We start from the raw sequence: 49,077 nt of genomic DNA on the forward strand, positions 1-49,077 counted from the left end.
CCGTTGACGATGGCGCCCGTGGTCTTCCACTCCGCCCCGATGCCGTCGGGCAGCGCTGCTTCACAGGCCCAGGTGATGGGCGGCAGCGCCACGGGCTTGCAGGCGATCTGCTGGCCGGGCCGCGTGTAGTTCGGCGAGAACGCCATGCGGCCGGCGCCGTCCGTGGCCACCAGGCCCAGCGGCGTGGCGCGCGCGGTCAGTTGGGCCAGCCGCTGCGCGAGGTGCGGCTTCATGGCCGTGTGCGCGGCGCGCTCGTCAGTGAGGCGGTTGGAAACGACGGGTCCAAGTGCGTTCATGGCGTTCTCCAGGGATCAGCGCCGATCGCCGGCGCGGCGGTTCAACATGAAGCGGTAGAGGCGGACGCCGCACCACCAGCCGGCCGCGAAAACGGCGAGGTGCGAAGCGGCCAGGATCAGGTCAAGGGTGTGCATGCGTCCGCCGAAGCCGATCAGTCGGCGATGGCCTTGAGGATCAGCTCGGCCGCGGAGCCGGCATTGACGAGGTCATCCATCGTGGCGGTGTCCACGATGTCGAACTTGGCACCCTTCTTGGTCAGGCCGTCGTCGAGCTGCTGCAGCCAGGCCTTGGCGGCGCTGTCGTAGCCGATCTGCACGAAGAGGACCGTGAGGGCGTCGTCGCTTTCCTGCTTGTTGGACTGCTCGATCAGGACGCGCTCCACGGCGGCCTTGTCGTCGGGCGTGCCGTCGAAGAACACCGCGATGAGGTCCTTCTTGCTGGACTTGCCCGCCAGCGTGAAGGCGGCCTGCAGCCAGGTGTGCAGCGGCGTGGAGCCGCCGGGACCGTAAGAGGCCAGCAGTTCCTTGATGTCGCGCGCGGTGACGCCGTCTTTCACGACGGGGCTGGAGCCCTTGCCGATGACGACACCGAGGCCGTCCTGGTCGATCTTGCCGATCTCGCGGGTGAAGGCGAGGGCGGTTTCTTGCATGAAGTCCCAGCGGGTCATGCCGCCGGGGCAGTCGTCGTCGGAGGTGGAGCCGGAGGCGTCGAAGACGGTGACGAAGTCGAACTCTTGCAGCTTGGCGATGTCGGGCACGAGGTTTCCTTGTTGGAGTTGCCGGCGAGAGGAATGCGCCGCCGGCGCGCGCTGAACTTCAGTTCCGACCGCAGCCGCGCACGCTGGCGCTGGCCGGGCAGGTGTCGCGGTATCGGCACTGCTGCTGGCAGCACGACGGGCATTCGTCGCCGGGCTGCACTTCGTCATGACAGGCGCCCGCATGGCGCTCGATGAGTGCTCCGGCGCTGGGGTCGTCCTTGCCGTAGCGACGGAGCCACTTGATCGCCGCCTGATGCTCGACCGTGCTCATGCCCGCCTCCGTCATCCGAGTTCGCCCAGCGCCCGCTGCGTTGCCCACGACGCGGACTCCTTGAGCATGCGGATCTGCTCCGTGAGCGAGTGCAGGTCCGCGAGCGTCACTTCGGTCGGGTCCGGCAGTCGCTGCACGGCTTGCGCTACCGTGAAGAGGTCCGGTGCGGCCTTGAGCAGGTGGGCCGTTTCACGGAACGGGAGTTGCACGCGGTCGGCTGCACCACTGACGACGATGGCCACCAGGCGCTGCTTGCCGTCCTCGTCGGCGAAGACCATCTGCCCGTTGACCCCGACGAGGTACGGCCCCGGCGTGAAGCCGGGCTCCAGAGGCTGCGCAGGCTGCGTGTCCTCGAAGGCGACAGAACTGGTGTTGTTGCGCCGACGGTACAGAGAGAGAACGCTGGCCATCACTTTGGCTCCTGGTTGGTTGCGGCGGCGAAGGCTTCGACGGCGTCGCGGAAAAGTTTCTGGATGGCCTCGCGCTCGTGCACGGGGTACTGGTTGGCGAAGTGCTTGACCATCGCCGGGCAGTGCTGGCCGATGTGGGCGAATTCCTTGAGCACGGGCAGCATCAGCGGCACAGCGGTGATGGCTGCGGCGTGGCGGCGCTGGTCCACGATGGCCACGCGGGCGCCGTCAGCGGCGCGGATCGCCTGACCGTCGGTGCAGGTCCAGCGGGTCATGCTGTCGCCTCGATGACGCGCGCCCGGGGCTCGTGGAACTTCGCCTCCGGCCCGCAATGCACCGCCCGCATCTCGTCGCAGTGCCGACCCTCGGACAGCGGGTGCCGGCACACCGGAAAGTAGCCCTGGCTGGTGCAGCAGGAGTCGGTAATGGCAGCCCAGGACTTGTGCGCGCAGGACCAGCAGCGGGAGGGTGTTTTCATGTCATCAGCCCCTGAGTCGGTGGCGCCGGATTGCCGTGATGCCGTCGGGAAGGTTGTCGTTGCCGACGGCGTCGATGAAGTCGGACTCGCCGCCACCGTTGACCTTCAGGTAGTCGATCTCAACCTTGGCGGAGTCGATGAGGGTTTTGGCGATCTCGTTGACGGCGCGGGCACGGTCCAGGTCCACGTCGCCACTGCGCACGCCGCGCAGCGTCTCGAAGAGGGCGGCGCGAAGGTCGCCCAGGGTGTTGCCGTCACTCATGGCCTTCAGCCTCCTTGGCGCGCTCACGCAACTCGCGTCCAAGCGCCGCGCGCAGGCGCATGGCATCGGCCACCTCGGGGCCGTAGCGGTGGATGGTGTTGCGCAGCATCAACTCGCGCCGCGTGATGCACTCGACGGCATCCAGCGTGATGCGCTCGGGGTCCGTGCTGTGGCGGCCCGGCTTGAACACCACGACGTGGCCGGCGGGCATCGGTCCGTTGGCTGCTTCCCAAACGAGGCGATGCACAGGCTTCCACCGCGCCGTGCGCGGACCCGGGTCGTCGCCCACCTTCTGCTCCAGCAGGCCGTCCGGGTTCACCGTGTAGGTGCCCACCGGCACCCAGGTCTGCGGACGGTGGCCCGGTTTGAACTGCGTGTACTGAGAGCCCTCGAATGTCTCGCCGCGGCGACCAGTGTTCCAAGGCACGATGCCCTGCTTGAACTGCGTCGCGCGCCCGCCATGGTTCACGCAGGAACGCATGCGCTCGGATGCGGCCTTCGCCACACGCTCGGCAGGCGCCTTCAGGCCCATTTGCATCGCCTTGCGGTAGATGGCCTGCACGTCACGGTCCAGCGTGGCGGCAATGATGCGTGCCGGCACTTCGCTGTAGCGCTTGCGCAGCCAGGCCACTTCGGATTCGGTCCAGTAGCGCCGGGTCATGGCCGCGCTCCAGGGGCGGTCACCGTGTACCCGTGCTGGCGCAGCAGTTCCGCCGCACGCGCCAAGTCACGCTGCAGTTGCTGCGCCGGCCACTCGCGGTTGATGCGCCAAACCTTGTCGTGCACCACCACTCGGCCGGAGTCGATGTGAGCCTTGAGCAGGCCCCAGATGCGCTTCGAGCACAGCCCGGTCATCTCGGACAACTCGATCGTGCTGAGGTCGCCGTGCTCGGCCAGCGCATGCAGCAGCAACTCGGTGCGCGAGCCCAGGCGGGCCGGGATGACCTCGGGCTCGCGCGGCGGCGGCAGGCGGTCGGCGTAGCCGCGCTCTGCGACGCGCTGGAGTTCGGCGAAGGGGTTCAAGACGCACCTCCATTGCGCAACGCCAGCAGCAGCCGACAGCCATCGAGCACGCGCCGGATCGGCGCCGGCAACCAGGCGCAGCGCGGCTGGCGGGCAGACAGGGCAACAACGGCGCAGCGGATCGGGTGATGACGGTCCATGGTCAAACTCCTCCAGCCAGGATGCGAACCAGCGTGCCGGTCAGTGCGAGCGCAACAGTGCCGGCGAGGGCGATGAGTTCGGAGGTCATGCATTTGCTCCGGTTTTCTCGGCGCGCAGGTACTCGACGAACGCCGGCCAGAGGTCGCGCCAGAAGCCTTCTGCCTGCGGGTGTGCCTTGGTGGTCGTCAGTTCCCAGGGCTCTTGCAGCAGATGCACGACGGCATCCCGCTCGGCTTCACTCAGGGACTCGATCTCGCTGTCGAAGCTGTATCCATCGTTGAAGCGGTCGGCGATGTCGCGCATCTGCTCCACGAAGCTCGCATTGCTGTCCTCGCACTCGTTCTGGCAGGCGTTGATCTCCTGCCACAGCGCGCGGGCTGCGCCCTTGGTGATGTCGTTGCTGCGGCGCTGCTCCACGATCTGCTGGCGCAGGTTGCGCACCGAGCCCTCGCCGTCGAAGACCTGCAGATCGGAGCCCATGAACTTCGTGAAAACGTAGTCGAACTCCGCGTGCTGCAGGAACTCGCGGAACGGCTCGCCGAGGTGCGTCCACTGGAAGCCCCAGGCGCCGAAGGACGAATGGATCAGGATCTCGCCGAGGAAGCGGCTGCGCTCGCCGACCATATCGCCGCCGGCCGTCCACTCCCGAATGCAGATCGTGGCCCACTCGTAGCGGCCGTGGCCGCCGTGCACGCGGTAGCAGGTGAAGCCGTCGTCTCGGCTGACGCTGCCGGCGCTCACTGCAGCACCTCGGCCGGTACCGGCCCCCAGGGCAGGTCCTGAAAGCGCGAAGGCGTCTCACAGCGCCGGGCCTGGTACGCATGCCAGCAGCCGCACATCCAGACGCCGCGATCAGCGTCGAAGCGCGCGAACGGCGGCAGCGAGTCCGGCACCTGGCGGCGGTACACGTCGGTGCGGTCGGGGCGGCCCTGGAGCCAGGCGAGGGCGCTCATGCCGCAGCCCTCGCGACATTCATCCGGTCGATGAACGCCCCAAGCGCCACCGCAGCGCAGTGCTCCGTGTCGTCGAAGGCATTGCCGCCACAGCGGGCAACGTGCGTGGCCTGCGCCTCGCGCTCCCAGGCCTTCAACTGGCAAGGGCTGAAGTGGCAGGCGTCATCCAGCAGGCTGGCGCTCTTGCCGCCGATCCAAACGCTCACGGGCTGAGCAAAGCCGCTGGTGGCGGCGTACTCGACCGTGACAGGGATGGAGCCAAGAAGCGAGGGGAAGAAACCGTTTTCGTCGGGTTGTGTGGCAGCGGCAACAGACCCGGGAAATGCCCAGGGTTGGTGCATCGTCGCCGGGCACGCCTTTCGTGCACCTTTCACGCCGGAGCCGGGTTCTTGATGAAAGTCAGAGGTGGCGCAAGGACGTGGGCGGCCAAGGGCTCCAGCATGACTGACAGAGCAGGCGACGCTTCTTTGAGTCGGTGTACTGAGAGCGCTTTCCATGGCGGCTACATTCCATCCCTGTGCTTCTAAATTACGGGTGCAATGCTACTCTGGATTTAGAGTACGAGGGACGGCGCGCCGCAAAAATTTCACGTTCACAAGGGAAAACCCGAGCGATCGTCAGAAAGTAAAAGTCAATTCCCATAAAGAAAAAGTGCTTAACATGGAAATCTGACTGTAAATATTTCCAGGGAACGACCGATACAACGGTCGTCATGAGGAGAAGTGGTGATGGAGATGTGCGCGACCAGCTCCGCAGTGACGTGCGAGCTGCGCGGCGACGCTGTGGTGCTCACGGCTCGTGGAGTGCTCAACGAGGAGCAATGGATGCAGGCCCGAGTCAAGGGGTGGGCGATGCTGTCGCCGGAGGTCTGCGGCGTGGTGTTCGATCTGCGCCAGGCGGTGCTGGTACTTGACGCCTCAGAGATGAAGCAGATCAGCAACGGCCTGCGCGAGGTCGTCGCGGTGTTGGGGCGCCGCCCGGTAGCCTACGTCACGGCGGACGTGTCTCTACCCGGGTTGGCCGACTACCTCGTTCAGATGGCCATGCACGGGCTGCGTGCCCGCATGTTCATCAATCCCGCTGAGGCGCTCGCTTGGGTGTGGCGCCGCGGGGATCGAGTCGAGCCGCGCCGGGTCCGCGGGGCCGGCTTTGCTCGGTTGACGCCGCCGGCGTCGGTGGCCTGTCCTTGAGCGCGACATCTATGGCGAGGTGGCACAGCGCCACCGCGCGCTCCAGGGCGTCAGGTTGCAGGGGCGCGAGGCGCTGACCCAGTTCCACAAGTGCCGAGCAATGCTCGGCATCCATCATCGCGATGTCGATGTTGGGGATCAGCAGCTGCCAAGTCTCCATGTTCAAGGCGTAGGCCAGGCGATCAAGCATGTCCATGCCCAGCGAAACATCTTGGTTTCGCACCAGGTGCAGGACCGATGAGGGCAGCACTGGCTTTTCCTCGCCGACCTTCTTCGTGAGAAGGCTTGGTGAGGTCTGTTTGGTTTGAATCAGGTGCTCAAGGATTGCGGCCAGGACTGGGCGCGACCGCTTCTTGGGGTCCTGATCGTCTTGGTTGCCTCGCATGTCGCTATGGTGCGCGACATCGCTCACATGGCTTAGAGTGATCGACGCTCTATATTTAGAGTTAAGATCGGGTCCATGGACCCCTTCTCCAAGACCCTCGACAGCCTCCGGCGCCGGCTTCGCAGCCTGGAACCCAGGACCGTCCAGCGACTCCGGTTGATCGGGCGGGCTGCCGGTTGCAGCGAGCAACTCCCCGAACACGTTCTGTACGAGACCAATCGCTGCTTCAAGCCGCGCACGGTCCAGCCCCTTCTGAGTTTCTTCGCCGACGTTGACGCCGGCCGCCGGCAACTTCCTTGACCGGCCGGGCCTGGACTTCGTCATGGCTTCCACCGCCTTCGCTTCCTGCGCTACTTCCATGGCATTCATGGCGGGAGTTTCGCGCAGTGCGTCAGCGAGTGCAGCACGGCCGGTCAAGCGTGTCCCTATTCCGAGTGCTGGTTTTTCCGCCGTGATGGCGGGCGCTTCGGCTTCAAGCAGGTCGATGGCGTCACAGGTCATGGGAAGCAATGGTCGCGCCCGATTCCTCGGTCGGACTACCCCCAAAGGGGCGAGTGGCGATCGGGTTTGTTTGGGAGTGCAACACTCTTCGGTTGCTGGCGCAACCGTTCGGCACAAAGGGTCGGTAATGGGTGGCTTTTCCGGCATTCGCTGCCGTGTCTGCGGCGAACTCACTGGCCGCGGCCGTGGCTCCCGATACTGCGCAGCACACATTCCTGCGTCGCCGCGCATTGCTGCGCCGACTCGGCAGTACATGCGCGACGACTCGCCGCTGTACGTCGATGGCGTCCACTGCTGCGCCGACTGCTTTCGTCCAATTCGCCCTTGGCGCAGCGGCATTCATGGCCTTTGCTGCTATTCGTGCGGTTTGGCGCGGTGCATGGGTATTCACGGCGACGGCTCGATGCGACAGCAGGCGTGGAGGGCGGTCAATCGTGCTGTCAGGCGTGGCGAACTGCCGCCGATCAAGAGCCAGTTGTGCGTGGACTGCCCGCCTGATCGCCGGCGTCAAGCCAAGTTCTACGACCACCGGGATTACAGCAATCCGCTGGACGTTGACCCGACGTGCGGCTCTTGCAACCGCATGCGCGGTCCAGCGATCTCGCACAGGACCGGCGCTTACCTGGGGCGCGCAATGCGCAACGCCGGGCTCGGCGACATGGGCAGGCTTGCCGCCAAGCTGACCGCAGCGCATGGGCGGCTGCGTCAGGGCATGGATGCGTGGCTCACGGTGGACCGGAAGCAGCGGCATGTCGTCCGTTGCCTCCCTAGCGCCGCCGAGCAGGAGGCGCATCGCAAAGAACTCCTGCGCCTGCAAGCCCTGGTGTTTCTGCGCGATGACCACCACTGCGCGTTTTGCGGCGGCAACCAGCGCCTGACCTGTGAATACATCGTGGCGCCGCAGTTTGGCGGCAAGACGGTGCTGGACAACCTTGCGACCGCTTGTTGGGCCTGCCGGCTTCCTGATGGGCCGAGTCAATGGATTGGGTGGAGGGTGTATGCGTAAGAAGGCGCACCCCCTGGGCGAGAACGCCCCAGGCCTGGACCAGTTCCCCAAGCGCACCGGCCTGGGCCGCTTGACGCGCCCTGAGCCGCGACCGGCGGCAGTTGGTGGGGTGCAAGTGGAGCACTGCCCGGCGCGCGGCATTGCTGGTGGCCACGACCCGCGCTTCCAGGTCCGCGAGGGCGAGGCGGTGCGTGGTGCAGGGTTCTCGGCGGAGTGGGAGCGGCTGCGCAGCGGGGGCAAGGCATGAAGCGCGAGGTCATCGGCGATGCGGTGCTGTACCTAGCGGACTGCCGCGAGGTGCTGCCGACGCTTCAGCGAGTGGCGGCCGTCATTGTTGACCCGCCCTACGGCATCGGCGACACGGATGCGCGCGCTCGCGCAACGAAGTGGCAGCGTGCCGCCGGCATGGAAGCCCGCGAGTGGGATCGAGAACCGGTCAGTGAACTCGCTGAGGTGCTGGCGCTTGGCGATGTGCAGGTCGTTTGGGGCGGCAACTACTACCCGCTGAAGCCGTCGCGCGGCTGGCTGACGTGGTTCAAGCCGGATGCGCCGCCGAGCATGGCCAGTCTGGAGCTGGCGTGGACGAATCTTGACCGCAACGCGCGGCAGTTCTCATGGTCTATCGGCGCCACCAATGCGGAGCGCGTCGGGCATCCAACCCAGAAGCCACTTGCTCTCATGCGCTGGTGCCAAGAGCAGGCCGGCAACCCGGCATCGGTGCTGGACGCCTACATGGGCAGCGGCACAACCGGCGTGGCTGCGGTCATGGCTGGCGCCAGCTTCATCGGCATCGAGCGCGAGCCGGCGTATTTCGACATCGCCTGCCGCCGCATCGAACAGGCCCAGCGCCAAGCCGCCCTGTTCGCCCACGACGCGCCGGCAGCCATGGAACAGGCCGGGCTGGGGTTCTGACGTGAAGAAGACCCCGCGCTATGCCACCGAGGCCGCCCTGTGCGCCGACTTCATCACCTGGGTGAAGGCGGAAGCCGGCAAGCGCTGGCGCGGCATCGAAACGCCGTCTTGGACACCCTACGCCGAGACGGCTGATTGGGACATCTTGCTGGTGGGCGCGGATGGAACGCAGATCGGCATTCAGGCCAAGCTGCGCTTCAACATGAAGGTGCTCGACCAGAGCATCCCCGACGACTTCAGGGCCTGGAGCGATACCGGCCCGGACTATCGCGCCATCCTGATCCCGGAGTGCGACGCCACGGCGACCAAGATTTGCGGCGCCCTCGGCTTGATGGTGTTCGCGCCAGAACGCGGCGGCTGGGGGCCTGTCGGCTTCGCACCCGGCCTCAGCATGGAGCACTCCACGGGCTGGCACTACTGGAGCCCCAAGCGGCGCTGCGAACTGCCGGAGTTTGTGCCTGATGTCGCCGCCGGCTGCAGTGCGCCGCTGCAGCTCACGAAGTGGAAGGTCAAGGCGCTTCGCGTGCTGGCCGCGCTGGAGATCGCTGGCCACGTCACGCGCAAGGACCTCAAGAGCATCGGCATTGACCCGCGGCCGTGGACAGGCTCCACCGGCTGGCTCGTTCCTGGCGAGAAGCCCGGCGAGTTCGTCCGCGGGCCCGGCCTCGACTTCGACCGCCAGCACCCCGATGTCTACGCACAGGTGCTGGTGCAGGAGTGCGCGAAGCACGAGGAGCAGCTTGGCTTGAAGTGCCAGGCGGAGCTTCAGCAACTTTCCATCGGGGGTGCGGCTTGAGCTGCGCCCCGTCGTTTACAGCAGCGGCTCAGGGCCGTACACCCGAAAAGGCGGACTCCCGGCCCGCCCTGCCGCTGCTCCCTTTTGCCGGGCCTGCACCGGGCAGGATGAAATGACGACAGAACGAAAGTCGATCAGCAAGAAGACCCGCTTCGAGGTCTTCAAGCGCGACGGATTCAAGTGCCAATACTGCGGCGCCGCGGCGCCTGACGTGCTGCTGCAGGTGGACCACATCCACCCTGTGAGCCAGGACGGCGACAACGACATGATGAACTTCATCACGTCGTGCCAGCCCTGCAATGCCGGCAAGAGCGATCGCCTCTTGAGCGACGACACAGCCATCAAGAAGCAGCAGGCGCAGATGGAGGTGCTGCACGAGCGCCGCGAGCAGCTGGAAATGATGCTGCAGTGGCGCGAAGGGCTGAAGGACATCGAGGGCGACCAGATCGACGCCATCGCGAAGGCTTGGCAGAGCGCCGTGAAAGGCTCTTGGTTGACTGACAACGGTCTCCAGCAGATGCGCAAGCTCCTGAAGCGCCATGGCCTACCGCGTGTTCTCGATGCGATCGACACCGCTGCCGAGCAGTACGTCGTGCTCAACGAGAACGGTAAGGCCACCACGGAAAGCGCAGAGCTGGCCATAAGCAAGGTGGGTGGCATCTGCGCATTGGCAGGAGCCCCGGAAGACGAGCGCCGCCTGTACTACGTCCGCGGGATTCTCAACAACCGCCTGAGCTATGTGCCGGCGCGCCTGATGGGCGAGTTGAAGGCGGCACTGAAAGCCGGCGTGCCAGTTGACGACATGGTGGAGGAGGCGAAGTCCTGCAGCAGCTGGACGGCCTTCAAGAACTGGCTCTACGACCAGTACGAGTAGACGCCATGGCACGCGCCCGCAACATCAAAACCGGGTTCTTCAAGAACGAAGACCTTGCCGAGTGCTCGCCCTGGGCGCGGCTGCTGTTCATCGGCCTATGGCAACTCGCTGACCGCGAGGGCCGGCTGGAAGACCGCCCGAAGCGCATCAAGGCCGAGTTGTTCGCCTTCGACTCCATCGACGCCGAGCCGCTGCTGGCCGAGCTGGAGCGCTTCGGCTTCGTGCTGCGCTACCAGGTGAAGGACATGCGGCTGATCCAGGTGGTGAACTTCGCCAAACACCAGAACCCGCACCACCGCGAGCCGGCTAGTGAATTCCCGCCGCCGGCATCCATGCCGGAAAGGACTGCCAACAGGCGTCAGCGCTTCGCACGTGGCGCCCGCCAGCCGCGCGCGGGTCGAGGCCCTGCCGCAAGTCCGTCGGCATGGAATGCGTTGCGTACCAAGGTTTTTGAGCGCGACGGACACCGCTGCGTCTACTGCGGGAGCGCAGAAGACCTTGAGTGCGACCACGTCCACCCGCGTGCTCGCGGCGGAACCGACGCGCTTGAGAACTTGGCCACCGCCTGCAAGCCCTGCAATACGTCCAAGGGGGCAAAAACACTGGCCGAGTGGAAGGGGGTGCGTCATGCGTAAGTACGCCCAGATCGGACCGCAGTTCTGGTCCAGCAGCGCCACCGGCCGCGCGATCCGCAAGAAGGGTTCCGAGGCTGTCGTGGTGGCGCTGTACCTGATGAGTTCGCCGCACTCAAACATGCTGGGGCTGTACTACCAGCCAATGCTCTACATGGCCCACGAAACCGGCCTTGGCATTGAAGGGGCTACGAAGGGGCTTCAGAGGTGCATCGAAGCCAACTTCTGTTCCTACGATGAGGCTTCGGAGATGGTCTGGGTGCATGAAATGGCCCTGTACCAGATCGCTGAAGAACTCAGTCCCGGCGACAAGCGCGTGACTGGCGTGCAGAAGGAGTACGACGCAGTGCCGGACTGCCCGTACCTCGTGGCCTTCTTCGAGCGATATGGCGGCAACTTCCACATGACGCGCAAGCGCTTCCCTTCCGGGTGGATCGCAAGCCACTTGGAAGCCCCTTCGATGCCCCATGCAAGCCAAGAACAAGAACAGGAGCATTTCCAGGAGCAGGGAACAATTGACGACGACGACCCCCGCGCGAGCGCGCCCGCACACACGCACGAGGGCGCGCACGAGGCGGGCGCTGGCGGCACCCCCTCACTAGACGACGACCTCGACGACCCTCAGACCGCAGAGAAGCCCAGCCAGTGGCTGCGGTTCTTCGCCGACCGCGGCCACGACGTGGACTCGACCTGCGAGCGCACCCGCAAGACGCTGGCTCGCTGGATCGCCGACAAGGTCACCCGCGGCGAGGTGCGCCAGGCGCTGAAGCGGTCGAAGGAAAAGGGCGCCGGCCCGATCGGCGACATCGTGGCCTACGTCGCAAGCGTGGTGCAGGACCGCCGCACCGCCGCTGCCGAGGCCGCCAACACCAGCAAGCCGACCGCGCCGCGCGAGTACGGCGGCAGCCGCCGTGACGCCGCGCCGCCGCCGGTGTGCCCAACGCCTACCGCAGCCGAAACCAAGGCCGCGATGGACGCTGACCGCGCCAGCTTCGACCCAGACGCTGCGGCTGCGCGCGCCCAGGAGGCCAAGGCGTGGAAGCGCAAGCGCGTGGCGCTGGGCGGTGCTGGCGCTGCCGTTCCCACCGGAGCTTCGGCATGAGACCCGTCGAAACCACCAACCCCGCGCCGGCCTTCTCCGCGCCCATCGCCGGCCCCGGCATGACGATGACGCGCCGCTGCGACGCCTGCCGCACGATCAAACCCGAGGGGCCTGATGCGCAGGGCCGGCGCTGGCGCTTCGTAAACCGCCTGTGGTGGCACTGCCCGGCGTGCGCGCCGCAGGACGAGCCCAGGACGCGGCGCAAGGCCGTGGCGCAGGCCGCCACCGAGGCTGTCGCCAACGACGCGGCGCAGCGCCCGTTTCGCATCCGCAGCCTGGCCGACCTGAAGGCGTGGTGCCGCGTCGATGCCGCCAGCGGCTGCTGGCACTGGACGCGTTCGCGCCGCAAGGGCGACGAGTTGCCGGCGGTGCGCTACATCGACCCGCGCAGCGAGTGCGACACCGTGCACAACGGCCGCCGTGCAGCGCTCAACCTGGCGCGCAAGCAGCCGGTGCCGGCATCGCACATCGCCTGGGCCAAGGCGGCATGCCTGTCGCTGGACTGCGTGAACCCGGCGCACGCCATGAGCGGCACACGGGCGCAGCGTGGTGCCTACCTGCGCCAGCACGGCCTGTCCGAGGTGTTCCGCGAGGTTTTCACGCCGATGCTGCGCGAGTTCGCGGCCAGGCGCCGCGTCATCACGCCGCAGCAGGCGGTCGAGCTGCGCCGCCGCATGGTTGAGGGAGGCGAGACGGCTGCGGCGCTGGCCCGCGAGTTCGGCATCAGCCGCTCCGTGATGAGCCTCATCAAGCTCGGCAAGCGGCCCTGTGACCAGGGCGTGCGCGGCAAGGACCGGGCCGTGGCGCGCAACGCCAGCGTCTTCGCGCTGGCGGCATCGCTGGCGGGCGAGACGGCCTGCAGCAACCACGAAAGGGAGGCCGCGTAATGCAAAGCCTGCTCACCCCCATCGCCGAAGTCGTGCAGAACCTGCTCGGGCCGATCCCCGACTACAACCAGTTCCGCAGCTACATCCTCCCGGACGCGCAGGGAACGCTGGCGCGCGACGACCAGACGCGGCTTTGCTACTGGTATCTCGACAGCCTCGGCGCCATGAAGCACGGCCGCGGTGTGCGCCGCGATGCGGAGCGCATGGGGCAGATGGTCACCGCCACCTGGCTGCTGGCCGAGCGCGGCATCGGCGCGGAGTACCTGCCGCTGGTGGAGGAAGCCAAGGACGCGCTGCGCCGGCTCAAGGAGCGCGTGGAGCGCATGGAAGCCGCCCGCCGTCCGGTGTCCTGGGTGCTCGACGGCCCCGGCTACCAGGCGCTGCTGTCCTGCACGGACCTGCACGAAGCGCAACTGGAGCACGAGGACTGCACGCAGGCCACGCTGGCGTGGCTGATCCAGGAGGCCGAGCTGCGGCTGCGCCTGGGACACATCACGTGGATCACGAGAGGACTTGGCTGATGAGCCCGAAACCCGCCACCCTTGCCGACGAGGTGCAGATGCACCTGGCGCTGGTCACCGACTGCCTTGATGCGGACCACGACTCGCCCGCAGGGCGCTCGATGGCGTACCTGGCGCAAATGGCGAACCAGTACCTCGACCTGATGCGGCTCAACGGCATGGACCCCAGCAACGACCCCATCAAGGGCGCCGTCTGGACGTTCATGGGCAAGGGCAGGGAAGTGCTGAAGGCTGAAGGCACGGGCCGCGTGTTGGGCGAGATCCGCAGCTACTTCGGGGCCGAGCTCTACCACGTGGACGGACTCGGCGAGGGCTACGTCGGCGCCGCCAACGCGCGGGCTGCCGCCGAGCGCTTGGCGCGGCAAAGGGCAATGCCGTGAGCACGAACGTGAAGCCGGGCGATGTCGCCATGGTGAAGGCGCCCTACGCGGAGCCCGGGCGTGGCGCCGTGGTGCAGGTGTTGCGGGCGTCCCGGACCGCTGAGTGCATCGACGGCAAGAGCTACTTCTGCGAAGCCGTGGGCTGGGTGGTGGAGGGCTGGGTCAGGGACCACGGCGGAACGCTGCAGGGCCCGCGCCTGGCCATCGCCGATGAGTGCCTGCGCCCGCTGCGCTGGAGCAACGGCGAGGACGAGGTGCTGCGCATTGCAGGCAAGCCGCAGGAAATCGTGCGCGACCTCACGCGCCAGGTGGAGCAACTGCGCGCCGCCATGCGCCGCGCAGCGGAGGGCTTCTGATGCTGCGCGCCGCAATTCAGGCATTCGCTGCCGTGGCCATCGGCGCAATGCTGGCCGCGCTGCTGATGGTGTCGCTGGACTTTCCTTGGATCGGAGGTTGAGCCGTGGCCGAGTTCTTCGGGTTCGACGTGATCGAGGCGGCGTACTGGTCGCTCATCACCGTGCTGGTCGTGTTTGTGGCCGTCGCTGGCCGACAAGGGGTGCTTGATGCTGATGACGGCCGTTGAGCGGGCAATCGTGTCCTGGTGGTGCTGGTGGCTGCGCTGGTGCGCAAGCGCGGTGCGCGCGTCCGATGCGCAGTGGCTGGCGCTGGCGGGGCAGTTGGCATGGTGAGCCTCGAAACCATCAAGACCCCGACGACCGAGGTGTTCGTGCAGGGCCGCGAAGGCTTCGCCGTGGTGACCACGAACTGGTCGAATCACGAGGGCGTCAACGTGATCGCCACGGGCAAGGACTGCGCCGTGCGCTTCGCCGCCTCGCTGCGGCACGAGGAGGTCGATGCGCTGATGCTGGCGCTGCAGGCGGCGAGGGCGGCGTGATGGATCTTCAGCCCCTGGACCTCTGCCGCATCACGCGCAGCGCCCACGGCAACGAGGGTGTGCGCTGCGTGCTGGATTGGCGCGGCGAGATCGGCGGCCGGGCCTTCTGGTGGTGCCACCTCGCCGGCGGGAACGTGTCGGAAGGGCTCGCGTGGGAAGCGGATTTGGAGTTGGTGAAGCGGGGTGCCGCATGATCCGCGCCGCCTTTGCCGACCCTCCGTATCTCGGCTGCGGCCAGAAGCACTACGGCGCGCTGCACCCGCAGGCGGCCGACTACGACGACCCGCGCACGCACCATCGGCTCATCCAGCGCCTGTGCGACGAGTTCGACTGCTGGGCGCTGAGCCTGCACGAGCCGTCGCTGGCCACGATCCTGAAGATGTGTCCGGGGGGGGTGCGGGTAGGCGCCTGGGTCAAGCCCTTCGCCGCGTTCAAGCGCAACGTCACCAGGGCCTGGACCTGGGAGCCGGTCATCTTCAGTTTCTCGCCTGCCCGATCTCGCAGCGTCGAGCAGGACACCTGGCGCGATCACTTGAGCGAGCCCATTGCCATGCGCAAGGGCTTCCCCGGCGCAAAGCCGGAGCGCTTCAGCTTCTGGGTGTTCGAGGGCCTGAACCTGCAGCCCGGCGACGACTTCCACGACCTGTTCCCGGGCTCCGGTGCGGTAGGGCAGGCATGGGCGAAGTGGCGCCGCGCGCAGGAGCCGGCGGAGCAGTTCACGCTCGGAATGGAGGTTGAGACGTGACGGCCATCCTCGCCCTCGACCCCGGCACCGAGCAGACCGGCTTCTGCCTGCTCGACGGCCGCCGCGTGCTTGAAAGCGGCGTGCTGCCCAACGACCGGATGCTGGCGCTGGTGTCCTGCTACGGGCGTGGTGCGCAGGTCGCCTCCTGCGCCATCGAGATGGTGGCGAGCTACGGCATGCCCGTGGGCCGCGAGGTGTTCGAGACCGTGCGCTGGGTGGGCCGCTTCCAGCAGGCGTGGCGCGACCCCGAGGCCGTGCGCCTGGTGTACCGCGCCGAGGTGAAGTCGCACCTGTGCCGCAGCCAGAAGGCCACGGACGCGACGATCTGGCAGGCGCTGGTGGACCTGTTCGGGCCCGGCAAGGACAAGGCCGTGGGGCGCAAGGCGTCGCCGGGGCCGCTCTACGGCGTCACCAGCCACGCGCGTTCGGCGCTGGCCGTGGCGGTCACTGCGCAGGAGGTCGGCCGTGGTTGACCGCAACACCCCGCCCACCACGATCCAGCGCCACGAGTTCGACGACGACGCCTGCTGCCGCCACTGCGGGTTCGACGGCGCCGAGTGGTCCTGGCTCAAGCGCCAGGGCTACTGCAGCGGCGAGACGCAGCCGCTGTGCATCCCGCGCCGGGCGCCGCAGCAGCACGAGGAGCCTCGCGCATGAAGCACCACCTCGCCGCCATCCTCCTCTCCATCCCCGTGCTCGCCCTGCTGGCCGCGGCCTGGTGGCTGCTCGACCGCGCGCAGCAGCGCGTCGAGCGCCGCGCCCGCGCGCACGCCAGGAACGCGCTGAGGGCGCGCGCCCTGGGCGCCTTCTTCGCCAGGCGCGCCCGCGACAACGCGCAACAGCCCAAGACCTGACCCACAGCACATACACGGAACACAACCCCCCTTCACCCCGACCCGACCGACCCCCGCCCGATGCCCGACCAAACCCCACCCCCTCCCGCGCAAATCGTCTTCCCCTTCATCCAGCCTCGAACCTGGGACGAAGTCCTCGACGCCACCCCCGACCCCCGACCCCTGACGACGCAGCGCATCCTGGCTCTCGCCCAGATGCGCCGGGCCGACCCCACGACACCCCCGCCGTGGGACCTGCAGCAGGCCTACGCCTACCAGGCGCGCAAGCGCGCCATGGGCAGCGACTTCCACGGCGCCGAGGCCTGGGGCCCGTGGGTGTGGGTCGAGGCGTACCTGCAGGGCGTGGCCGACGTGATCGAGGCGCAGTACGACGCCGAGGCCGCGCGCCGTGGGCTCACGAAGGAGCAGTTGCTGGCCGAGCACCAGGCGCTGGCCGCGGGCGGGGCGCAGGAAGGGGGAGGCAAGGGAAGCCAGGAAATGCAGGCTGGGCAGGGACGGGGGGAGGGGTCGGCTTCGCGGGGGGAGTTGGGCGGGGAGCCGCTGGGGGTTAGTTCCGTGTCGGGGGTGCGGGCGTGAGCGCCGACATCGTGCCCCGCCTGCGCAACACCCTGGGCCTCACGGCGCTTGCGGCCGAGCTGCGCCAGCGCGCGGCCGACGAGATCGAGCGGCTGCGCACCGAGAACGCCTACCTGCGCGAGCGGCTGGAAGCGTTCTGCGCCGACGCGATGCGCTACCGCTGGCTGCGCGACACGCAAAACGAGACGCACCGCCTCGACCACGCCGACGACAGCATGGACGTGGTCGGCGCGGTGCAGAACATCTTCGTGTGCGAGGGGCCTGGCATGTGGACCGCACTCAACGACACCGACCTGGATGCGGCAGTGGATGCCGCCATGAAGGCCGCCGGGATCGTGGTCGGGCCAGAAGTGCCGCAGGCGCCGCCCGCCGACGAGTTCTGCGGCGACAACGCGCAACTCATTGGCTGCATCGACGCGCTGCTGAGCCTGGACGCCGAGGGCGCGCTGAAGCCGCACGGCATCGGCGGACACGCGCGTGTGCTGCTGGCTGCTGCTGCCGCACGGATTCCTGCGGCGTACCCTCTGCCCGACGATTTCTACGCAGGCTCCAAGGACTGGCTCAGCGGCGACTACGCCCAGCGCGTGGAGTGGCTGCACATGTCCTATGAGAGCACCAAGGCCGAGCGCGACACCCTGCTGGCGCAGTTGGGGGCCGTCCAGCCCGACGCCGACCCGACCGCGCCCTGGCTCAGCGAGGCCCACGCGCTGTGCGCGGAGCACGGCATCCCGCCGGGTCACATCACCGAGCGGCTGCAAGCGCTGCGCAAGTTGCTGCAGACGCCTCCAGCCCCGGAAGAGGGTGGCAAGGCGCGTCCGCGCTTCGCGGAGCAGGAGCAGCGGCTGCGGTTCGAGAAGTGGGCCCGGGGCTGGGTCGCGCTGAATCCCACGGAGGCCACCTTGACGCAGTGGGGCAGCCCGCTGAGTCGCGCGGCATGGACGGGGTGGTGCGGCCGGGCATTCGACAAGGCGCCGCAACCCAAGCTCGACCCGGCCCAGCAGTGGAAGTGCGGCGACGAGTTCCTTCCCTTCCACCCGCAGGCCTCGCACGTCCCGGCGGACTACCGGGATGGCTGGAATGCGTGCTTCCGCGCGGCGCAGGTCGCCGTGCCGGCACCGATGCGGGCCGCCGACCTCGTGGCCCAGCTGGAATCGCTCATCGGGCGCTACTGGAACCTGGCCGTGGCCGAAGGGCAGCAGGGGCGCGAGCACGACACGCCCGAAGGCGATGCCGCACGCACGTGGCTGGAGATCACCGACGCCCTGCGCGAGCTCGCCGCCATGGCCGCACCCGCCGTGCTGCACGGCGGCACGCTGGAGCAGTGGCAAAAGCTCGCCAGCGATCTCGGCGACGACATGGCCGAGCGCACGAAGCGCGAGGCCGAGGTGGTCAACGCGCTCATGCCGCTGCTGACCGAGGAGGAGAAGTGTGGCCAATGGGGCGCAAGCGGGCTGCCGGAACTCGCCCGCCGCGCCATGGCGCAGATCGCCGGCTTCCGCGCGATGGCACTGGAGGCAACCGCCCGCGCGAGCGGCTACACCAGCGCAGCCGAGTTCGTGGCCAGCAACGTGCAAGGCGCGCCGGCGGACAAGGGCCCGTGGCTCATCGAGCGCGTCGAGTACCCGATGACGCTGGCCAGCGACGACTTCGAGCACGACGTGACGATCAAGGTCAGTGGCGACTTCGGCAGTGATGAGGCGCGCGAGCGGTATGCCTTGTGGCTGCTCGAAGCACTCAATGCCGCCGCTCGGCAACGGCGACCGGACCCGGGTGCGACGCTGGAAGACGGCGAACTGCCCAAGCCCATCGGCGCCGCAATCCGTGCCGTCGTCAAGACCGCCTGCATGCAGCAGGCGTCGCCCAGCGTGAACAACCAGAACGCCCATTGGGCTGCGCGCCTGAACCTTGAGGGTGCGATCTGGGGCGAGCTGCGCGCCGCGCTGCGCCAGGCGCCGCAGCAGCCCACCAGCCACGACAAGAGCGCCTGAGCGCGCATCAGAAAGGACCTCCCCCATGGACTTCTTCCTCGGCCTGGTCACGGGCTACATGCTCAACTGGGCTGCGCTGGCGGTGCTGCTCCTGCTGGCCATCTTCTTCGAGGCGCTTGAATGCACCGGCACGGCGCTGCTGGTCACAGCCTTCACCGCCTTCGTGGCCTACCTCTTCTTCGGCGTGCCGCTGCGCATCGTGCTCTACGGCGCGCTGGCCTACGCCGCGGTCGGCGTGCTGTGGAGCATCTGGCGATACCGGCGCTACGTGCATGAGCGGGTTGCGCTGATTCCCGACGCCAAGGATCACAGCTACCTGGCGCCCAAGAACCAGACCAGGCGCATCGTGCACTGGATGGTGGTGTGGCCTGTGAGCATGGCCAGCAGCGTCGTCGGCGACGTGCTGGTGCTGGCCAAGACGGTGGTCACGAAGTGGCTGCGCGGCATCTACGAGGCGATCTACCAGGGGGCCGTGTCGTCGGCCCGCAAGCCGTGAGCCGCACCCTCTACGTCTTCACGCCCTCGCTGCTGGCGCTGCTCGCCCTGGGCCTTGTCGTCGCCGGCGCCACTGCAGCGGCCATCGTGATGCTGCTGGCCAATCCCTTCGTGCCGTCCTGTCCGACAGATGCCGGACTGGCTGAGCAGCACCGCGCGGTGCTTGTTGCCGCTGCAAATTCCCAGGAGAACCCTTGAGCGAGTTCCGCACCTTGAAGCCCCGCGCCGCGCGCCCCGGCGAGGTGTCCGAACACTTCCCGCCCGACGTGCGCAGCCGGCTCATCGACGCCGCGGCCGTGGACTGCGATGTCCGCCGCAGCCACCAGGTCTGTGAAGCGGAGGCCTGGGCGCAGCGCTGCTACCCGGAACTGTTCCGCAGCCCATCCGACCCGCTGCCGCCGCTCCTGCGCCGGCCGTGGCCGAAGGCGGCCTGAAGCGAAGGAGCAAGCCATGGAATGGTCCTACTTCCTTCCCGTGCTGGTGTTCCTTGCCACGGCGCTGGCGCTGTGGGTCATCGGCGCCTTTGTCGGACGCCGCCGCGACCCGGCGCCGCCAGGCGACCCGGTGTGGGGGCATTCGTCCTGGCTCGACACGCAACCGATGGAGCCCGCGCGCCGCGAGCCGCCGGCCAGCAGCATCCACCCGCTGCCGCGCGTGGTCGGCCGCCACGACAGCGCGGCGTCGCTGGCGCGCAGGACCGTAGCACCGCAGGCGCCGCCCATGCCGGCCGCCAAGGGTTGCGCCGCCGGCTCCAGATGCTGCGGCGGCTGCTCGACGCCCAAGCGCGCCACGGTGCAGGCGCCGCCGCGGCGCAATCCGGGCGAGCCACCCAAGCCGGCCGCCAGCGCCAGCCGGGCGAGGGATGCGGACGCAGCCGGCGACTACGGCAGCGCACGCGGCCTGGTGGAGTTCGGCGAGGCTCCGGCACCCGCGCCAGCGGTCGCCACCTTCGCCAGCAGCATGGGCGGAACCTTCGGCGGTGGTGGCGCATCGAGCCGGTGGGAGTCACCGGGCGACGCCTGCTCCAGCCGCTACGACAGCGGCAGCAGCTGGTCGTCGAGCGACAGCAGTTCGAGCAGCAGCGACAGCGGTTCGTCGTCTTGCAGCAGTGATTGAGAAGGAAACCATGAAAGTCCTGATCGACGGCGTCCAGTACGCCCCCATTCCCGAGCCGCAGACCGACAAGGGGCTTCTGGCCGCGCTGGATGTTCGCTTCGACAGCGATGCCGGCGAAGGCATTACCGTGCGCGACTACCTGCGCCGGCTACTGGAAACCCTGTGGGACGAGGGCGAGTGCTTCAGCGGCAAACGGCCGTTCGGCAACAGCGGCTGGGAATGGGATCTCTTCCACCCGCTGGCTGTGGCCGGCTTCATCCCGGGCACGGTGCAAGACGGCGCCATCATCGACCTTGACGACAAGCAGAGGCGCGAAGCCATCGCCTTCGTCCGCCGGCTCATCGTGGCTGCGTTCCATGGCGTGCAGGAGGGCGAGGCGCGATGACCAGACTTGTGTTTCTGGACCTGGACGGAGTGGTTAACAGTACCCGCACGCAAGTCGCCTTCGGCGGCTACCCGCAAGAGCTTCACCACCCGCAGTGGGACGAGGTCTCGCTGGCGCTGCTGCGCCGCTTGAGCCACAGCGCCGGCATCCAGTTCGTTCTGTCCTCGGCCTGGCGCAACTTCTGCGACTTCAAGGACGCGGCCAAGGCGCTCGATCTGCCCATCATCGACCGCACGCCGAGCCTGTGCGGCTGCCGCGGCGACGAGATCGCACACTGGCTTGCCGAGCACCCCGAGGTCGAAGCCTGGGCCATCCTGGACGACACGCCGGACATGCTTGAAGAACAGCAGTCCCGCTTCGTGCAGACGAACCCGGAAGAGGGGTTGTCCTGGGCCAACTTCGTGCGGCTGTGTGACCTGTTCGGCGAGAGCCCGTTTGCCGGCGAGGCGCGGCGGCGGGAGTGGCGCACCGAGAAGCTGGCCTGGGAGCGGTGATGACACCCATCAAGTTCACCCGCTACGCACCCCACATGCCCGACCCGTGGATGGTGGCCGAGCAGATCGTGCGCTGGCACCGCACCCAAGACTCCAGCCGCACGACGCTGATCCTGGCCAACGGGCAGGAGGTCTGGGTCGCTGAAACGCCCGAGCAGGTCGCCGAGGCGATCCGCAAGGCGCAGGAGGGCCGAGCATGCGCCTGAGCGTCGATCCCGAAGACCCCGACTTCCTCGATGGCTGCAATCACATGGGCGTGCGCGTGTTCCTCGACGGCACGGAGCGCAGCGAGGTCGTCACCGCGGACGAGGAGCGGGGATTGTTGGTCCGCTACGTCACCGACGAGCGCGGCAAGCTGGTGTTGAACGCGGCCCGGACCGAGCCATTGCGCGAGACGCTGCACGGGGCCGTGGCCATTGAGGCGCCGCACTTCCTGCGTGCGATCCAGGCTGAAAAGGAAGGGGCTGGCCAGTGAACACGGTTGCGGACATGAAAGCCCGCGCGCAACGCCACCTGGACGGCTGCCGCGTGAATACCGACCGCATGGCCATGGACGTGCTCGCGCTGGCCGACCTGGCGGAGCGGCTGCAGCAGCAACTCCACGAGCAGCGCCAGCCGGCGCAGGCCGCCGCGCGCGCGAGCGGGCCGATGGCTGGCGCCATTGATGACATCCTGGCCGGCGCCTTCGGCAAGCAGGGCTGACCGTGGCCGCCGCACCGAAGCCCATCGCCGTGCAGCAGCTGCGCGAAGCCCGCGCCGCGCTGGAGCAGCGGCTGACCACCGCCATCCAGCGCCAGCTTCTGGACTTCGAGGCCGCAACCGGACTGCAGCCGGTTGCCATCGAGGTCCGCATGCTCGCCGTTGCCTTCTTGAGTGATTCCCGCCCGCGGCATGTGCTGGACGGCGTGCGGGTGACCCTGGACATCTGAAACCACCGGAGTAGTACGTGACGGACGAAAAACCCAGCATCCGCGAGCAGTACGTCGTCGCGATGAACTCCACGCACCTGGAAGCGCACGCGGAGCGACTTCGCGCGGTGGACCGCTTCATCGTGGCCGGCTGGGTCGCCGGCGGCGCGGTGGAGCGCCAGCGCCTGCGCCGAGTCGAGCAGCGGCGCCGGCTGCAGGGGCTGCCGCCGATCCCTGCGCTTGAGATCCCCGTGCCGGGCGCTGTCGCACCGGCGCGCATCACCGAACTCGGCCCGCTGCTGCTGCGTCTGGCGCAGGAGTGGGACAGCGTCAAGGCGCAGCACGCGCTGTCGCTGCGCTGGCAGGAGGCCCGCGAGGTCGCCATCCGCGAGACGGCGCGGGACCTGGCGCGCGAGCAGCAGGCGCTGGCCAAGGCGCCGGGGCGCGATGCGTCGCGAGCCGTCGAGCTCGCCGAATCCCTGCGGCGCCAGCAGCGCGAGGCACACGGCACCGCCGTGAGCGAGCAGGCCATGATGCTGACGAAGCTGCGGACCTTGCCCGCGGCACGAGAGGCGCTGGGGCGCTGGGCGCTGGCGCAGGCGTCGAAATGGCCGGTGCAGGGGTTACCGCACCACGCGCGGCCGGCGCAGGTCCGCGAGGCCATGGCGGCGAACCCGCTGCCGAACGATGACGGCGTCATGGCCATCGTCGGGCGCGTGCTCAAGGCGTGGCTTTCACCGCGGTGCGCGGCCTGCGGCGGCACTGGCCTGGTCTTTCAGCACGCCAGCGGCAAGAAGGCCAAGCGCACCGAGGCTGAGGCGGGCTATGGGCACCTCACGCAATGCTCGTGCGGCGCCTGCAAGGGAACTGGCCTGGTGCGCGAGTCGCTGGGCGAGACGGATTCCGAGCGGCGCTTTGCGCACCACCTGCTGGACCGTATGGGCGAGATGCTGACCGAGGTCGAGCGGGCGATGCGGGACTTTCTGCGGGGGCGCGAGGCGTAGCGGCTCGGAATCGCCCGGAAGGGGTCAAGCCGGCCGCTCGGCGATCCAGTGCGTGCCCTCGCCGAACTCTGCGCAGCACATCGCCACCTGGCGCTCGAAGCTCGCGAGCACGGCGTCGGTCTTCAGGCGCCAGGGGCAGCCGCCGGCCAGGCCGTTCAGGCGCCACTCGATCCGAATTTCCACCGCCGCGGCGCCGTCGGTTTCGGGCTGGTCGCTCATGGCGTAAATCCTCTGGAAGGGGTGCTGTGCAACTAAGCTTGAACTGATCTGCGCGTCTTGTGCAAATAGCCTTGAACGGGTGCCAAACCGCCGGAAGGGGGTCAAGCCTCGCCGGCCACGCGCCGGATGACCGTCGGCAGCTTCGCCGGGTCCTCGATGTTCACGGGGATCGGTGGCAGCCAGTTCAGCTTGAAGCGCCGCGGCCCGGTTCTCGGGCCGGTCCAGACGCCGTGCCAGTGCGCCGCTCGCACGTGTGGTCGCATCGGCGCCCGGCTGCCGTCGATGGTGATTTCAGGCTCGCGGCGCGCTGCATGCGCTGCCCGGATCGCGCCACCGATGCGCACCGCCACGTCCCACTCGCGCGGCTTCTGTGGCGGAAAGAGGCGCGGCCCCCGCTTGGTCTTCACCGGCTCCGGCCGCTGCGGCATCTCGCCGCCCAAGTCCGGCGCGTCGGTGCACAGGTACAACGTGAGCGACAGGATCGGCATGACCTGGCGCATGACGCGCGCCAGCGCCTCGGGCGGCAGGGTGTAGCCGGGGTCCAACTGGCGCACCGCGCGCTCGACGCACTCCGGCAACGACCACGGGCCCAGCGCGATGGCGACCGAGTCCAGGGTGTCGCGGGCCAGGAACGTGATGAGCAGGTGGGGATGGGTGTCGGGCTGCCCCGGCGCATGGCCTGGATCGAGGCCGACGAAAGCGCCCGTGAGCGGGTCCGGCGCACCCTGGCCGACATCCATGCCCGGCGTCTCGATGAAGACGCACCACTCCGGCAGCCGGGTCAGCACGTTGTGCGGGATGTCGCCCCTGACCTCGGTGTCGATGAGCGCCCGGTACACGTCGGGGTCGAAGCGGTAGACGCCCTGCGACGGCCGCCAGGCGCCCAGCAGCGTCAGCATCGTGGCCTGGTTGACGGCATCCGCCGCGCTGATGCCGCGAGCGCGCAACTCGGCTTCGATCTCGTGCAGCACGAGATGCGACGGGATGAAGCACCACGCGGGCCAGATGGCCTCGCGCGTGGTCTTCGGGATCTCGCCGCGGCGCGCGCGCACCACGTCGAGCCGCCTCCACAGGTCCGGGTGCGCCATCTCCACGCCCTTGAGCGCGGCGCGGGCCTGCATCGCCGCGGCGATGGCCGGGCGGCCAATGTCGCTGCGCACCTCCAGGCCGATCGCCTCGCACACCGCATCCGGCGCACCGCCGGCCTCGCGGTGCAGGCGATACCAGCGCTCCATCACGTCGCCGGCATCAACCTGCGCGAGGTCAAGGCCGTTGCCTTGCGCGAATGCCTGCAGCGGCGCGACGTTGAAGCTGATGTCCAAGCTCACCGGGTCGCGCTTGATCGCGAGGTCTGCGAAGCGAAGGCCGGGCACGAGGCGAAGCCGGGAAAGGGGGTCGGGGGCGAAGGGCATGAGCGTTAAGAGTCGGCGTTTCCGCCGGAGAGGGCGGCAGCGCCAGCCTCGGCCGCCTCCAGCGCTGCCTTGACATTCATGGCGACATCCATCACGTCCTCCACCACTTCGGCGGCGGTCCATCGCTTCTGTTCCATCGGCGTGAAGCCGGTCACCGGCTCAAGGCCGCGATCCTCGCGCCAATCGTTGAAGTGTTCGAGCAGTGCACGTCGGAAGTCGTCTATGCGCTCCTGCCACTCCGGCGACAGCGGCGGCAGGTCCACAACATCAGTGCAGTGGCCGTAGTCCCAGCCCCACCAGTACCAGCCGGCAGGGCGCATCATGCCCTCGCCCTCGCCCTCAAACGTGATGCCCCAATGGCACCTGAAGTCCAGATCAGTGCCGGCGGCCCAGTGGTCGAGCGGGACGCCAATGTAGGCCAGCAGCGACATCGGGCCACGCAGCACCAGGGCGCGGAGCGGCGTGCCGGCGATGGGGAAGTCCGCGAGCGGAGGTTGAGGGGTGAAAAATTCCATGGGTCGGGGCGCGCGTTGCGCTGGAAGAGGTCGGCCCGGCGGGCGGCCGGGCCAGGGGTTGCACGGGAAGGGGCTCAGCGCCCCGCGCTCTTGGCCCACTGGCCGTGGCGCTCGACCTTGAACGCCCAGCCGGTGCTGTAGGAGCACTCGATGCCCGCGGCCAGGACGCCATCGACCCAGACGTTCGCGCTGCCGCCGTCGCCGTCGCCGGCCCACCGCATTTCCTGCTGCGCCGCCCGAATCGCCTCCTCAACGCTGGCGGCCGGTTTCGAGACGGCGCCGCAGGTCCACCGCACGCCCTTCACGCGCTCGGCCTCCTTGCGCTTTTGCAAGTGGGCCGTGGCGTTGTCCAGCGAGCGGAAGGACACGACGCCATCGGGCGGGTACGGGCCGCCCTGGTCGCGCGGATCGCCGGTGTAGCGGGTCTGCGTGTCGTCGCGCCCGGTGATGTCCGTGACCGTGCGCCGCATCACGCCATCGGCGCGCCGCTCCACGAGGATGATGCGATCGCCGCTGCTGAAGGTGCCGGGGTTCTCCTTGATGCCGCCGACGGGCTGCCAGGTGTCTTGCATGGTGAATCTCCTGCGAAGTTGCAACGATGCCGGCGGCGCGGACCGCCGGTGAAAGGCGGAAGGGTCAGGCCTCTTGCGCCTCGAGCGCCGCCCGCGCTTCGCGCTGCATGCGGTCCCACTCGCCATTGCCCTCGTGCACGTCGCGCAGCCAGGCCAGGCCCACGGCCGAGATGCGCTCGATGGCATCGGTGGACAGTTCGCAGTTGCAGCCGTTGCTTGCGTAGCGGTCGATGCTGTCCGTGTCGTGCAGCGCGGCTTCGACGGCGGCGCGGTCCTTGAGCATGTCGCCGGTCTGCTCGATGTAGCCGGACAGGATGTTGAAGAGGTCGGGCATAGGGGCTCCTGGGAAGTGCGGGAAAGGGTCTGCCTGTGCGGCAGTCAAGGCGCACCACGCTGGCGCAGCGCGCCGGGTGTGCGTCAGCCGCGGCGCACCGCGTACTCGTAGGAGCGGCCCGCCTTGTCCATGAGCCAGCCCAGCTGCGTGCCGCTGTAGATCGTCTCGTCGCCGTCGCGCTCCTCGTCCGTGAGCGTCAGACCCTCCACGGTCACGATGTCGTCGCGGTCGAATGTGGCGCTGGCGCGGCCCTCCTCGGCCACGATGGCGGCCTCCATATCGGAGCCGTCGGGCTCGCAGGCGATCAGCAGCCCGGTGCTCTTGAGGCAGGCAATCGTGTAGGTCGGCGCAGCGTTGGGAAACGCCTTGTCGAGTTCGCGATCCCACAGCGATTGCACGAAGTCCCGCACGCCGAAGCCGTCATCCCAGCCGCTGTCGCCATCCACGAACAGTTGGTCATTGCTGAGGCGGTTGTCAGCTCGCGCGGACACCTCGGCGTCCGGGAACTGCTCGCGCAGCCGCTTTGCCACGTAGGCCGCCCAGGTGGCTGCATCGGCTTCGGTGGCGTTGCCCATGGTCTGTGCGGTGGCGATGAATTCGATCTTCATGGCTGGTTTCCTGGGAAGCGTGCCGCGCGCTGCGGCGGGTTTGTCGGGGATCAATCGCGGTGAGGCGATGGATGAATATTAGGCGAATGGCATGAAAACCACAAGCCCCTAGATTCATTCATTCGGATGACTTCACAACCAATCGCAACGACGGGTGCTCCCCCAGCCGCAGCAGCAGCAGCTCATGCGCCGCCGGCTGCGGTCGCTGCGCCGACACGCCGCCGCTGCGCCGGTAGCGGCTGAAGGTGTTGGGGTCGGCAATGCGCATGAGCCGCGCGCCCTGGGCGTTGCTCAGGCCGTGCGCCTGCGCCAGCGCCTCGATGGCGGCGCCGTCACAGGGAGGCAGCGCCGGCAGGTCGCGCTCCGGGTGCGGCTCGGTGCGCGTCTCGTCGCGCCAGGCCAGCCGCAGCGTCGGGTGCCGGTCCAGGCGCAGCAGCAGCATCTCCAGAGTCGCCGCGGGGATCGCGCGCAGGCCGGTGCGGTAGCGCGTGAAGCTGACAGAGTCGAGCAGCCGCACCAGCGCCGCAGCACCCGCGTCTGTCAGGTTGTGCTGGCGCGCCAGGCGCTCGACGGCTTCCGGCGTGCCCGGCGGCAGTTCGGGGATGTCGTCGGCGCGCGGGCGCGCGGGGGCTTGTAGGGCAGGCATTCGTGTTTCCACTGCAAGGGGTGGGCGCAGTATGTCGCCAAGCGCCTAAATGCGGAAGGGGGGTGCGGAAAGGTCGGGAAGGGGTCGGGCTTCAGGCACCCACAGCCTCGGCCACGGCATCCGCGGCACGCTCGCACAGCAGCTGGTGCTGCTCGCCCGGCGTCAGGTCCAGCGGCGCATGCCACGCCTCGCGCAGGATCAGTGCGCGCCCGTCGCGCCGCCGTCCGGCGACGGTCAGCAGTGCCCGGGCCGGGTCGTAGTGGGCGGCGTAGATTTCGGCGCGGCCGTCGTCCAGCGCCAGAGCGCGGGCATCGGCAGTGATGTCGAGCACACCGGCGCGGCGCAATGCGGCCTGCATGGCGCGGCGGCAGGCGCGCGCGGTTTCGAGCAGCAGCCGCCGCAGTTCCGCGGGCAGCGTGCCGGCGGCGCGCCGGGCCTGGGCCGCGGCCTGCAGCACCTCGCGGCGCTCGCGCGCCAGGTCGGGCATGAGGATTTCAAGCACGTTGGCGCGCGTGCGCGGGTCGTGGAAGGGCGCGGCGTGGCAGGCGTCGGCGTACCAGGCGAGGTGTCCGATGAGCATGGCGGGGATCCTGTAAGCGGCGGAAGGGGGTCAGGCGTCCATGGCCGCAGCCATGTCATGCAGCCGCTCGGCCAGGTCTGCGGCGACTTGTCCGAGGTCGTCGTCGCCTGCGTTCAGCAGGCGCTTTTCTGCCTGCTCGCACAGCGCTAGGTGCAGCGCGCCCATGCCACCCAGGCCCACGGGCGGGCGGTACGTCCAGTACATGCCGTACACCTCCCAAACCTCGATGACGGACCCCGACCACTGAATGGCATAGAGGGGGTCGCCGTCGGCGCCATTCATTGCCCTGATGGGCTCAATCGCGGCCAAGAACTGGGCTTTGCTGAAGCCCTCGGGTGCTTGCACCTCGGCAACGCGGCAGCCGCAGGCGTGCATGGTGCTGGTGTTCGGGTCGAAGAACACCGCGGCCGGCGCATCGAAATAGTCATAGCTGGAGCGCTCGGTGCGGACCGTGGTGCGGCGCGCATCGCCGCCCATGAGCAGCGTGCGCACATCCTGGGTGATGTCGATGAGTTGGGCCGGCGTCGGGCTGGATTCCCCGGGAGGGGTGAAGGCCAGCGCCTGGGCAACGCCTTCTTTCCATGCTTGCGCCGTGCGTTCACCGATCCGGTACAGGCATTGCCCGGCGCGGTGGAAGTCCCAGGCGGTTTTCAGGCTGGCGCGCTGGGCTTCGGTGAGGGTGGGTTGCATGATCGGGGCTCCTGAATGCGTCAGAGGGGGTGCGGATTGCGATGGAAGGGGTCAAACGTTGCGCGCGCTGGCGATGGCCGCATCAATGCCCGTCATGTCATAGCCGCCCTTGCGCAGCGTGCGATGCGCGCGCTGAAGCTCCGCGCGCAGCGTCTCGACCTGGCCGCACGGTTCGGCGGGCTCGGGCGTCGCTGCCGGCGCGGGCTCGAAGTGCGCCATGAGCGCCGGCACGCAGCGCCAGCCGCGATAGGCACCACTGCTGGTCATGCTGCCGTCCGGGTCAACCGCCAGCGAGCCCCAGCCATCGGCGCGGGGCAGGCCTTCGGGCCAAATGCACATCAGGCCCGGGCAGTTGGCGTGCTCGGCAACGATGAACACCATGCCGGCCGGGAAGGTGGCCGCGTTGCGGGTCCAGTCGTTGCGCGCGCGGCGGTCGTGCGCCGGGTTTGGCACGTCGGCGGTGAGGTGGAAGCGACCAGGGATGAGGGTTTGCATGTCGGGTTCTCCTGTCAAAGGCGCGAAAGGGGTCTCAGCACTGCGCCGCGCGCGGCACCTTGATGTGGTCGGGGATGGTCCAGCTACCCAGGGCGAACGTGAGCAGCGCATGCGCGGCCTGCGCACGCCGCACACACACGCAGCCCCAGGCCGTGGCGTCGCGCGAGTCGGCATCAACCCACGCGCAGTGCGCCGCCACCAGCGCGGCATGCCGCTTGGTCCAGCCGCGCCGCGTCTTCGCGCGCTCAACGGTGGGCTGGCGCAGGCCGCGGGGCTCGGCGAGGTAAGCCAGCGCCTGGCGGGTGAATTCGTTGCAGTCCTCGGCAATCTGCAGAGCGCGCGCGGTGTCCTCGCTGGTGCGCCGGGCTTCGCCTTGCGCATCGGTCTGCCGGCGGATCAGGGCATTGCCCCGGTGTTCTGCTGCTGCGCCCATGGTGCTGGCTCCTGTTGTTAAGCGCCGGAAGGGGTTAGGCGATAGCCAGGCCGGCAGCAGCCCGCGCGAGGCGGTGCCGGTAGAAGCGAAAGGGCGCGCCCGCCACCAGCACATCGCCCAGCGCCCAAGCCGTGGCCAGCGCATCGGAAAGCCCGGCCTCTCGTTGGCACGCGACCCTGAATTCCATCGAGATCTCCACGCCGCCGTCGATGGCCTTGACCTGAATCCCCGGCGGCGGGGACTCGACCGCGAGGCCCGCGGGCGTGGCCACGGTGCAGCGCAGTTCCCCGCTCGTCAGCGTCCAGCCCGTGGCGGGCTCGTAGAACGATGCGTGGACGTTCTCGTGCGGGGCGGCCTGCTTCCACAGTGGCAGCTCGTGGATTGCGCCGCTGATGCGGTCGGCGTACTTGAGGGCGAAGGCGGCGCAGTAGCCTTCGCGGCACAGATCGGCGAGTGTGATTTCCATGGCGTTCTCCTGAAGCGGAAGGGGATGTCAATCGGCCAGCGCTTGCGCTGCGTCCGAGAGGTCGTCGGAGTCGTGCGGCTCGATGTCCTTCGTGCCACAGGCTGGGCATTCGTCGTTGCACATGCAGTCCCATTCGTCGGACCACTCCACGCCCGGCTCCTCCGGGCATTCGTCGTGGCGGTAGTGGTTGCGAAACCAGGGGTTGCTCATGGCGGGCTCCTGTGAAACGGCGGGAAGGGGACAGAACTCCGTGACGGCCTCGGCCACGGCCTGCGCCGCGAACTCGGCCAGCGCGATTGCCTGGTCGCCGAATCCCATGTCCAGCGGCAGCCAGTAGGCCGCGCGCACCTCCAGCGGTTGCCCGTCAGGCTTGCGCCCGGTCACGGCCAGCAGGCCGGCGGCTGCGTCGTAGTGCGCCGCCTCGATCTTGATGTCCTCCACGGGCGTGACATCGCCGAAAGCTGCCGCGTGCCATTCCAGCGCGCGGCGCACGTCATCAGTGATGTCCAGTGGCGCATGGCCTGCGTAGTGGGCAGCTTGGGATTGCGGGGCGGTGGTGTGCATGGTGGCTTCTGTCAAAAGCGGTGAAGGGGGTCAGAACAACGCGGCCGGTGCATCGGCCTGCGCCAGCGCGGCGCGGTACGCGCGCACCGCCGCAGCGTTGACGCCCGGGGCGATGCGGGCGACAGCATCGGCCGCGTGGCCGCGCAGTTCGGTGAAGTAGCCGACGACTTCGCCGGCTGGCGTGCGTCCGTAGTCCTGTGTCATGGCTTCGAGCCGGGAGTAAACGCGGCCGTCGGCACTGCGGATCGCCGATACGCGCCAAGCCCAGACGGTGGCCGGCAGGTCATAGGTCTTCTGGTCGTAGCCGCGCACCTTCGTTTTGCGCGGCAGGATCTCGGACGACACGGCGCGTTCGCCCTCGCGCAGCGGCACGGGGGCGCTTGCGCGGTAGGGCATGGGAGCGACGAGCGGGCCGAGGTTCACGGTGAAGGCTTCGCCGGTGGCGGTCATGGTGGGGGCTCCTGTGTCAAAGGCGGGGAAGGGGGCGAGGCTCAGAACCCGTGCGCGGCCAGCATCTCGCGCGGCGTGGCGTCAACGAAGCCCAGCGCCAGCAGCACGTCACACATGGCTTGCGGCGTCACGTCCCGGCCGTCCATCTCGGCCACCGCCGCGAGGAGGTCCGGGCACTGCGCCAGCGCCGCCCAGGAATCGTGGAAGACGCGCAGGCACGGCGCCGGGCCGCGGTCGAGCTTTCGCCACTGCAGGACGATTTCCCCGGACCCCTTCGGGGTGCGCACGGTCAGCGTGATCTCGTCGTGAATGCGGGCCTCGGCGCGCACGTGGTGCGCATACCAGGCGGCACCGAGGTGCGAAAACTGGCGCGCGGGCTTGGCGGTCTTGTCCATGGTCTAGGGCTCCTGTCAAAGCGGCGGAAGGGGGTACGGGTCAGGCGTTGCCCTGGGCCCGGGCGACGCGGTCGAAGATGGCGCGCACGTGCGGCGGCATGTCTTCGGGCCCGATCAAGTCGCCGTCCGGGTCCATGAAAAGCGCGTCGTCGCCGATGGGGTCGAATTCGCACCCGTAGCCGGTGCCGTGCAGCGCGGCGTGCATCTGCGCGCACCAGGCGGCGCGCTGCTCGGGCGTGGGGTCATCGCCACATGCGGTGATGGCGGCATCCCGGCGCGTGGCGCGGACATGGGCCACGGCGCGGCAGTTGAGGCAGGCGCCGCAGCCGCAGGCCTCGGCGGAAACCTCGGCTTGCCAGAAGTCGGCGACGGTGGGCAGGGTCACGGCCTGGCCGTCGTGGCGGAAAACCGCGTAGGGGGTCGAGTCGGGCATGGTGCGATCTCCTGCCGCCGCTGCGCGCGGCGGTCTCAATTCACGGGAAGGGGTGAAGGGGGGGCGACTGGCGCTGGCCGGTGGCGCCTGCGCGCCCAGCGCCACGGGCCGCAGCCCTCGTGCCGCTCGCATGCCTGCCGTGCCGCAACGCGCCCGGATGCGTGCGCACCGCACCAGCTGCTGCGCGAGCCGCGCGCGCCGCGGCCAGGCTGGCGCCGCGTGGCGCACCCGGACCCGTCGAGCCGGCGGCGCGCTGGCGCTGGTGCGCTCCCGCGCTACCCGGCTTGCCAGGTCCGCGCCGTCGTTGCGCTGCAGCGTGGCCACGCATTCCGCGATGTCGTCAGCCCAGGTCCTGTAACCGCACCCGGGCACGGCGCCCGCGTGCATGTAGCGCGTGGCGCAGCGCCCGGCGCGGTAGTCGGCCACGGTCGGCGGCGCCGCGATGCCCCAGACGTGCGCGAGCCATGCGATGGCGCGGCCGATCAACGCATCCACGGCGGCGCGGTCCGCGGCTGGCGCTGGCGGTTGCGCCGCAGGGGGTGCGCTTTCCACCGGAGCGGGGCCGGGCGCCGTTTCCGCCGCAGGGGGTGGCGCCTGCGCCGCGTCATATTCGGCCAGGAGCGCATCTGCTGCCGCGTGGTCGAGCTCGCGCGCGTTGATCCGCCGGATCAGGTCGGCCGCGAAGTTGCCCCGCTGGAAAGCCGCGGTTGTCGCGAGCCGGTCTAGCGCGCCATCGTCGCGCGTGGTGAATCCCTCGCCGACGGCCAGGCGCACGCATTGCGCCATGTCGGCGTGCAACTCGTGCCCGGAGAATCCGCGCGCGTCGAATCGTTGAATCCGCCACCGGCCGCAGCCGCCCACGTCGGGCAGCACGAATGCCCAGCGCTGGCCGTCGCGATGGCGCAGGATGCCTCCATCCGTGAAGTCTCCCGCGGCGCGGATCTCGCGCGCCAGTTGCGCCGCCGCTTCGCGCGCCATGCGAACCAGCGAAGTGACCGGGCGCCCGGGCGCGTAAAGCGTGGCGGGCCCGGGCGGCGTGGCGGCTTCGCTTTCCATCGGAGCGGGCGCCGCCTCCTGCGCGATCTCGGCCGGTGCGGCGCTTTCCACCGCAGGGGCTGGCGCACTGGCGCCGCTTTCCACCGAAGCCGGGTCCGCGGCTTCGTGCTCCTGGGTGGTCTCGTGCTGCGCCGCGATGGCGCGCGCTTCGTGATAGGCGCGGAAGGCGGCCGACTTCGCCGCGTCGCCGCTCAAGCCGTCGCACGCCTCGAAGGCGGCGCGCGCGGCGCGCTGGTCATACTCGGCCGCCTCTTCAATGGCGCGGATCATCCGCAGCCGGTATCCCTGCTCGAATTCGTCGCGGTGTATCAGTTCCAGCCGCGCGACGGCATCCGCCACGGTGCGCGGCGCGCCCTTGTCGCGGTTCGGTGCCGCCAGCCCGGACGCCTCGTGAATGATGTAGATATGGCCATCGTCGGCGCCGCGCGTGATAACCCAACGCCGGCCCTCGTGCTCGACGCGCTGCACGACTTGATGCAGCGCAGGAACGGGGGCATTGCCGAAAAACACCGCGCCGCCGCGGCCCTCCAGCGCGGCCAGCGCTTCAATCCGGGCGCCGGTCTTGAGCAGCGCGCGTGCCGTGGTGAGGGGGTTTGCAGTGGGCACGGTGCGCGCCGCCGGCTTGCGCCGGGCCTTGCCGTCGAAGGCCGCCGCGTTGCGCTGCACCTCCTGCGCCAGCGCCAGGAGTCGCGGCCGAGTGTCAAGCACGCGCAATGCGCCGCGCGTGCCGTGCGCGTCGGTGTACTCGAAAGCGACGAAGTCGGTCGCGGGCCGGCGCGGCGCGTGGCCGCGTGGCGCTTCCGGCGCCGGGCGCGTGAGCGGCGCCACCTCGGCCGCCGCCTTGATGCGTGCAATGAGGTCCTGTGCGGACATAACGAAGCCTCCTGCAGCGGCGCGCGTGGCGCCGCCGGGTGAGTGGGGAGCGGAAAACCGGGGAAAGGGGTTAGGCCGTGGTCTTGTGCACCCCGCGCGCCGTCGCCTTGTCGAAGCCGGCCGGCTTGCGGTCGTTGCGGTTCGCCATCTGCAGATCGGCCACATGCGGGCCCGGCGCGGCGGCGCTGAAACGCGGCAGGTACTCCAGCGCTTCCGCAAAGGTCATCTCCCGGGTTTCCTCGGCCAAGGTGCAGCCCGGGCCAAAGGTCATGGTCACGAAGTGGGCGGAAAACTCCGCGCGCTGGGCCTTGAAACGAAAGGCGTAGGTCTTGGCCATGGTGCGATCTCCTGCAAGGCAGCCGCCGCGGCGCGCGACGGGTTGAGGTGGAAACGAAAGGGCGGGAAGGGATCAGGCCGCAGCCGTCGTGCCGTAGCGCTTGCGGGCCTTGGCCAGCGTGGCGCGGAATTTCTCGACGCCGACGCGGTCGGCCAGGTCGGCGACCTGGGCGCGCGCGGCCATCGCGGCGGCGCTTTGCGTGAGGTGCGCACTAGTGCAGGGGCAGCCCTTGTAAGTGCCCCACAAGCGGTGCACGCGCGCGCCGCTCGCCGGATCGGAAACGATCCATTCGCTTTGCTTGTCCGGCCGATGCAGCGCCAGCGCTTCCGGCGTGCCGTCGATGTCCACGGCGAGCGGCAAATACTCGACGGCATCGCCGCGCGAGCCGTCCGGGTTGCGGAGGTGGAATTTCGGCATGGTCTGCACTCCTGGGCGGTTGATGCGGAAGGGGTCAGGCGCAAGCGCGAAGCGCGGCAATCACGGCCGCCGTGCGCGGGTTCGCCGTCGAGTAGTTGCGCGCGATGCGGTCGGCAAAAGCGGCCAGCGAAAGCCGCTCGCCGCGCTGCACGAGGTATGCAAAGCAGTCCACGCCATGGCGGGCCGTGGTGAGCGTTTCCGGGTCCGCGTGGGCGGGCAGCGCGGCGCGGGTGGCGTTGACGCGGTCGCGCTCGACGTAAAAGGGGGTTTGCATGCGCCGCCTCACGCCTTGCGGATATCGAAGACGGCCAGGCGATACCCGCGGCGCGGCTCGACGGTGCACGAGATGGCGACGGGGCCGCACAACAGCTGGTTCAACTCGGCCGCGTCGCGCATCTGACCGGAGCCGATTTGCATGGTCCGGCCGTTGCCGGCGCGCACCAGCTCGCGGCAGCACTGGAACTTGGCCGCCGGGTCCATGGCATCGAAGGCGGGCAGCGTTGCGCTACCGGCGTAAAAGGCTTGACTCAGCCCCTTAAGTATCACGGTCACTTTCACGGCAAAACCTCCTGTGTCGGCACCCCTGCGGCGCCGGGTTCGCTTGATGCGTGAACACAGAATAGGCGAACGGCATGCAATGCGCAATAGACCATGGCACACAAATGAGTGCATTGCGTTAAACATGCCAAACGCCTAATCTTTAGCCATCCGATCAACGCGCCGCCCGGCGCACCTCGTGGAGGTCGTATGTCGCCGCTTTCGTCAATGGCTCTGGAGTACGCCTTAAACGTCTTGATCCATGCCCGCCACTGCGGCGGCATCGCCGCCAGGCTGCAAACCGCGGCCCTCATTCACTCGACCGTCAACGCCATCCGCGCCGCACGGCGCGCCATCTGAAAGGACCACGCACCATGAATGCAGACGCTCAAAACGTCATCGGACTGGGGATCGAATACACCGGCGACATGGCCAACACCCCGGGCCGCGGCGCCGTGGTGGCCGTGCGCGAGGGTTTCGGCGGTCATGCGGCGCTGGACATCATCTTGAAGGACGGCCGCGAGTGGCGCGCCGTGTCGCCGCTCAGCATCAAGCACCCCGGCGAAGAGGGAAAGCCGGGCGCCCGCTTCCACGCGCTGCCGCTGGTGCTCACCGCTGAAGAGGTGGCGGAGCTGCAAGCCGGCGCCGCCATGCGCAAGGCCAGCGAAAAGGCCAAGGCCGACGAAGCCGCGGCGCGCTTTGCGGCCGAGTGCACGCGGCTGCGCCAGGAATTCCCTTACCTGGAGGTCGGCCAGTATTCCAAGACGGCCGCCGCGAACTTGCGCAAGATGCTGAAAACCGCGTTCCCGCGGGTCAAATTCTCGGTGCGGTGCGACCATAGCAGCATCAATGTCCGGTGGACCGATGGCCCGACGGCCGCGGCAGTGTGCGAGATCGCGCACCGCTTCAAGGCGGGGCATTTCGACGGCATGACGGACTGCTACGAATACAGCCGCAGCCCGTGGGGCGAAACCTTCGGCAGTGCCGAATACGTGTTCGAGCACCGGGAAATTTCGGATGCGCTCCTGGCGCGCGCCATCGAAGCCGCCGCACAGAAGCATGGCCAGAAGGACCGGCCCAGCGTCGCCGACTACCGCGCCGGGCGCGCGGACCGCGTCAGCCCGTTGTCTGACACCTGGGGCGGCGCCTATTGCTGGCAGTCGATCATTTACCGCACCGTCAACGAGATGGCAGGGGAGTGACCATGGAACGCACCTACTGGCTTTCCGTGCTGCGGCGCCATGACAACCCGGGCCGTTTCAACATCCCCGGGACGGTTTCGGTGCTGGTGCTGCGCGTCACCGTGGCGCAGCCGCTGGAATGGGTCCGCGCCCACGCCGACGAGATCGCCCAGCGCGCGCACCCGGAGCCGTACTGCGCGCTTTGGCTCGACATGCAACCGCCGGAAGGGGTGAAGCTGGGCGCCTGATTCGCTGCGCCACCTCACCCGCCAGGCCCGCCACGCGCGGGCCTTTTGCTTTTCCGGGTCTCAATTCCCGGGAAGGGGTCCGCAAAACCGGGAAAGGGGGTGCGCCAGGCGCGCGGCGCGCTGGGCGTTTCCGCTGCAGGGGGTTGTGAAACCCCGGGAAGGGGTCCGGCCGTGCGGCGCAGCCGGCCGCCGCTTGGCGCCAGCGCCGGGGCGACGGCACCAGCTGCGCCGGGCGCCCGGGTCGATCTCGGCCAGCGCCGCCAGCGCGCGCCGCCGCGCCGCGCCAGCGCTGCAGGTCGAGTGCAGCGTGCGCCATGCCGCAGCCGCGCCACTGCGGTGCGGCAGGTCGAGCACTCGCACCAGCGCGCGCCGCGCCATCTGCCCGGGCCCATGCCCTGGAGTGCTCATGACATGCGGCAGCGCGCGCCGATCAATCGACCGGCGCGCATGCGGCAGCGCTGCACCACTGGCGCAGCCGCTTCTATTAGTAGCGCGCTGCAGGCTGGCGCGCGCCACTCATTCGAGGGGTAACAGGGCTTGTGCATTACATGCCAACCGCCTATTCTACAGACATGCAAACCGAAGCACGCCAACAAAGCCAAGCCGAACAACCGGCCTGCGCGCGCTTTGGGTCTGGAGTCGCCATGCGCCAGTGGTTCAAGATCGCCGTTACCGACCGCACGACGGGTGAATACCTCGTGCTCAGTGTGTATGCGCACGACGTGAACGAAGCGGCTGACGTGCCTTCGTGGGCGAAGTTTGAAGCGGTGCTGTGACCATGGAAGCATTGAAGCAAAGCCGCCGCGCAGTGATTGCGTACCTGATCGGCGCCGCCGCTTTCCTTGCGCTGGCCATCTTCGCCGGTATCCACTGGCGTGAGCCCTTGGCCATGCGGCTTTGCATCGGCGCCGCTCTGGCCGCGCTGGTGCTTTTCGGCATGGCGGAAGGCGAAGCATCGGATTATTTCAAGCGGAAGGCGAACGGCGGCCGTCTGCCGATTGCCCACTACTGAGGTGCAAGCCATGGAAACCCGTTTTTTCATCGCCGGTGAATTCTTCACGCTGGCGCAGATGCTGGAAGTCAATTCCGATGCGGAAATGGTCTGCGAATGGCTCAAGTCCGCAAAGCCCGGTGATGTCATGACCGGCTTGCATGAGGAGGAGGTCCGTTGCGTGGCTGCCGCGCCGCAGGACATGACCGCGCGCGTTCTGCATCTCGCGAATGGCGCTCACGTCGAGTACGAATCGCCGGTCTTCACTTGCGGCGCGGCAGTGCATGAGGGCATGACTCCGGCGCTTTCGCTCATGCTGTCCGCGCGCGAACTGAGGCACCGCGCCGCAATGATGCTCAAGTCCGCCACGCGGATGGAACAAGCGGCGCAACTGGTCTGAGGTGCAAGCCATGCCAGCAATTGCCAACTACACCCACGCTGCCGAAACCCAGGGGCAGCAACCCGACACGAAGCCGGGCGCCTACTTCGTGTCCGTCGTCGATGGTCAGCGCGTAGGGCTGCTCTTGGGCCCGTTCGTGGACAACCACGCTGCAGCGCTGGCGCGCGTAGACATGGTCCGCGCCAAAGCGGAAGAAATGGACTCGCGCGCAGTGTTCTATGCGTTCGGTACTGTGCGGCTTGATGCGGACCACCCGCGCGCCGAGAAGCACGGGATTCTCAATTCACACTTTGGGATGTGAGGTGCGCCATGACTATCGGCGAAGCAATCGAGCACGCAAAGCAGGAGGTGAAAGCTGGCTTTGCTGGGGCGTACATGGTCGAGGATGGCCGGGTCTTTGTCCTTTTGGACGATGGCCGCGCATGGCGTGAATTCTGGCCATGTGAGTTTGAATATGACCCGGCTTTTGATCTGTGAGAGGTGAGCCATGGAACTGACGACTACCTATGCCGCATGGCAACTGGCCGCAAAGAAGATGGTGGCCGATGCCTGCATGGTCGAGTACCGCAAAGCGAACGACGGCAAGAAGCGGCATGTACCGTACCGCATCCCGGAGTGGTGCATGCCGCTGCTGAATGCAGTTGAGCGGGACGACGAAGAAGAGACGAAGCGAATAATGCACGCCGTGCGCATCGGGTGCCTCACGCTGGTCTAGCGTCACCTCACCTCAGCAGCGAAGCCCGGGACAGCCCGGGCTTTTGCTTTTGTGCCCCCCAATGGCCCGGCTTGCCCGGGCTTTCGTGCGTCTGGGCCCAGCGTGGCGCGCGCGGCATGGATCGACAGGAGCGGCCAGCGCTGGCGCAGTGTGGCGGGATGCCGCAGGCACCAGCGCTGCGGATCGGCGCGGCTTGCCATGGCTTGCAGTGGGGACGCCAGTGCAGGGAGTGGCGTCCCCACTCGGCCAGCGGCAGGCACCAGCGCGCGGCAGGAGATCGCAGGAGCGGCGCGCCACGGGCAACCCGGGCCACGCCAGCCACGGCACGGCATGCGCGCGGCAGCATCAAGCGGCAGGCACTCGGCCAGCGCGCGGCAGGGATGCCCGGGCCCGGTGCTGGCGCGGCGCGCGTGCTCGAGATCGCATGCTTGCATGCTGGCGCGCGCTGGAACTCCGCGCCCGGGTCGAGTCAGGCAGCCATGCGCCGCGCGCTGGTGCTGGTGCTGGTGCGCCAGCGTGGCCAGGGTCAAGCGGCGCGGCGCGCGTGCTCACCTCGGCCAGCGCATACCGGCGCAGGAGGTGGCGCGCGTGCTCAGGTCGAGCGGCGCGCGTGGACTCGGCCAGCATCAAACGGCGCGCGCTGGTGCGGATCGGCAGTCAATCGAGCGGCGCGGCAGCTGGTGCGGTAGGAGCAGGAGCGGCAGGGATGCGGCGCGCCGATTCGGCCAGCGCCAGCGCCACGCATCAAGCGGCAGGAGGTGCGGCGCGGCGCGCGCCACCTTGGCCAGTGCTGGCGCGGCAGGGGTGAGCGGCAGGGGAGCAGGGGAGCGGCGCGCGGCGCGCTGGCGCGGCCAGCCGCCACCCCCGGGGCGGCGCCAGGTCTTGCCAGCCTGCGATTACAACACCACCTGTCTATCCCTTTTCGCACCGCCGAGGGATAGAGGAAAAATTTTGGGCACGCGCACACATGGGTTTTTATCCAGTATTTCGCCCTGAAAGCGAAAATGGCGAGGCTCGGAAGTGCTTGCAACACCACCGAGCCTCTTTCCACCCCAACCTGTTTGAGAGGTTGAAATGGACGACGGCAACTATAAGCGCCTGAAGGTCGGCGCACTGCAAGGCTCACTGCGTTGGCTGGTTTATTGTTCACGCCCAGGGCGGGGTGGGCCACGCCCCAACTCTGGTGGCAAGCGGCCTGGCGCGGGTCGGCCGCGCAAGCATCCGATTGATGAACCCAAGAAGCCGCGTACCAAGCAATGCGTGATCTGCGGGGCTGACTACGCCGTGACTCGGGGCAGGCAGAAGTATTGCGTCCCGTGCGGGACGGAGCGATGTCTGTCGCAGCACCGCAGTCGGCATGCCTGCGAACATCCGAAGCCGCTTTTCAGCAATGGCCGCGAGCGCAAGCACTGCTATGACTGCGTCCCGGCGCCGCCGAAAAAGCCCAAAAAGCCAAAGCCTGAACCAAGGCGCGTCCGGCGCTACGGCTGCCTCGTCGAAGGCTGCCAAGGCAAGCATGACTCGCTAGGCTATTGCACGCGGCACTATGAGCACATCAAGCGTTTTGGTGAAATTCGGGAAGACGCAACGCACTGCCGACACTGCGGGATAGAGATAAGTGTCAAAAATGTCAAGAGGATGTATTGCAGTAAGCGATGCGCCACTGAAGCCTGGAGAATAGCAAATCCAGAGCGCACGCGGGAGTTTGAGAAGAAGCATTCTCAGCAAACATATTGCACATACTATGCAATTTATTGTTCTGATTGTGGAGAAGCATTCGGCAGTCGTCGGATGAAGTCGCGATGCGATCCGTGCAGAACAGAGTATGAGCGAGTCAAAAGCAGCGAAAGTAATTACGCCGCCAATCTCAAGAAGCATAATGATGCCGGCGCTGTAGTGAAATGCAAAGAATGTGGAATTGAGTATTGTCCGTTATACGGAAACAAGGGGCGAGACTTGTGTTTTGATTGCGCCCGCGCCAGAAAAAGAGCGGCAGTGCGCATAAGCAAAGTGGCTCGAAAGATGCGCCAAAGAGGCGTGACCTCGGAGCCTGTCAATCCGATAAAGGTATTTGAGCGCGACGGGTGGCGCTGCCACCTGTGCAGGCGCAAGACGCCAAAATCGAAGCGCGGAACTTATGCGGACAATGCGCCTGAATTAGATCACATTCTTCCAATATCTCAGGGCGGCAAGCACGCATATTCAAATGTCGCCTGCTGTTGCCGCAAGTGCAATTGGGACAAGGGCGCCAAGCCGCTGGGACAGCTTCTGCTGATCGGCTGACACACATGAAACGCGCAACGTCTTGACGGCAGGCGTTGCGTGTGCAAGCAAACAGCGCATAGAATCGCGCCACGTCCCGTTCCGGTGCTGCCTGCGGGAACGAATTCGCCGCCGTGGTTGACGGCCCCCGCCACCCTCAAGGGCGGAGCGTTCCCGGGCGAATCCTGAAGGCCAGCACCGAACCGAATCACCAAGCCCGCCGCGCGCACGCCCGGCGGGCTTTTTCATGTCCGGCTCGCCATGACTGAACGAGTCCGCGGCCACCGTCTCCGCCAGTTCCGCGACTGGTACTTGCGCATGCACCCGCTCTGCGTGCGGTGCAGCAGCAAGCAAAGGGTCACGCTCGCTACCTGTTTAGACCATGTGAAGGCACTGGCCAACGGGGGCGATGATTTCTTTGACCCGGCGACCGGCGCCTGGCGCACGGAGAACGCGCAATCTCTTTGTGACGATTGTCACAAAGAGAAATCCCGCAAGGATTTGGGCTATCGGCCAAGACCCCGGATCGGACTCGATGGCTGGCCGGTGAAGGAATAGCCATGCCGGGCCCGCCCCCGAAGCCCTCGCACCTAAAAATAATCTCCGGCAATCCTGGGAAGAAGCCGCTCAACAAGCGCGAGCCCAAGCCGCGCCGCGAGATTCCCAGCTGCCCCGCGCACCTGCCCGACGAGGCCAAGGTCGCCTGGGGCCGCATGTCTGTGCTGCTCGACCGCATGGGCGTGCTCACCGAGGCCGACGCCTACGCCCTGGAGCGCGGCTGTGCGGTGTACGCCGAGATCCTGACCTACCAGAAGCTGGTGGACGAGAGCGGCGCGACCTACACGACGACGAGCACGCAGGGCGACACCGTCATCAAGGCCAACCCGGCGGTGGCGATGCTGGCCGACGCGGACCGGCGCTTCAAGGCGTGGCTGGTGGAGTTCGGGCTGACGCCGGCGGCAAGAAGCAAGGTCCATGTCCAAAACCCCGACGACGCCGAAAAGAAGGACCCGCTCAGCGAATTCTTCGGATAAAGCGAAGGCGCCGCCCACCGATCCCGTCACCGCCTACGCGCAGTCGGTCGTTGACGGTGTCCGCATCGCCGGCCCGCATGTGCGCGCCGCGTGTGCGCGGCACCTGCGCGACCTGGAGTGCGGCCCGGCCCGCGGCCTGAAGTGGGACTCGGACGCCGCCAACAAGGCGCTGCGCTTCTTCGAGAAGGTGCTGAAGCTCAACGGCGGCGACTTCGAGGGCAAGCCCTTCGTGCTGCTGCCCTGGCAGCAGTTCGTCATCGGCAGCCTGCACGGATGGAAAGGCGCCGACGGCTGGCGGCGCTTCCGCGTCGCCTACATCGAGACGGCCAAGGGCTCGGGCAAGAGTCCGCTGTCGGCGGGCATCGGCCTGCACGGCATGGTGGCCGACAACGAGGCCCGGGCCGAGGTCTATGCCGCCGCGACGAAGAAGGATCAGGCCATGATCCTCTTCCGCGACGCCGTGGCCATGGTGGACCAGTCGCCGGAGCTCGCGAAACGGCTGACCAAGAGCGGCACGGGTGAGCGCTGCTGGAACCTGGCCTACCTCCAGGCCGGCAGCTTCTTCCGGCCCGTGTCGTCGGACGATGGACAGAGCGGACCGCGCCCGCACATCGCGCTGATCGACGAGTTCCACGAGCACAAGACGAACACGGTCGTGGAGATGATGCGCGCCGGCACCAAGAGCCGGCGGCAGGCGCTCATCTTCATCATCACCAACAGCGGCTCCAACAAGCAAAGCCCCTGCTGGCACTACCACGAGTACGGCGCCAAGGTGGCCGCGGGCACGCTCGAAGACGATGCCCTGTTCACCTTCATCTGCGCTCTGGACGAGAAGGACGACCCCTTCGCGGACGAGTCCTGCTGGGTGAAGGCCAACCCCTCGCTTCAGGACGCCGACCTGCCGGGCATGAAGTACCTGCGCGAGCAGGTCACCGAGGCGCGCGGCATGCCGTCGAAGGAAGCCATCGTGCGGCGCCTGAACTTCTGCCAGTGGACCGAAGCCGAATCGCCATGGCTGTCGGCCGACGTGTGGAAGTCGGTGAAGCTGGAGTTCGACTGGCGCAACCTGCGCGGGCGTCGCGCCTGGGGCGGGCTGGACCTCTCATCGACCACCGACCTCACCGGCCTGGTGTTCCTGGTGGAGCCGGAGCGCAGTGGCGAGCCTTGGCTGCTGGTGCCGTTTTGCTGGCTGCCTGACGAGGGCCTGCAGAAGAAGGCCGACAACGACAAGGTGCCCTACGTGGCCTGGAAGGCCAAGGGCTTCCTGGAGACCACGCCGGGCCGCGCGATCAGCAAGCGCGTCGTGCTGCAGCGCCTCACGGCGCTGGCCGAGTTCTTCGACATCCAGAAGATCGCCTACGACCGCTGGCGCATCGAGGATCTGATCGCTCTGGCATCGGACGAAGGCATCAGCCTGCCGCCGATGGAGCCCTTCGGCCAGGGATACAAGGAAATCAGCCCCGCCATCGAGGAATTCGAGCGGATGCTGCTCAACGGCGAGCTTGCGCACGCCGACCACCCGGTGCTGAACTGGAACGCCAGCAACGCCGTGACGGTCCAGGACGACGCCGAGAACCGCAAGCTGTCCAAGGAAAAGGCCACCGGCCGCATCGACCTGATCGTGGCTGCCGTCATGGCCGTGGGCCTGATGGCGCGCGAGCCGGTCGCCGAAGAATCGTTCTGGGAATAGCCCATGTCCAACCCCTCTACCACCGCCGCGCGCCTCGCCTCCGGCCTGGTGCGGGGAAGCCGCGCATGCGCGGCCCTGGCAGCCGCCTCCATCCCCGACGCCCTGGTGCTGGGCGGCTCGGCCGCGCTTGCGCACGGCGCCTGGCTGCTGCTGCCCGCGGCGGGCTGGCTCACCGGCGGCGCGCTGGCGCTGGTGGCCGGCATCCTGGCGGCGCGCCGCGGCTGAAGCAGGTGAGCTTTTTCGGGAAACTGCTGGCGCCGCGCGAGCGCCAGGCGCAGGCCTGGGGTGGTGAGGGCTTCTGGGAGTCCTTCGGCTTCGGTGGCCGGGCGAAGTCCGGCATGGCCGTCACGGTGGACCGGGCGCTGCAGGTGACCGTGGTGCTGGCCTGCCTGCGCGTGATCGCCGAAGGCGTGGCGCAGGTGCCGTTCGCCATCCACCGCAAGCGCAAGGGCGAGGCCGGCGGTTCCGACGTGGCTGACGACCATCCCTTGCACTGGCTGCTGTCGCGCCGGCCGAACCCCTGGCAGACGAGCTTTGAGTTCTTCGAGCAGGTCGTCTTCCACACGGCGCTGTGTGGGCGGTTCATCGCGTTCAAGAACGTCGTGCGCGGCCAGGTGCGCGAGCTGATCCCGTTCCTGCCCAATGAGGTTCAGGTCGAGCAGGACGAGTTCCGGCGCCTGACGTACCGGGTCACGAGCCGCAACGGCGAGTACGCGGTGCTTTCGGCGGATCAGGTGTGGCACGTCAAGGGCCCGGCCTGGGACCTGAAGGACGGCTTGCAGATCCTGAATCTGGCGCGCGAGGCCATCGGCCTGTCGATCGCGGCCGAGGAGTCGCATGCAGTGATGCACGCCAATGGCGGGCAGACCAGCGGCGTGTACTCGATCGAGGGCACGCTGAACAAGGATCAGTACAAGACCTTGCGCGACTGGATCGCCACGCAGGTCACCGGGGACAACCGCTTCCGGCCCTTCGTGCTGGACCGCGGGGCCAAGTACACGCCCACCACGATGACGGGCGTGGACCAGCAGCACCTTGAGGTGCGTCGTCATCAAGTGGAAGAGATTTGCCGGGCGTTTAGGTGCGCGCCATTGATGGTCGGTTACTCCGACAAGACCGCCACCTACGCCAGCGCGGAGCAGATGTTTCTCGCGCACGTCGTGCACTGCCTGGCCCCGTGGTATCGGCGCCTGGAAATGAGCATCGACGTGAACCTGCTGACCGACGCGGAGATGCGCAGCGGGCTCTACGCGAAGTTCAACCCCAACGGCCTGATGCGCGGCGCCCACAAGGACCGCGCCGACTTCTACCGCTCGCTGTTCGACATGGGGGCCATCAACCCCAACGAAATCCGCGCGCTGGAAGAGATGAACCCCTACGACGGCGGCGACACCTACCGCGTGCAGCTCAACCTCACCGACGCCAGCAAGCCGACACCGGACCCGGTGCCGGGCGCGAGCGGGTTGCAGCAGCCGGCTGCGGAACCGGCGTCGGCTCCCGCCGAGGAGTAGCCCATGGGCAACCGCAACAACGCCGGGCGCGTGCTGAGCGCGCGCAACGAGCAACGCATTCGCGACGCGCAAGACGCGCTCGCCGCAGTCCTGGCCGAACTGCCGGCCGCGGACGACGACACGCAGGAAGGAAACACCATGGCCAAGCCGATCATCGACTTGAGCGCCCTGTCGGCCACCGCGCGCAACCGCGCACCGCAGGCGCTGGGCCCGGGGCACGTGCGCGTGGCCGCCAGCACCGAGGAAGCCGACACCGCCGACGTGTGGATCTATGGCGACATCGGTGGCTGGTGGGATGGCGTGCAGGCCGAGGACTTCGCCAAGGAGATCGCCGCACTCGACGTGAGCACGCTCAACGTGCGGCTGAACTCGCCCGGCGGCGCTGTCTTCGACGGCACGGCCATCTACAACGCCCTGGCCGCGCACCCGGCCAGGGTCATCGTGCACATCGACGGCATCGCGGCATCCATCGCCTCGATCATCGCCATGGCCGGCGACGAAATCCGCATCAGCGAGGGTGCGAGCATGATGATCCACAAGCCGTGGAGCCTCGCAATCGGGGACGCGGAGGCCATGCGCAAGGAGGCCGACGTGCTCGACGGGCTCCAGGAGGGCCTGGTGGACATCTACGCCGCGCGCACCGGCGCGGACCGCGCCGACATCCAGGCTTGGGTGAACGCCGAGACGTGGTTCCGCGGCCAGAAGGCCGTGGACGAAGGCTTCGCCGACGTGCTGGTGCCGGCGAAGAAGAAGGAGGACAAGAAGGCCGCCCGCGCGCACGCGCGCTCGGCCATGCTGCCCCTCTTCCGCAACGCTCCGCAGGACCTGCTGGACGCCGGCGGCGACGACGCCAGCGCCTCCAACGAGGTCCGCATCCTTGAACGCCAACTGCGCGACGTGGTTGGCCTCTCCGCGGCCGACGCCAAGTGCGCCATCGCACTGGCCAAGGCCGCACTGCACACCGGGCCTCGCGACGAGATCCGGGAACCCGCCGCTGCCGCCGCGCCCGCGCCGGCCGCGGCTCCACCCGCCCCTCGCGACGAGGGCGCGACCGAGCTCCAGCGCCTCGCAGCCTTCCTGAAGGCCCTGCCGAGCGCCTAGAGCCCGCTCCCTCCCACCAGCCCAACGAAGCCCGCACCAGCGGGCTTTTTGCATTCCAGAAGGAAACACGTCATGTCCGACGACACCAAGAAGGCCGTCCAGGAAGTCATGGAAGCCGTCACGCAGCTGCGTGAGAACAACGACAAGCTGCTCGCGGCGAAGGCCGACGGCAAGGCCGTGGGCGACCTGACCGCCAAGGTCGAGAAGATCAGCGACAAGCTCGACCAGTACGAGAACACCAACCAGCAGATCGTGCTGGCGCAGAAGACGCAGCAGGCCCAGCAGGAGCAGCTGGACCGGCTGGAGACGCTGCTGAATCGCGCCGCGGTCGGCGGCGGCGGCGCCAAGGGCGAGGACGATGCGCAGAAGCTGCGCGCCGCGTTCGACCGCGTCATGCGCACCCGCCACGAGAACCGCGCCCCCGAGGACGTGAGCCTGCTCAAGCAGCACATGGCCGCCCTGGTCAAGGGCGACGACGCCTCGGCCGGCTACCTGCTGGCACCCCCGGACCTGGAGCGCGCGATCCTCAAGGACATCATCGAGATGTCGCCCATCCGCGCCCTGGCCACCGTGCGCACCATCGGCGCCCACTCCTACAAGTGGCCCAAGCGCATCGGCACCGGCAGCGCCACCCGCGTGGGCGAGGTGCAGCCGCGCCCCAACAGCACCGACCCGCGCTACGGCATGGGCGAGATCCTGGCGCCCGAGATGTTCGCGCGCCACGAGGTCTCGCAGCAGATGCTCGAAGACAGCGGCTACGACCTGATGGCCGAGCTGCGCGAGGAGGTGTCCGAACAGATGGCCGTCAAGGAAGGCATCGAGTCCGTGAGCGGCACCGGCAACGCCAACCACCAGATGGAAGGCTTCCTGGTCGCGTCGGGCATCGGCGAGGTCGTCTCCGGCCACGCCAGCCAGATCACGGCCGACGGGCTGCTGAACCTGTTCTACGAGCTCAAGACGGTCTACACCCGCTCGGCCGTGTGGGCGATGAACCGCCGCACGATCCGCGACATCCGCAAGCTCAAGGACAACCAGGGCCAGTACCTCTGGGTGGCCGGTATCGCCAACGCGGCGCCCAACACCATCAACGGCACGGCCTACGTCGAGTTCCCGGACATGCCCGATGTCGGCGCCGGCGCCTACCCGGTGGCCTTCGGCGACTTCAAGCGCGCCTACACCATCGTGGACCGCGTGGGTCTCGGCTTCATGCCCGACTACATCACCGGCGCCGATGACGGCCTGGTGGTGTACCGCGCGCGCAAGCGCGTCGGCGGCGGCGTCAAAAAGAGCGAGGCGCTGAAGAAGCTCAAGATCGGCACCGCCTGATCGGCCCGACAGCCAGCCAACAGGGCCCGCTGCGCGGGCCTGCTTGAACACCCAACATCGAAGGAATCGTCATGCGCGACCTCTTCTCCAACCTGGCGCTGCAGCAGACGCTGTCGCCGGCCGTCTACACCGCCGACCAGAACGGCGCCGCGGTGGACCGCAAGGGCTTCGACGCCATCCTGCATGTCGTCAACGTCGGCATCACGGCCGACACGCTCTCCGGCTCGGTCAAGATCGACTTCAAGCTGCAGGAGTCCGACGACGGCGCCACCTGGAACGCCGTCACCCGGGCCTACGACGTGAAGCAGTCCACGACCGCGCCCTACGTGGCGGTGGATGCCAACGGCACGTTCCTGACCGTGGACGACAACGCCGAGGACGACGCGGTCTACAAGGTTGGCTACATCGGCAACAAGCGCTACTCGCGCGTGGTGGCCGACTACACCGGCACGCACACCAACGGCATCGAGTTGTCGATGACCGCCGTCAAGGGCTACCCGGCCAGCCAGCCGGTCTGAGCCTGATCCGCTGACGCACCGGGCCGCCGCGAGGCGGCCCTTTCACTTTCTGAAGGAGGAGGCGCATGCCTGCTACCGTTCGCATCATCCAGAAGACGGGCGCCGGCGGCACCGCCACCGACGCCTCCGGCGGCATCCGCTTCAAGAACGCCGATAACGCCACCGTGGATCTGGTCAACCCCATGGTCAAGCCCGCCAGCGGCAGCGACTTCTCGTTCGAGAAGTGGCTGCGCCTGGAGGTGACCGGGGGCACCTACACCCAGATCACCAACATCCGCGCCTACAGCGACGGCGCCAACGGCATGGGCACCGGCATCAACCTGTGGGCCAAGGCCGTGACGAACTACGCGCAGCCGGCCGAGCCCACCAGCACGAGCGGCTTCACGAACTTCTTCTCCTACACCTCCGCCTCGCCGCTGAGCCTGGGCGCGGGCCCCTACACCGGCAACGGCGAGAAGGGCGACCACGTGGTGCTGATGATGGAAGTGCAGAGCACGGCGTCGGGCGGGCTGACGGCGACGGAGACCGCATCTTTTTCTTGGGATGAGATTTAATAACTAATTATTTTGTCTGAGATATACTGCGCACCCGACCTCACGAAAGGTGCGCCATGGAATCCAGACTCACGATCCTTGAGAGGGTTGGCATCGACAAGCACGGCCACACGGCCGTGCGTGTTCGATGCATCTGCGGCACAGAAAGGGTGCTGCCTGAGACGGTGGTCAGGACCGGAAGAACCAAGAGTTGCGGCTGCCTCAAAGACGAAGTTCAGCGCGCGCGCTGGGCCAGGGGCCGCGAAGATCGTTTCTGGGTTCAAGTGGACAAGCGCA

General features: G+C 68.1%; 86 protein-coding genes (2 of these 86 only partly in view). 52 read left to right on the plus strand and 34 right to left on the minus strand.

Annotated elements, in window-relative coordinates; translation table 11 throughout:
- The 13 genes from FJ694_RS09740 to FJ694_RS09800 all read right to left on the minus strand — a co-directional run.
- Positions 1-296: the 5' end (the start) of a hypothetical protein gene (locus FJ694_RS09740; RefSeq protein WP_157266475.1), read on the minus strand. The gene continues 442 nt to the left of window position 1, outside the view; the window shows 296 of its 738 coding nt (coding positions 1-296); its start codon is at positions 294-296; its stop codon lies beyond the left edge, outside the window.
- Between the two features lie 152 nt (positions 297-448).
- A complete protein-coding gene (locus FJ694_RS09745; protein WP_157266477.1) occupies positions 449-1,054 on the minus strand; it encodes a vWA domain-containing protein in 606 nt (201 codons plus the stop codon).
- Positions 1,055-1,112: 58 nt separating this feature from the next.
- Positions 1,113-1,325, minus strand: a complete 213-nt coding sequence (locus FJ694_RS09750) for a hypothetical protein (RefSeq protein WP_157266479.1) — start codon at positions 1,323-1,325, stop codon at positions 1,113-1,115.
- 11 nt (positions 1,326-1,336) lie between these two features.
- Positions 1,337-1,735: a hypothetical protein gene (locus FJ694_RS09755; protein ID WP_157266481.1), complete on the minus strand. Its 399-nt coding sequence runs from the start codon at positions 1,733-1,735 to the stop codon at positions 1,337-1,339.
- Complete coding sequence (locus tag FJ694_RS09760; RefSeq protein ID WP_157266483.1) at positions 1,735-2,010, minus strand: hypothetical protein; 276 nt, start codon at positions 2,008-2,010, stop codon at positions 1,735-1,737. The genes FJ694_RS09755 and FJ694_RS09760 overlap by 1 nt, the downstream gene beginning before the upstream one ends.
- Complete coding sequence (locus tag FJ694_RS09765) at positions 2,007-2,213, minus strand: hypothetical protein (protein WP_157266485.1); 207 nt, start codon at positions 2,211-2,213, stop codon at positions 2,007-2,009. Before FJ694_RS09765 ends, FJ694_RS09760 begins: the two co-directional genes overlap by 4 nt.
- Positions 2,214-2,217: 4 nt before the next feature.
- Positions 2,218-2,475 carry a hypothetical protein gene (locus FJ694_RS09770; protein WP_157266487.1) on the minus strand — a complete coding sequence of 86 codons (258 nt, stop codon included), beginning with the start codon at positions 2,473-2,475 and terminating at the stop codon, positions 2,218-2,220.
- The gene (locus FJ694_RS09775) at positions 2,468-3,136 is read right to left on the minus strand and encodes an HNH endonuclease signature motif containing protein (RefSeq protein ID WP_157266489.1); all 669 of its coding nucleotides are present in this window, start codon (positions 3,134-3,136) and stop codon (positions 2,468-2,470) included. Before FJ694_RS09775 ends, FJ694_RS09770 begins: the two co-directional genes overlap by 8 nt.
- Positions 3,133-3,498 carry a hypothetical protein gene (locus FJ694_RS09780; RefSeq protein WP_157266491.1) on the minus strand — a complete coding sequence of 122 codons (366 nt, stop codon included), beginning with the start codon at positions 3,496-3,498 and terminating at the stop codon, positions 3,133-3,135. The genes FJ694_RS09775 and FJ694_RS09780 overlap by 4 nt, the downstream gene beginning before the upstream one ends.
- Complete coding sequence (locus FJ694_RS09785; protein WP_157266493.1) at positions 3,495-3,638, minus strand: hypothetical protein; 144 nt, start codon at positions 3,636-3,638, stop codon at positions 3,495-3,497. Before FJ694_RS09785 ends, FJ694_RS09780 begins: the two co-directional genes overlap by 4 nt.
- A gap of 85 nt (positions 3,639-3,723) precedes the next feature.
- Complete coding sequence (locus tag FJ694_RS09790; RefSeq protein WP_157266495.1) at positions 3,724-4,380, minus strand: phiTE_072 family protein; 657 nt, start codon at positions 4,378-4,380, stop codon at positions 3,724-3,726.
- Positions 4,377-4,592, minus strand: coding sequence for a hypothetical protein (locus FJ694_RS09795; protein WP_157266496.1), 216 nt, complete (start codon positions 4,590-4,592; stop codon positions 4,377-4,379). The genes FJ694_RS09790 and FJ694_RS09795 overlap by 4 nt, the downstream gene beginning before the upstream one ends.
- A complete protein-coding gene (locus tag FJ694_RS09800) occupies positions 4,589-4,933 on the minus strand; it encodes a hypothetical protein (RefSeq protein WP_157266497.1) in 345 nt (114 codons plus the stop codon). The genes FJ694_RS09795 and FJ694_RS09800 overlap by 4 nt, the downstream gene beginning before the upstream one ends.
- Positions 4,934-5,320: 387 nt before the next feature.
- Between FJ694_RS09800 and FJ694_RS09805 the strand changes: the two genes are divergently transcribed.
- Positions 5,321-5,782, plus strand: a complete 462-nt coding sequence (locus tag FJ694_RS09805; protein WP_157266498.1) for a hypothetical protein — start codon at positions 5,321-5,323, stop codon at positions 5,780-5,782.
- Here the strand turns inward: FJ694_RS09805 and FJ694_RS09810 are convergent.
- Entirely contained in the window at positions 5,664-6,668 is a 1,005-nt protein-coding gene (locus FJ694_RS09810) for a hypothetical protein (protein WP_157266499.1), read from the minus strand. The two genes, FJ694_RS09805 and FJ694_RS09810, sit on opposite strands and share 119 nt — an antisense overlap.
- A gap of 253 nt (positions 6,669-6,921) precedes the next feature.
- Here FJ694_RS09810 and FJ694_RS09815 point away from each other — a divergent pair, with 253 nt between their 5' ends.
- From FJ694_RS09815 to FJ694_RS09960, 31 genes are all read left to right on the plus strand, one after another.
- Positions 6,922-7,674, plus strand: a complete 753-nt coding sequence (locus tag FJ694_RS09815) for an HNH endonuclease (protein ID WP_157266500.1) — start codon at positions 6,922-6,924, stop codon at positions 7,672-7,674.
- The gene (locus FJ694_RS09820) at positions 7,667-7,921 is read left to right on the plus strand and encodes a hypothetical protein (protein ID WP_157266501.1); all 255 of its coding nucleotides are present in this window, start codon (positions 7,667-7,669) and stop codon (positions 7,919-7,921) included. The genes FJ694_RS09815 and FJ694_RS09820 overlap by 8 nt, the downstream gene beginning before the upstream one ends.
- Positions 7,918-8,586 (plus strand): DNA-methyltransferase, encoded by a 669-nt coding sequence (locus FJ694_RS09825; RefSeq protein WP_157266502.1) that lies wholly within the window; start codon positions 7,918-7,920, stop codon positions 8,584-8,586. The genes FJ694_RS09820 and FJ694_RS09825 overlap by 4 nt, the downstream gene beginning before the upstream one ends.
- 1 nt (position 8,587) lies before the next feature.
- Positions 8,588-9,382, plus strand: a complete 795-nt coding sequence (locus FJ694_RS09830; RefSeq protein ID WP_157266503.1) for a hypothetical protein — start codon at positions 8,588-8,590, stop codon at positions 9,380-9,382.
- 112 nt (positions 9,383-9,494) lie between these two features.
- Positions 9,495-10,256: an HNH endonuclease gene (locus FJ694_RS09835; protein ID WP_157266504.1), complete on the plus strand. Its 762-nt coding sequence runs from the start codon at positions 9,495-9,497 to the stop codon at positions 10,254-10,256.
- A gap of 5 nt (positions 10,257-10,261) precedes the next feature.
- Positions 10,262-10,891, plus strand: coding sequence for an HNH endonuclease (locus FJ694_RS36660; protein ID WP_198320783.1), 630 nt, complete (start codon positions 10,262-10,264; stop codon positions 10,889-10,891).
- A complete protein-coding gene (locus FJ694_RS09845) occupies positions 10,884-11,990 on the plus strand; it encodes a hypothetical protein (RefSeq protein ID WP_157266505.1) in 1,107 nt (368 codons plus the stop codon). The genes FJ694_RS36660 and FJ694_RS09845 overlap by 8 nt, the downstream gene beginning before the upstream one ends.
- A complete protein-coding gene (locus tag FJ694_RS09850; RefSeq protein WP_157266506.1) occupies positions 11,987-12,877 on the plus strand; it encodes a helix-turn-helix domain-containing protein in 891 nt (296 codons plus the stop codon). Before FJ694_RS09845 ends, FJ694_RS09850 begins: the two co-directional genes overlap by 4 nt.
- Entirely contained in the window at positions 12,877-13,398 is a 522-nt protein-coding gene (locus tag FJ694_RS09855) for a hypothetical protein (RefSeq protein ID WP_157266507.1), read from the plus strand. The genes FJ694_RS09850 and FJ694_RS09855 overlap by 1 nt, the downstream gene beginning before the upstream one ends.
- The gene (locus FJ694_RS09860) at positions 13,398-13,778 is read left to right on the plus strand and encodes a hypothetical protein (protein WP_157266508.1); all 381 of its coding nucleotides are present in this window, start codon (positions 13,398-13,400) and stop codon (positions 13,776-13,778) included. The genes FJ694_RS09855 and FJ694_RS09860 overlap by 1 nt, the downstream gene beginning before the upstream one ends.
- Entirely contained in the window at positions 13,775-14,134 is a 360-nt protein-coding gene (locus FJ694_RS09865) for a hypothetical protein (RefSeq protein WP_157266509.1), read from the plus strand. Before FJ694_RS09860 ends, FJ694_RS09865 begins: the two co-directional genes overlap by 4 nt.
- A gap of 104 nt (positions 14,135-14,238) precedes the next feature.
- Entirely contained in the window at positions 14,239-14,361 is a 123-nt protein-coding gene (locus tag FJ694_RS37580; RefSeq protein ID WP_259373158.1) for a hypothetical protein, read from the plus strand.
- A 99-nt stretch (positions 14,362-14,460) separates the two neighbouring features.
- Entirely contained in the window at positions 14,461-14,673 is a 213-nt protein-coding gene (locus FJ694_RS09870) for a hypothetical protein (protein ID WP_157266510.1), read from the plus strand.
- Positions 14,673-14,867, plus strand: a complete 195-nt coding sequence (locus FJ694_RS09875; protein WP_157266511.1) for a hypothetical protein — start codon at positions 14,673-14,675, stop codon at positions 14,865-14,867. The genes FJ694_RS09870 and FJ694_RS09875 overlap by 1 nt, the downstream gene beginning before the upstream one ends.
- On the plus strand, positions 14,864-15,418 hold the full coding sequence (locus FJ694_RS09880) for a hypothetical protein (protein ID WP_157266512.1): 555 nt from the start codon (positions 14,864-14,866) through the stop codon (positions 15,416-15,418). The genes FJ694_RS09875 and FJ694_RS09880 overlap by 4 nt, the downstream gene beginning before the upstream one ends.
- The gene (locus tag FJ694_RS09885; protein ID WP_198320784.1) at positions 15,415-15,891 is read left to right on the plus strand and encodes a hypothetical protein; all 477 of its coding nucleotides are present in this window, start codon (positions 15,415-15,417) and stop codon (positions 15,889-15,891) included. The genes FJ694_RS09880 and FJ694_RS09885 overlap by 4 nt, the downstream gene beginning before the upstream one ends.
- Entirely contained in the window at positions 15,884-16,075 is a 192-nt protein-coding gene (locus FJ694_RS09890) for a hypothetical protein (protein ID WP_157266513.1), read from the plus strand. Before FJ694_RS09885 ends, FJ694_RS09890 begins: the two co-directional genes overlap by 8 nt.
- Positions 16,072-16,272 (plus strand): hypothetical protein, encoded by a 201-nt coding sequence (locus FJ694_RS09895; protein WP_157266514.1) that lies wholly within the window; start codon positions 16,072-16,074, stop codon positions 16,270-16,272. Before FJ694_RS09890 ends, FJ694_RS09895 begins: the two co-directional genes overlap by 4 nt.
- A 195-nt stretch (positions 16,273-16,467) precedes the next feature.
- Entirely contained in the window at positions 16,468-16,848 is a 381-nt protein-coding gene (locus FJ694_RS37770) for a hypothetical protein (RefSeq protein WP_157266515.1), read from the plus strand.
- Positions 16,845-18,836 (plus strand): hypothetical protein, encoded by a 1,992-nt coding sequence (locus tag FJ694_RS36665; RefSeq protein WP_198320785.1) that lies wholly within the window; start codon positions 16,845-16,847, stop codon positions 18,834-18,836. Before FJ694_RS37770 ends, FJ694_RS36665 begins: the two co-directional genes overlap by 4 nt.
- Positions 18,837-18,861: 25 nt before the next feature.
- A complete protein-coding gene (locus FJ694_RS09910) occupies positions 18,862-19,332 on the plus strand; it encodes a hypothetical protein (RefSeq protein WP_157266516.1) in 471 nt (156 codons plus the stop codon).
- Entirely contained in the window at positions 19,329-19,529 is a 201-nt protein-coding gene (locus FJ694_RS09915) for a hypothetical protein (RefSeq protein ID WP_157266517.1), read from the plus strand. Before FJ694_RS09910 ends, FJ694_RS09915 begins: the two co-directional genes overlap by 4 nt.
- Complete coding sequence (locus FJ694_RS09920) at positions 19,526-19,765, plus strand: hypothetical protein (RefSeq protein WP_157266518.1); 240 nt, start codon at positions 19,526-19,528, stop codon at positions 19,763-19,765. The genes FJ694_RS09915 and FJ694_RS09920 overlap by 4 nt, the downstream gene beginning before the upstream one ends.
- A gap of 16 nt (positions 19,766-19,781) precedes the next feature.
- Positions 19,782-20,447, plus strand: a complete 666-nt coding sequence (locus FJ694_RS09925; RefSeq protein ID WP_157266519.1) for a hypothetical protein — start codon at positions 19,782-19,784, stop codon at positions 20,445-20,447.
- Between the two features lie 10 nt (positions 20,448-20,457).
- Entirely contained in the window at positions 20,458-20,832 is a 375-nt protein-coding gene (locus tag FJ694_RS09930; RefSeq protein WP_157266520.1) for a hypothetical protein, read from the plus strand.
- Positions 20,829-21,326: an HAD domain-containing protein gene (locus FJ694_RS09935; protein WP_157266521.1), complete on the plus strand. Its 498-nt coding sequence runs from the start codon at positions 20,829-20,831 to the stop codon at positions 21,324-21,326. Before FJ694_RS09930 ends, FJ694_RS09935 begins: the two co-directional genes overlap by 4 nt.
- Positions 21,326-21,532, plus strand: a complete 207-nt coding sequence (locus tag FJ694_RS09940; RefSeq protein ID WP_157266522.1) for a hypothetical protein — start codon at positions 21,326-21,328, stop codon at positions 21,530-21,532. Before FJ694_RS09935 ends, FJ694_RS09940 begins: the two co-directional genes overlap by 1 nt.
- Positions 21,523-21,801, plus strand: coding sequence for a hypothetical protein (locus FJ694_RS09945; RefSeq protein WP_157266523.1), 279 nt, complete (start codon positions 21,523-21,525; stop codon positions 21,799-21,801). The genes FJ694_RS09940 and FJ694_RS09945 overlap by 10 nt, the downstream gene beginning before the upstream one ends.
- A 14-nt stretch (positions 21,802-21,815) precedes the next feature.
- Positions 21,816-22,028 carry a hypothetical protein gene (locus FJ694_RS09950; RefSeq protein ID WP_157266524.1) on the plus strand — a complete coding sequence of 71 codons (213 nt, stop codon included), beginning with the start codon at positions 21,816-21,818 and terminating at the stop codon, positions 22,026-22,028.
- Positions 22,029-22,030: 2 nt separating this feature from the next.
- Entirely contained in the window at positions 22,031-22,255 is a 225-nt protein-coding gene (locus tag FJ694_RS09955; RefSeq protein WP_157266526.1) for a hypothetical protein, read from the plus strand.
- 17 nt (positions 22,256-22,272) lie between these two features.
- On the plus strand, positions 22,273-23,238 hold the full coding sequence (locus FJ694_RS09960; protein ID WP_157266528.1) for a hypothetical protein: 966 nt from the start codon (positions 22,273-22,275) through the stop codon (positions 23,236-23,238).
- Positions 23,239-23,262: 24 nt separating this feature from the next.
- On the opposite strand, the gene FJ694_RS09965 is transcribed toward FJ694_RS09960, so the two are convergent.
- From FJ694_RS09965 to FJ694_RS10060, 20 genes are all read right to left on the minus strand, one after another.
- Positions 23,263-23,457: a hypothetical protein gene (locus FJ694_RS09965; protein ID WP_157266530.1), complete on the minus strand. Its 195-nt coding sequence runs from the start codon at positions 23,455-23,457 to the stop codon at positions 23,263-23,265.
- A 101-nt stretch (positions 23,458-23,558) separates the two neighbouring features.
- On the minus strand, positions 23,559-24,830 hold the full coding sequence (locus FJ694_RS09970; RefSeq protein WP_157266532.1) for an AcrVA2 family anti-CRISPR protein: 1,272 nt from the start codon (positions 24,828-24,830) through the stop codon (positions 23,559-23,561).
- 44 nt (positions 24,831-24,874) lie between these two features.
- Positions 24,875-25,384, minus strand: coding sequence for a hypothetical protein (locus tag FJ694_RS09975; RefSeq protein WP_157266534.1), 510 nt, complete (start codon positions 25,382-25,384; stop codon positions 24,875-24,877).
- 74 nt (positions 25,385-25,458) lie between these two features.
- A complete protein-coding gene (locus FJ694_RS09980; RefSeq protein ID WP_157266536.1) occupies positions 25,459-25,956 on the minus strand; it encodes a hypothetical protein in 498 nt (165 codons plus the stop codon).
- A gap of 64 nt (positions 25,957-26,020) precedes the next feature.
- On the minus strand, positions 26,021-26,290 hold the full coding sequence (locus FJ694_RS09985; protein WP_157266538.1) for a hypothetical protein: 270 nt from the start codon (positions 26,288-26,290) through the stop codon (positions 26,021-26,023).
- Positions 26,291-26,373: 83 nt separating this feature from the next.
- A complete protein-coding gene (locus tag FJ694_RS09990; protein WP_157266540.1) occupies positions 26,374-26,898 on the minus strand; it encodes a hypothetical protein in 525 nt (174 codons plus the stop codon).
- A gap of 118 nt (positions 26,899-27,016) precedes the next feature.
- Positions 27,017-27,544 carry a hypothetical protein gene (locus FJ694_RS09995; RefSeq protein WP_157266542.1) on the minus strand — a complete coding sequence of 176 codons (528 nt, stop codon included), beginning with the start codon at positions 27,542-27,544 and terminating at the stop codon, positions 27,017-27,019.
- Positions 27,545-27,635: 91 nt separating this feature from the next.
- Positions 27,636-28,124 carry a hypothetical protein gene (locus FJ694_RS10000; protein ID WP_157266544.1) on the minus strand — a complete coding sequence of 163 codons (489 nt, stop codon included), beginning with the start codon at positions 28,122-28,124 and terminating at the stop codon, positions 27,636-27,638.
- A 30-nt stretch (positions 28,125-28,154) separates the two neighbouring features.
- Positions 28,155-28,814, minus strand: coding sequence for a hypothetical protein (locus FJ694_RS10005; protein ID WP_157266546.1), 660 nt, complete (start codon positions 28,812-28,814; stop codon positions 28,155-28,157).
- A gap of 51 nt (positions 28,815-28,865) precedes the next feature.
- A complete protein-coding gene (locus FJ694_RS10010; protein WP_157266548.1) occupies positions 28,866-29,309 on the minus strand; it encodes a hypothetical protein in 444 nt (147 codons plus the stop codon).
- Positions 29,310-29,343: 34 nt separating this feature from the next.
- A complete protein-coding gene (locus FJ694_RS10015; RefSeq protein ID WP_157266550.1) occupies positions 29,344-29,742 on the minus strand; it encodes a hypothetical protein in 399 nt (132 codons plus the stop codon).
- A 34-nt stretch (positions 29,743-29,776) separates the two neighbouring features.
- Positions 29,777-30,208, minus strand: a complete 432-nt coding sequence (locus tag FJ694_RS10020) for a hypothetical protein (RefSeq protein ID WP_157266552.1) — start codon at positions 30,206-30,208, stop codon at positions 29,777-29,779.
- Between the two features lie 27 nt (positions 30,209-30,235).
- Complete coding sequence (locus FJ694_RS10025) at positions 30,236-30,772, minus strand: hypothetical protein (protein WP_157266554.1); 537 nt, start codon at positions 30,770-30,772, stop codon at positions 30,236-30,238.
- Between the two features lie 30 nt (positions 30,773-30,802).
- Entirely contained in the window at positions 30,803-31,222 is a 420-nt protein-coding gene (locus FJ694_RS10030) for a hypothetical protein (protein WP_157266556.1), read from the minus strand.
- Positions 31,223-31,263: 41 nt separating this feature from the next.
- Complete coding sequence (locus FJ694_RS10035; RefSeq protein ID WP_157266558.1) at positions 31,264-31,617, minus strand: hypothetical protein; 354 nt, start codon at positions 31,615-31,617, stop codon at positions 31,264-31,266.
- A gap of 40 nt (positions 31,618-31,657) precedes the next feature.
- Positions 31,658-33,979 (minus strand): hypothetical protein, encoded by a 2,322-nt coding sequence (locus FJ694_RS36670; protein WP_198320786.1) that lies wholly within the window; start codon positions 33,977-33,979, stop codon positions 31,658-31,660.
- Between the two features lie 70 nt (positions 33,980-34,049).
- Complete coding sequence (locus FJ694_RS10045; protein ID WP_157266560.1) at positions 34,050-34,316, minus strand: hypothetical protein; 267 nt, start codon at positions 34,314-34,316, stop codon at positions 34,050-34,052.
- Positions 34,317-34,388: 72 nt separating this feature from the next.
- A complete protein-coding gene (locus tag FJ694_RS10050; protein WP_157266562.1) occupies positions 34,389-34,733 on the minus strand; it encodes a hypothetical protein in 345 nt (114 codons plus the stop codon).
- A 34-nt stretch (positions 34,734-34,767) separates the two neighbouring features.
- Entirely contained in the window at positions 34,768-35,007 is a 240-nt protein-coding gene (locus FJ694_RS10055) for a hypothetical protein (RefSeq protein ID WP_157266564.1), read from the minus strand.
- Positions 35,008-35,015: 8 nt separating this feature from the next.
- The gene (locus FJ694_RS10060; RefSeq protein WP_157266566.1) at positions 35,016-35,291 is read right to left on the minus strand and encodes a hypothetical protein; all 276 of its coding nucleotides are present in this window, start codon (positions 35,289-35,291) and stop codon (positions 35,016-35,018) included.
- Between the two features lie 189 nt (positions 35,292-35,480).
- Here FJ694_RS10060 and FJ694_RS10065 point away from each other — a divergent pair, with 189 nt between their 5' ends.
- From FJ694_RS10065 to FJ694_RS10155, 20 genes are all read left to right on the plus strand, one after another.
- The gene (locus FJ694_RS10065) at positions 35,481-35,630 is read left to right on the plus strand and encodes a hypothetical protein (protein ID WP_157266568.1); all 150 of its coding nucleotides are present in this window, start codon (positions 35,481-35,483) and stop codon (positions 35,628-35,630) included.
- Positions 35,631-35,644: 14 nt separating this feature from the next.
- A complete protein-coding gene (locus tag FJ694_RS10070) occupies positions 35,645-36,472 on the plus strand; it encodes an LPD29 domain-containing protein (RefSeq protein ID WP_157266570.1) in 828 nt (275 codons plus the stop codon).
- Positions 36,473-36,474: 2 nt separating this feature from the next.
- The gene (locus tag FJ694_RS10075; protein WP_157266572.1) at positions 36,475-36,699 is read left to right on the plus strand and encodes a hypothetical protein; all 225 of its coding nucleotides are present in this window, start codon (positions 36,475-36,477) and stop codon (positions 36,697-36,699) included.
- A 644-nt stretch (positions 36,700-37,343) separates the two neighbouring features.
- Positions 37,344-37,475, plus strand: coding sequence for a hypothetical protein (locus tag FJ694_RS37585; RefSeq protein WP_259373159.1), 132 nt, complete (start codon positions 37,344-37,346; stop codon positions 37,473-37,475).
- A 2-nt stretch (positions 37,476-37,477) separates the two neighbouring features.
- Positions 37,478-37,711: a hypothetical protein gene (locus tag FJ694_RS10080; protein WP_157266574.1), complete on the plus strand. Its 234-nt coding sequence runs from the start codon at positions 37,478-37,480 to the stop codon at positions 37,709-37,711.
- 10 nt (positions 37,712-37,721) lie between these two features.
- Positions 37,722-38,090, plus strand: a complete 369-nt coding sequence (locus FJ694_RS10085; RefSeq protein ID WP_157266576.1) for a hypothetical protein — start codon at positions 37,722-37,724, stop codon at positions 38,088-38,090.
- A 10-nt stretch (positions 38,091-38,100) separates the two neighbouring features.
- Positions 38,101-38,391, plus strand: coding sequence for a hypothetical protein (locus tag FJ694_RS10090; protein WP_157266578.1), 291 nt, complete (start codon positions 38,101-38,103; stop codon positions 38,389-38,391).
- An 8-nt stretch (positions 38,392-38,399) separates the two neighbouring features.
- The gene (locus FJ694_RS10095) at positions 38,400-38,567 is read left to right on the plus strand and encodes a hypothetical protein (RefSeq protein ID WP_157266580.1); all 168 of its coding nucleotides are present in this window, start codon (positions 38,400-38,402) and stop codon (positions 38,565-38,567) included.
- Between the two features lie 10 nt (positions 38,568-38,577).
- The gene (locus FJ694_RS10100; protein WP_157266582.1) at positions 38,578-38,805 is read left to right on the plus strand and encodes a hypothetical protein; all 228 of its coding nucleotides are present in this window, start codon (positions 38,578-38,580) and stop codon (positions 38,803-38,805) included.
- 1,074 nt (positions 38,806-39,879) lie between these two features.
- Entirely contained in the window at positions 39,880-41,088 is a 1,209-nt protein-coding gene (locus FJ694_RS10105; protein WP_157266584.1) for an HNH endonuclease, read from the plus strand.
- Positions 41,089-41,385: 297 nt separating this feature from the next.
- Positions 41,386-41,625, plus strand: a complete 240-nt coding sequence (locus FJ694_RS37920; protein ID WP_375140207.1) for an HNH endonuclease — start codon at positions 41,386-41,388, stop codon at positions 41,623-41,625.
- 2 nt (positions 41,626-41,627) lie between these two features.
- Positions 41,628-42,101, plus strand: a complete 474-nt coding sequence (locus FJ694_RS10115) for a phage terminase small subunit P27 family (RefSeq protein ID WP_157266588.1) — start codon at positions 41,628-41,630, stop codon at positions 42,099-42,101.
- A gap of 79 nt (positions 42,102-42,180) precedes the next feature.
- Positions 42,181-43,791: a terminase large subunit gene (locus FJ694_RS10120; protein WP_232539974.1), complete on the plus strand. Its 1,611-nt coding sequence runs from the start codon at positions 42,181-42,183 to the stop codon at positions 43,789-43,791.
- A 3-nt stretch (positions 43,792-43,794) separates the two neighbouring features.
- Positions 43,795-44,016 (plus strand): hypothetical protein, encoded by a 222-nt coding sequence (locus FJ694_RS10125; RefSeq protein ID WP_157266592.1) that lies wholly within the window; start codon positions 43,795-43,797, stop codon positions 44,014-44,016.
- Between the two features lie 5 nt (positions 44,017-44,021).
- Positions 44,022-45,302 carry a phage portal protein gene (locus tag FJ694_RS10130; RefSeq protein ID WP_157266594.1) on the plus strand — a complete coding sequence of 427 codons (1,281 nt, stop codon included), beginning with the start codon at positions 44,022-44,024 and terminating at the stop codon, positions 45,300-45,302.
- A gap of 3 nt (positions 45,303-45,305) precedes the next feature.
- Positions 45,306-46,403, plus strand: a complete 1,098-nt coding sequence (locus FJ694_RS10135) for a head maturation protease, ClpP-related (protein ID WP_198320787.1) — start codon at positions 45,306-45,308, stop codon at positions 46,401-46,403.
- A 72-nt stretch (positions 46,404-46,475) separates the two neighbouring features.
- Positions 46,476-47,729: a phage major capsid protein gene (locus FJ694_RS10140; protein WP_157266596.1), complete on the plus strand. Its 1,254-nt coding sequence runs from the start codon at positions 46,476-46,478 to the stop codon at positions 47,727-47,729.
- 71 nt (positions 47,730-47,800) lie between these two features.
- The gene (locus FJ694_RS10145; protein WP_157266598.1) at positions 47,801-48,247 is read left to right on the plus strand and encodes a hypothetical protein; all 447 of its coding nucleotides are present in this window, start codon (positions 47,801-47,803) and stop codon (positions 48,245-48,247) included.
- A gap of 65 nt (positions 48,248-48,312) precedes the next feature.
- Positions 48,313-48,801, plus strand: a complete 489-nt coding sequence (locus FJ694_RS10150; RefSeq protein WP_157266600.1) for a hypothetical protein — start codon at positions 48,313-48,315, stop codon at positions 48,799-48,801.
- 56 nt (positions 48,802-48,857) lie between these two features.
- Positions 48,858-49,077, plus strand: partial view of an HNH endonuclease gene (locus tag FJ694_RS10155; RefSeq protein ID WP_157266602.1) — the beginning only. It continues 431 nt past the right edge of the window; only the first 220 of its 651 coding nucleotides appear in the window; its start codon is at positions 48,858-48,860; its stop codon lies beyond the right edge, outside the window.

Origin of the sequence: Azohydromonas aeria, assembly GCF_009760915.1 — a bacterium.
In the GTDB taxonomy this organism is placed as follows: Bacteria; Pseudomonadota; Gammaproteobacteria; order Burkholderiales; family Burkholderiaceae_C; genus Azohydromonas; species Azohydromonas aeria.

Bases quoted from the DNA above. Each gene is read 5' to 3' on its own strand.
- FJ694_RS09750 (WP_157266479.1), bottom strand. From the start codon at position 1,325: ATGAGCACGGTCGAGCATCAGGCGGCGATCAAGTGGCTCCGTCGCTAC.
- FJ694_RS09755 (WP_157266481.1), bottom strand. From the start codon at position 1,735: ATGGCCAGCGTTCTCTCTCTGTACCGTCGGCGCAACAACACCAGTTCT.
- FJ694_RS09760 (WP_157266483.1), bottom strand. From the start codon at position 2,010: ATGACCCGCTGGACCTGCACCGACGGTCAGGCGATCCGCGCCGCTGAC.
- FJ694_RS09765 (WP_157266485.1), bottom strand. From the start codon at position 2,213: ATGAAAACACCCTCCCGCTGCTGGTCCTGCGCGCACAAGTCCTGGGCT.
- FJ694_RS09770 (WP_157266487.1), bottom strand. From the start codon at position 2,475: ATGAGTGACGGCAACACCCTGGGCGACCTTCGCGCCGCCCTCTTCGAG.
- FJ694_RS09775 (WP_157266489.1), bottom strand. From the start codon at position 3,136: ATGACCCGGCGCTACTGGACCGAATCCGAAGTGGCCTGGCTGCGCAAG.
- FJ694_RS09785 (WP_157266493.1), bottom strand. From the start codon at position 3,638: ATGGACCGTCATCACCCGATCCGCTGCGCCGTTGTTGCCCTGTCTGCC.
- FJ694_RS09795 (WP_157266496.1), bottom strand. From the start codon at position 4,592: ATGAGCGCCCTCGCCTGGCTCCAGGGCCGCCCCGACCGCACCGACGTG.
- FJ694_RS09800 (WP_157266497.1), bottom strand. From the start codon at position 4,933: ATGCACCAACCCTGGGCATTTCCCGGGTCTGTTGCCGCTGCCACACAA.
- FJ694_RS09805 (WP_157266498.1), top strand. From the start codon at position 5,321: ATGGAGATGTGCGCGACCAGCTCCGCAGTGACGTGCGAGCTGCGCGGC.
- FJ694_RS09810 (WP_157266499.1), bottom strand. From the start codon at position 6,668: ATGACCTGTGACGCCATCGACCTGCTTGAAGCCGAAGCGCCCGCCATC.
- FJ694_RS09815 (WP_157266500.1), top strand. From the start codon at position 6,922: ATGCGCGACGACTCGCCGCTGTACGTCGATGGCGTCCACTGCTGCGCC.
- FJ694_RS09820 (WP_157266501.1), top strand. From the start codon at position 7,667: ATGCGTAAGAAGGCGCACCCCCTGGGCGAGAACGCCCCAGGCCTGGAC.
- FJ694_RS09825 (WP_157266502.1), top strand. From the start codon at position 7,918: ATGAAGCGCGAGGTCATCGGCGATGCGGTGCTGTACCTAGCGGACTGC.
- FJ694_RS09835 (WP_157266504.1), top strand. From the start codon at position 9,495: ATGACGACAGAACGAAAGTCGATCAGCAAGAAGACCCGCTTCGAGGTC.
- FJ694_RS36660 (WP_198320783.1), top strand. From the start codon at position 10,262: ATGGCACGCGCCCGCAACATCAAAACCGGGTTCTTCAAGAACGAAGAC.
- FJ694_RS09845 (WP_157266505.1), top strand. From the start codon at position 10,884: ATGCGTAAGTACGCCCAGATCGGACCGCAGTTCTGGTCCAGCAGCGCC.
- FJ694_RS09850 (WP_157266506.1), top strand. From the start codon at position 11,987: ATGAGACCCGTCGAAACCACCAACCCCGCGCCGGCCTTCTCCGCGCCC.
- FJ694_RS09855 (WP_157266507.1), top strand. From the start codon at position 12,877: ATGCAAAGCCTGCTCACCCCCATCGCCGAAGTCGTGCAGAACCTGCTC.
- FJ694_RS09860 (WP_157266508.1), top strand. From the start codon at position 13,398: ATGAGCCCGAAACCCGCCACCCTTGCCGACGAGGTGCAGATGCACCTG.
- FJ694_RS09870 (WP_157266510.1), top strand. From the start codon at position 14,461: ATGGTGAGCCTCGAAACCATCAAGACCCCGACGACCGAGGTGTTCGTG.
- FJ694_RS09875 (WP_157266511.1), top strand. From the start codon at position 14,673: ATGGATCTTCAGCCCCTGGACCTCTGCCGCATCACGCGCAGCGCCCAC.
- FJ694_RS09880 (WP_157266512.1), top strand. From the start codon at position 14,864: ATGATCCGCGCCGCCTTTGCCGACCCTCCGTATCTCGGCTGCGGCCAG.
- FJ694_RS09895 (WP_157266514.1), top strand. From the start codon at position 16,072: ATGAAGCACCACCTCGCCGCCATCCTCCTCTCCATCCCCGTGCTCGCC.
- FJ694_RS37770 (WP_157266515.1), top strand. From the start codon at position 16,468: ATGCGCCGGGCCGACCCCACGACACCCCCGCCGTGGGACCTGCAGCAG.
- FJ694_RS09910 (WP_157266516.1), top strand. From the start codon at position 18,862: ATGGACTTCTTCCTCGGCCTGGTCACGGGCTACATGCTCAACTGGGCT.
- FJ694_RS09925 (WP_157266519.1), top strand. From the start codon at position 19,782: ATGGAATGGTCCTACTTCCTTCCCGTGCTGGTGTTCCTTGCCACGGCG.
- FJ694_RS09930 (WP_157266520.1), top strand. From the start codon at position 20,458: ATGAAAGTCCTGATCGACGGCGTCCAGTACGCCCCCATTCCCGAGCCG.
- FJ694_RS09935 (WP_157266521.1), top strand. From the start codon at position 20,829: ATGACCAGACTTGTGTTTCTGGACCTGGACGGAGTGGTTAACAGTACC.
- FJ694_RS09940 (WP_157266522.1), top strand. From the start codon at position 21,326: ATGACACCCATCAAGTTCACCCGCTACGCACCCCACATGCCCGACCCG.
- FJ694_RS09945 (WP_157266523.1), top strand. From the start codon at position 21,523: ATGCGCCTGAGCGTCGATCCCGAAGACCCCGACTTCCTCGATGGCTGC.
- FJ694_RS09950 (WP_157266524.1), top strand. From the start codon at position 21,816: ATGAAAGCCCGCGCGCAACGCCACCTGGACGGCTGCCGCGTGAATACC.
- FJ694_RS09965 (WP_157266530.1), bottom strand. From the start codon at position 23,457: ATGAGCGACCAGCCCGAAACCGACGGCGCCGCGGCGGTGGAAATTCGG.
- FJ694_RS09975 (WP_157266534.1), bottom strand. From the start codon at position 25,384: ATGGAATTTTTCACCCCTCAACCTCCGCTCGCGGACTTCCCCATCGCC.
- FJ694_RS09980 (WP_157266536.1), bottom strand. From the start codon at position 25,956: ATGCAAGACACCTGGCAGCCCGTCGGCGGCATCAAGGAGAACCCCGGC.
- FJ694_RS09985 (WP_157266538.1), bottom strand. From the start codon at position 26,290: ATGCCCGACCTCTTCAACATCCTGTCCGGCTACATCGAGCAGACCGGC.
- FJ694_RS09990 (WP_157266540.1), bottom strand. From the start codon at position 26,898: ATGAAGATCGAATTCATCGCCACCGCACAGACCATGGGCAACGCCACC.
- FJ694_RS09995 (WP_157266542.1), bottom strand. From the start codon at position 27,544: ATGCCTGCCCTACAAGCCCCCGCGCGCCCGCGCGCCGACGACATCCCC.
- FJ694_RS10000 (WP_157266544.1), bottom strand. From the start codon at position 28,124: ATGCTCATCGGACACCTCGCCTGGTACGCCGACGCCTGCCACGCCGCG.
- FJ694_RS10005 (WP_157266546.1), bottom strand. From the start codon at position 28,814: ATGCAACCCACCCTCACCGAAGCCCAGCGCGCCAGCCTGAAAACCGCC.
- FJ694_RS10010 (WP_157266548.1), bottom strand. From the start codon at position 29,309: ATGCAAACCCTCATCCCTGGTCGCTTCCACCTCACCGCCGACGTGCCA.
- FJ694_RS10015 (WP_157266550.1), bottom strand. From the start codon at position 29,742: ATGGGCGCAGCAGCAGAACACCGGGGCAATGCCCTGATCCGCCGGCAG.
- FJ694_RS10020 (WP_157266552.1), bottom strand. From the start codon at position 30,208: ATGGAAATCACACTCGCCGATCTGTGCCGCGAAGGCTACTGCGCCGCC.
- FJ694_RS10025 (WP_157266554.1), bottom strand. From the start codon at position 30,772: ATGCACACCACCGCCCCGCAATCCCAAGCTGCCCACTACGCAGGCCAT.
- FJ694_RS10030 (WP_157266556.1), bottom strand. From the start codon at position 31,222: ATGACCGCCACCGGCGAAGCCTTCACCGTGAACCTCGGCCCGCTCGTC.
- FJ694_RS10035 (WP_157266558.1), bottom strand. From the start codon at position 31,617: ATGGACAAGACCGCCAAGCCCGCGCGCCAGTTTTCGCACCTCGGTGCC.
- FJ694_RS36670 (WP_198320786.1), bottom strand. From the start codon at position 33,979: ATGTCCGCACAGGACCTCATTGCACGCATCAAGGCGGCGGCCGAGGTG.
- FJ694_RS10045 (WP_157266560.1), bottom strand. From the start codon at position 34,316: ATGGCCAAGACCTACGCCTTTCGTTTCAAGGCCCAGCGCGCGGAGTTT.
- FJ694_RS10050 (WP_157266562.1), bottom strand. From the start codon at position 34,733: ATGCCGAAATTCCACCTCCGCAACCCGGACGGCTCGCGCGGCGATGCC.
- FJ694_RS10055 (WP_157266564.1), bottom strand. From the start codon at position 35,007: ATGCAAACCCCCTTTTACGTCGAGCGCGACCGCGTCAACGCCACCCGC.
- FJ694_RS10065 (WP_157266568.1), top strand. From the start codon at position 35,481: ATGTCGCCGCTTTCGTCAATGGCTCTGGAGTACGCCTTAAACGTCTTG.
- FJ694_RS10070 (WP_157266570.1), top strand. From the start codon at position 35,645: ATGAATGCAGACGCTCAAAACGTCATCGGACTGGGGATCGAATACACC.
- FJ694_RS10075 (WP_157266572.1), top strand. From the start codon at position 36,475: ATGGAACGCACCTACTGGCTTTCCGTGCTGCGGCGCCATGACAACCCG.
- FJ694_RS37585 (WP_259373159.1), top strand. From the start codon at position 37,344: ATGCGCCAGTGGTTCAAGATCGCCGTTACCGACCGCACGACGGGTGAA.
- FJ694_RS10080 (WP_157266574.1), top strand. From the start codon at position 37,478: ATGGAAGCATTGAAGCAAAGCCGCCGCGCAGTGATTGCGTACCTGATC.
- FJ694_RS10085 (WP_157266576.1), top strand. From the start codon at position 37,722: ATGGAAACCCGTTTTTTCATCGCCGGTGAATTCTTCACGCTGGCGCAG.
- FJ694_RS10090 (WP_157266578.1), top strand. From the start codon at position 38,101: ATGCCAGCAATTGCCAACTACACCCACGCTGCCGAAACCCAGGGGCAG.
- FJ694_RS10095 (WP_157266580.1), top strand. From the start codon at position 38,400: ATGACTATCGGCGAAGCAATCGAGCACGCAAAGCAGGAGGTGAAAGCT.
- FJ694_RS10100 (WP_157266582.1), top strand. From the start codon at position 38,578: ATGGAACTGACGACTACCTATGCCGCATGGCAACTGGCCGCAAAGAAG.
- FJ694_RS10105 (WP_157266584.1), top strand. From the start codon at position 39,880: ATGGACGACGGCAACTATAAGCGCCTGAAGGTCGGCGCACTGCAAGGC.
- FJ694_RS37920 (WP_375140207.1), top strand. From the start codon at position 41,386: ATGCACCCGCTCTGCGTGCGGTGCAGCAGCAAGCAAAGGGTCACGCTC.
- FJ694_RS10115 (WP_157266588.1), top strand. From the start codon at position 41,628: ATGCCGGGCCCGCCCCCGAAGCCCTCGCACCTAAAAATAATCTCCGGC.
- FJ694_RS10125 (WP_157266592.1), top strand. From the start codon at position 43,795: ATGTCCAACCCCTCTACCACCGCCGCGCGCCTCGCCTCCGGCCTGGTG.
- FJ694_RS10135 (WP_198320787.1), top strand. From the start codon at position 45,306: ATGGGCAACCGCAACAACGCCGGGCGCGTGCTGAGCGCGCGCAACGAG.
- FJ694_RS10140 (WP_157266596.1), top strand. From the start codon at position 46,476: ATGTCCGACGACACCAAGAAGGCCGTCCAGGAAGTCATGGAAGCCGTC.
- FJ694_RS10145 (WP_157266598.1), top strand. From the start codon at position 47,801: ATGCGCGACCTCTTCTCCAACCTGGCGCTGCAGCAGACGCTGTCGCCG.
- FJ694_RS10150 (WP_157266600.1), top strand. From the start codon at position 48,313: ATGCCTGCTACCGTTCGCATCATCCAGAAGACGGGCGCCGGCGGCACC.